This window comes from Cryobacterium sp. CAN_C2 (genome assembly GCF_015751745.1).
Classification (GTDB): Bacteria; Actinomycetota; Actinomycetes; order Actinomycetales; family Microbacteriaceae; genus Cryobacterium.
The window spans coordinates 1-54,810 of the sequence record NZ_JADOUX010000009.1; the positions used below are offsets into that span (position 1 = coordinate 1).

The following is a 54,810-nucleotide window of genomic DNA, read 5'->3' on the forward strand; positions in this document are numbered from 1 at the left end:
GTGGGGGAGAGAAAAGACTCCTCGCGCACCCCGGTACAGGGGCACAGCCCCGGTTACCCGTGCTGTGGGGGAGAGAAAAGACTCCTCGCGCACCCGCCAGAGCCCGGTTACCCTTGCTACGTTTCCGTCCTGGGGGAATTGGCCAAGGTGGCGCCACGCGAGGAGCCGACGACCAGTTTAGGGTACGACGCTGGGCTGCACCAACCGGGGCGGTCTGAGCGGGTGGCGGCCGCATCCGCTGGAAACAGGTAAGATTCACTGGTGCCGTTGCTTTATCGAACGGCGGCCAGGAGAATTCGCCTAGTGGCCTATGGCGCACGCTTGGAAAGCGTGTTGGGTGAAAGCCCTCGGGGGTTCGAATCCCCCATTCTCCGCCAGAACAATTCGTGCAGCGGATCAGGTGACGCGCGCACTCAAGGGCAGGATCCGACCCCCCATTCTCCGCCAGAACAATTCGTGCAGCGGATCAGGTGACGCGCGCACTCAAGGGCAGGATCCGACCCCCCATTCTCCGCCAGAACAATTCCTGCAACGGATCAGGTGACGCGCGCGATCATTGGCAGGATCCGAATCCCTAATACCCGGCGCGCTCCGCGATTCCGCGGATGAAGGCGGCCTGGCCGGCGTGTTGGAGGTCGTCGCTGATAACACTGACCAGCCGCACGCCGCGCGTGACCGGCGAAGTCCACCGGCGGTCGATGACCTCGTCGAGATCGCCGTCGGTCAGAGTCTCGAGGTAGGCGATCGTGTCGGCGTGCACGTCGTCGTAGTACCCTCCGAGCTGCTCGGCGTCCACGCGCACGGCCGCTATATCAGCGGTTGACTGCCCATAACCGGTGGCTGATGCCTCAAACGGAAGGCCGAACCGCTGTTCCCAGCCATTCCGCGTCCAGGTCTGCTCGTTGCCGGCGAGCTCGGCCACGTGGTCATCTTGCACGCGGGTGAGGTGCCAGACGAGCCAGGCGATCGTGTTGGCGTCGGCATCCGCTCGAAAAGTGAGGGCGTCAGCGGATGTGCCGGTCAAAAACCCGTGCACGGCACCCTCGATGCACTCAAAGGCTTCGATGAGCAGGGCAATCGAGGTCATGAATCTCCTTGGTCTCCAAGTCGATGGTACCGGCTTGCGCCGACACTAGCGCAGGTGGGCGGTCACCTCGGTGGCTTTGACGGCGAGCCAGACCGTCGAGCCGAGTTGCAGGCCGAGTTCGGCGACGGATGCCGGGGTGAGCTCGGCAATGATCTCGGGCGAGCCGCTCGTGCGAACGCGCACCCCGCCGTTGCCCGGTTCGATTGCGGTCACTTCGGCGCTCCACACGTTGCGCGGGCTCGCGTGCCGAGGCTGCTCGGTCTGCACCACGACCGCGGACGGCCGAAAGACGGCGGCGGCCGCGACGGTGAACGTGCCGCTTCCTTGCCGTGTTGTCGCGGCGGGCGCCTGCGCGAGCGCGCCGGCGTGCTCGGCGAGTACGGCGGCATCCGCTGGGCGAACCCGAAAAATGCGACCGTCGGGGGCTTCGACGGCGTCGCCGCAAACCGTGCCGACCACGAGGTTCACCCCGGCGAGCGCCGCGACGAATGGGTTGCGCGGCGCCTGCAGCACGGCAGTCGTCGTTCCCTGGTCGATAATGCGGCCCTGATGCAGCACCGCTACCCGGTTGGCCAGCACGACCGCGTCGACGACGTCGTGGGTGACGACGATCGCGCTGGTCTGGGTGGCTGCGAGCTGCTCACGAATGAGCTGGCGAATGTGCGGGGCGGTCTCGGCGTCGAGGGCCGCCAGGGGCTCGTCGAGCAGCAGCACGCGCGGACCGGCCGCGAGCGCCCGGGCCAGCGCCACCCGTTGCTTCTGGCCGCCCGACAGCTCGCCCGGTTTGCTGTCGCCGCGCCCGCCCAGCCCGACGCGGTCGAGCCAGTCATCGGCGACGCGTCGCGCCTGTGCCCGGTTGAGAGCGGATGATTCACCCACCTGCAGCGCGAACATCACGTTCGCACGGGCGTTGAGGTGGGGAAACAGCAGGGGATCCTGGCCGAGCAACCCGATGCCGCGTTTCTCCGGCGGAATGAACCGCTTCGGGCCGGTCAGGCCGGCGCCATCGAGGGTGACGGTTCCTGAGTCCGGAGCGAGCAGCCCGGCGAGCAGCTCGAGCACCGTCGACTTGCCCGAACCGTTCGGCCCGAGGAGGGCGAGCACATCGCCGGCCGCAAGGGTCAGTCCAAGATCGATTTCAAAGTCGCCGCGGGTGAGGGCGAGCCTGGCTTCGAGCAGGGGGCTCGCGGCCGTCTTCCGCGGGGCGGGGGTCATGACAGTCTCCGGTCGGGCATTGCCCAGGAGGCGACAGCGTGACGGCCGTGGTCCGCTGTCATGACAGCACCGCGGCACGCCGGGTGCCGATCAGTACGAGAATGATCACGGCCACCGCGATGAGCAGCAGTGAGAGTGCGACAGCCTGGTCGGTGGTGACGCCCGAACCGTTGAATGCGGTATAGATCGCGAGCGGCATGGTACGGGTGACGCCGGCCTGGTTGCCGGCGAACAGGGCGGTTGCACCGAACTCGCCGAGCGCTCGGGCGAAACTCAGCACGGTGCCGGCCAGGAGGCCGGGAAGCACGAGCGGCAGGGTGATGCGGGCGAACACCGTTGAACGGTGCGTGCCGAGCGTTGCGGCGACACGTTCATAGCGGGTGCCCATGGTGCGTAGTGCGCCCTCGACCGCGATCACGAGAAACGGCATGGCCACGAAGGTTTGCGCGATGACGACCGCTGCCGTCGTGAACGGCACCCGCAGCCCGACCAGTTCGAGGTATTCGCCGAGCACGCCGGTGCGGCCGAGCAACGAGAGCAGGGCGATTCCGCCGACGAGGGGCGGCAGCACGAGCGGCACCGTCACGAGTGCGCGCAGCAGGCCGGCCACGCGCGGAGTCGACCGGGCGATCACGACCGCGAGCGGAACGCCGAGCAACAGACAGAGGATTGTGGAGATGAAGGCGGTGACGAGCGACAGTCCGAGCGGCTCGAGCGCCTCCTTCGAGAGCAGGAGCGCGGGGAGGCCGGCCCAGTCCACGCGCAGCAGCAGGCCGGCGAGCGGCACGATGAGCAGGGCCAGTCCGATGCTCGCCGGAATGTACAGCAGCCGCGGGATCATGCGTGCCCGGCGATCACGTTGCCACCGAACCGTGAGTTTCGGCCCGGTTTACGCCATTTTTCGGGCCCAAACTCACGGTTCGATACCCGCCAAACAGTCATGGGGCGAGAAACCCGGCGGCGGCGAGAATGGACTGCCCCTTGGGCGAGAGCACGAGGTCGATGAAAGCCTGGGCGGCGGCGGCATGCGCGCTGTCGCTGACGATCGTGATCGGGTAGTGAGCGACGACATCCGCTGCCCCGGCGGGAGTCACGCCCTCGATGCGGTCGGGGTTCGCCGCGATGTCCGTCGCATAGACGAGGCCGGCATCCGCTATGCCTTCGGCGACCTTGGTGACGACGGCTGTGACGCTCTGTTCCTCGCTGGCCGGTGACAGGGTGACGCCGGCGTTGCCGAGCAGGGTAGCGGATGCCGTCCCACACGGTACCTGCGGCGCGCACAGCACGCTGATCACGTTGGGCCGGGCGAGGTCGGAGAGAGTGTTGATACCGAGCGGGTTGCCCGGCGCCACCGCAATGCGCAGCGTGTTCGAGGCGAACAGCATCGACGGGCCGACGAGGTTGTCGGCCGCGAGGGCGTCCATGTTCCTGGTGTCGGCGCTGGCGAAGACGTCGGCCGGGGCTCCCTCGCTGATCTGGGTGACCAGGGTTGATGAACCGTCGTAGTTCGTCTCGACGGTGATCGACGGGTTGTCCGTCGTCAGCTGCGCGGCGAGTGTGTCGAAGACGCCGGAGAGTGACGCTGCGGCGTAGATCGTGAGGGTTTGCGGAGCCTGTGCGGTCGGCGAGCTGGCCGGAGTGGGGGCGGCGCACCCGGCCAGCAGGGCGAGGCTCGCGGCCACCACCGCGGTTGGCGCGAACCGATGGTGCGCTGTGACGCCGTGGTGCCGCCTTCGTGGGCTGACTTGTGAGAAGCGATTCATGGCATCCGCCCGGGGGTTTCGACGATCACATTGGTGGCTTTGATGACGGCGACGCTGAGGGAGCCGATTTCGAGGCCGAGTTCACGCACGGCCTCGCTCGACATGAGTGAGACGACCCGGTGCGGGCCGCACTGCAGTTCAACCTGCGCCATCACGGTGTCCATGGTGATGGCGGTGACGAGGCCGACGAAGCGGTTCCGGGCGCTGCGGCCCACGCTCGACGGGTCGGCCGGAGCGCTCGCCTGTTCCACCGCGAAGGCGGCGAGCGCGGCTCCGTCGATGACCTGGCGACCGGATGCGTCGGCCACGGCGTCGAGGCGGCCCGCGTCCACCCAGCGTCGCACCGTGTCATCGCTGACCCCGAGCAGCTCTGCCGCCTCAATAATACGATATTGCGTCATAATCAGGAGAATAGCACCGCATCTGCGGTCTTGGCCCTGCGGCTCTGCGGTGCGCGCGGCCCGCGGCGCGGCCCGGCCGGCGCGGCCCGCGGCGTGGCTGAAGCCGGTGGGCCACGAATGAACACGGTCGGTGCGTTCCCGGTCAACCCCGGCGCAAAACTTCTGCACAGTGATGCCGTCCGACGCCGGCAGTGCGTAATCACGGGCCGCTTTCACCGCGCCCCCTCAAAGTGCAGGAGTCATGCGCCTCGCCCGACCGCAGCGGGCCGTTTCATTGGCGCCGATCGGGTGGCCACGAGGCCGCGCAACGCTTAGCGTTGAGTCATGGCTATTCCTCCCCTTGTTGAGCCCGTTGATCGGCTCAGTGCGTCCGAATCCGTGCGTACCGCTCGTCAACGTCGTCTCCCCCAGCTCAATGAACTCGGCCAGCGCCGCCTCGCCAACGCCCGGGTGCTCGTGCTCGGCGCCGGCGGACTTGGCTCCCCCGCCCTGCTCTACCTCGCGGCGGCCGGCGTCGGCACCATCGGCATCGTCGACGGTGACGACGTGGAACCGAGCAACCTGCAGCGCCAGATCGCTCACGGGCAAGCGGATGTCGGCCGCCCCAAGGTAGACAGCGCCGCCGAGCGAATCGCCGAGATCGCCCCGGAAACCACCGTCGTACGGCACGCCGAACGCCTCGTCGCGAACAACGCCGCCGAGATCATCGGCGGCTACGACGTGGTCATCGACGGCACCGATAATTTTCCGACCCGGTTCCTCGTCAACGACACCTGTGCGCGGCTCGGGCTGCCGCTGGTGTGGGCCTCCGTTTTGCGCTTCGACGCCCAGCTCTCGGTGTTTTGGGCCACCCCGCCAGTCGACTCGGGCGTCACCGGCGTGCACCTACGTGACCTGTTTCCGACGCCGCCGGCCGAGGGCGAAGTGCCCAACTGCGCCGACGCCGGTGTGCTCGGCGCGCTGTGCGGCCAGGTCGGGTCGCTCATGGCAACCGAAACCATCAAGCTCATCACCGGAATCGGCTCACCGCTAATCGGTCGTGTGCTCGTGATCGACGCCCTGTCGGGCCGGTTCAGCGAGATTCCCTTGCTGGGAACCGGCATTGCTGCCGCACCGACCACCACCGAAGTGGCCGCCGAAGCCGCACGAGTCGCCGCCGCCAGCACCGCCGAGGTCTCGAGCGCAGAACTCGTCGACCGCCTCGCCGCTCTGAGCACGGGCACCGACAGTTTTCTCGTCGTGGACGTGCGCGAGCCGAGCGAATATGCCGAAAGTTCGATTCCGACGGCCCGGCTGCTGCCCCTCGGCGAGCTCGTGACCGATGGCGTGCTCTCGGACAGTGGCCGCGCCGCGCTGCCCCAGGACACCCCACTGATCGTGCACTGCCACGCCGGCGGCCGCGCCGCCCGGGCCGCGAACGCCCTGCGCGAGGCCGGATTCACCGATGTCTCGGTGCTCACCGGCGGAATCGTCGCGTGGGATGACCTCGTCACAGCCGGGCGTGCTCCCGGATTCGGCAGCCGCTGGGCCACGCTCGAGCCCGCCCCGGCTGGGCGGGACGCGTCGGCGCGCGATGATGCCGGCAGCACCGGCCACTCCGACAGCCTGGTCTAGGCGGTGACCGACACCGAACGACCGGGCGCCGGAGTCCCCGCGCACGCTGCGGCTGCGGCTGCGGCTGCGGCTGCGGCTGCGGCTGCGGCTGCGGCTGCGGCTGCGGCTGCGGCTGCGTCGACGGCGCGACCCAATGTCGATGTGCGCGACGCTGCGCCAGGCGATCACGCGAACCACACACACGATGCGCACGATCATGCGCACGACCACCGTCACGGTCAATCGCATACCGATCGGGCGGATGCCTGCGCACCCGCCGCATCCGCTCGTACCGTTGCCGAGCAACTCGCGGTCGTACTCGGCAGTGTCGCTCCCCTGCCGCCCGTGCGCGTCGAGCTTGACGCGGCCCGCGGGCTGGTGCTGGCCGAGGATGTATTCACCGTGACCGACACGCCTCCCTTCGACAACTCCGCGATGGACGGCTACGCCGTTATCCGCTCCGATCTGCTCGGCGCATCCGCTCAGAATCCGATCACCCTGCCCGTCGTCGCCGACCTCGCCGCCGGCACCGCGGAGAACCCACACCTGTCGCCCGGGCACGTCGCGCGCATCATGACGGGCGCGCCGATTCCCGACGGAGCGGATGCCGTAGTGCCGATTGAGGACACCGACCAGGGCACCGAACTGGTCACCATCGTTCGGGCCCCCAACGCCGCGGCACACGTGCGCCGGGCCGGCGAAGATGCCCACGCCGGCGACCGGGTGCTGCGAGCGGGCAGCGTACTCTGGCCCACCCGGGTCGCCGCAGCGGCGAGCGCCGGAACCAGCTCGGTGCTCGTGCACCCCGCTCCGCGCGTGGCCGTCATCTCGACCGGAAGCGAACTCGTCACCCCGGGCAGCCCGACCCGCCGCGGTCAGATTCCCGACTCCAACTCCTTTCTGCTCTCGGCGGCCGTCGCCGAGGCCGGCGGCATACCCGTACGGATCGGTGCCGTGCCCGACGACGAAGACGTGCTGCGCGCCCTGTTGGCCGAGTTGGCCGGCACGATCGACGTGATCGTGCTCTCCGGCGGCGTCAGCGTAGGAGCCTACGACGTGGTCAAGGCCGTACTGAAACCACTCGGAACCGTGAACTTTGGACCGGTCAAGATGCAGCCCGGCAAGCCGCAGGGTTTCGGACGCTGGCCCGCCACCGCAAAAGCGCCCGGACCGCTCATCTTCGCCCTACCCGGCAACCCGGTCAGCGCCTACGTGTCGTTCGAGGTGTTCGTGCGTCCGGCCCTGCGGCGTCTGCTCGGTCACGGCATGGCTGAACGGGTCGACCCGTCGAACGAGGCGCACAACGAGCCCGCACTCACCACGGACCACCCGGGCCTCGACCACCCGGCCCTGCACCGCCGCACCGTCACGGCAACCGTCGTCGACGAATGGAATTCCCCGCCCGGCCGCGCCCAGTACATGCCCGTCATCGTCACGCACCGCACCGACGGTGCCGGCACCCACACCGAGGTGCGCCCGGCCTCCCGCGGCGGGTCGGGTTCGCACCTCGTTGCCGGCTTGGCGCAGGCGAACGGGCTCGCCATCGTGCCCGAAGACACGACTCACATTCGCGGCGGCGACCCCATTACTGTCATGCTGACATCATGACGCACAGCACCGACACGACCGGCGCGGCCGTGCCCGCCCAGTTGTTCACCCACCTCGACTCGGCCGGACAGGCCCGCATGGTTGACGTGACCAACAAGGTTCCGACCGTGCGCAGCGCCACCGCCGCCGGCTTCGTGCGCTGCGACACCCCGGTCATCGCGGCTCTCCGCGACGGCACTGCACCCAAGGGCGACGTGCTCGCGGTGGCGCGCATCGCTGGAATCCAGGGCGCCAAGAAGACCGCCGACCTGCTCCCGCTCGCCCACGTGATCGGCGTACACGGCGCGGTCGTCGACCTGGTCGTCGAGGATGACGGCGTCAGCATCACCGCGACCGTCCGCACCGCCGACCGCACCGGCGTCGAAATGGAGGCGTTCACCGCCGTCTCGGTAGCCGCCCTCGCCGTCGTTGACATGGTGAAGGGCCTCGATAAATCCGTCACGATCGAGAACGTACGCCTGCTCGCCAAGAGCGGCGGCAAGAGTGGCGACTGGCTGCGCGCCGAAAGTTGAGCGGATGCTTACCGTTGACCTCATCGTGCTCGCCGGCGGACGCGGCAGCCGCCTCGGCGGCGCGCTCAAGCCCGCGGTCGAGGTGGCCGGGCGTACCCTGCTCTCCCGGGTGCTCGACGCCCGCCCCGTCGCCCGGCACGCCGTCGTCGTCGGCCCGCCCGCCGCGCGGCCCGCCGCCGGTGACCGACCGAGCGACCGACCGAGCGATGCGCTGATCTGGGCGCTCGAGGACCCCCCGTTCGGCGGCCCGGTGGCGGGCATCGCGGCCGGTCTGGCCGCGCTCGATTCACACCTCGCGGCCCACTGCGCGGAACAACCCGCCGGCTGGCTGATCGTTCTCGCCTGCGATCTGCCCTGGGGAGCGGATGCTGCGCGCTTGCTGGTCACTTCAGCATCCGCTCTGGAGAAAATTGGTCAGCCGAATGATGGCGTGCACCTCAATGACTACACCGGGCACGCCCAGTGGCTTGCCGGCATCTACCGCGCCGCCGCCCTGCGCGCAGCGGTGGACCGGCTCGGCGATCGCGTCAACGGGGCCAGCATGCGCGAGCTGCTGGAGGGACTCAACCTTGTGGGGGTGCTGGACGAGGGTGGCGCCGGTATCGACGTGGACACGTGGCAGGATGTTGAGAGCAGTACCGCTCGTCTGACCGGTGCGCCCAACCATCCAGCCCGACCCGAGGAGTGACCCCGAATGAGCTCTGCACCACTACCTCCCGAAGCGCTCGACGACTGGCTCACCGCCCTCGCCGACCTGCTCCAGCTCGACCCGGCCGAGGTGCCGGTGGGGGACCTGCTCGATCTGGCCCGCGACGTCGCGCACAATGTGGCACGGCCGGCCGCACCCCTCAGCACCTTTCTGATCGGCCTTGCCGCCGCGAAGAACGGCGGAACCAGCGCCGACATTGAAGCCGCCTGCGCCGCCGCGAGCGAACTCGCCCGCGACTGGGCGCCCGGGACACCCTGATGGCGACCCTGCGATTCTTCGCCGGCGCCGCCGAAGCCGCCCAGGCCGACACGGTCACGCTCGACGCGGGCACGATCGGCGAGCTGCGCGCGCAGCTCGCCGAGCGCTACGGGAGCGAATTCGTGCGCGTGCTCGGGCTGTGTTCCCTGCTCGTGAACGGCGCACGCGCCACGGATGACTCGGTCACTCTCGCACCCACCGACGCGGTCGATGTTCTCCCGCCCTTCGCCGGCGGCTGAGGACCTGGGTAGCCGCTACAAACCGACCCAGGAATGCGTTCCGTCGACCTCATATTGCTTCTTCCAGATCGGAACCTCGGCCTTCACCGCCTCGACGAGACCCTCGCAAGCCGCAAAAGCGTCGCCTCGGTGCGCGCTCGCGACCACCGCGACGAGGGCGAGGTCGCCGACCTCGAGATGTCCGATGCGATGGCTGACCGCCAGGACCACAAGCGGATGCTCCGCCCGCACCCGGTCCGCGATCTCACCTACAATGCGCCCCGCGTCGGGGTGTGCACTGTAGTCGAGGCCGGTGACGCGGCCGGCAGCATCCGGATCGTGGTCGCGCACCTGCCCGATGAACGTGACGACGGCGCCGTGCGTCGCGCCGGACACCGCGCTGACGTGTTCGCCGACATCGAGCAGCGACTCGGTCACCCGGGCGAATCCGAGCGAAACGGCACCCGTGCCCATCAGTGGTCGCCGCCGTCGAGCTGGTCGATGATATGCCGCACGAGCGGCGCGAGAATGGCCACACCGTCGCGCACCGCGCCGGCCGAACCGGGCAGATTCACGACCAGGGCACCGTTATTGCCGACCGAATCGGCGATGCCGGCAATGCCGCGGGACAGCACCGCGGTGGGGATCGTCGCGACGCTGACCGCGCGCATCCGCTCGGAAATGCCCGGCAGAATCGTGTGCAGCAGGGTGGCCGTGCCTTCGGGCGTGAGGTCGCGCGCCGACACTCCGGTGCCGCCGGTCGTCACGACGAGGCGGGCGCCGTCGCCGAGCGCGGCCGAAATCGCCCCGGCCACACTCTCGATGCCGTCAGGCACCACCCGCGGCGGCCCGCACGGAATGCCGACCTCTTCCAGCGCATCGACGGTGGCCGGGCCCGACCGGTCCTCGCGTTCGCCGCGCGAACAGCGATCAGACACGGTGATCACGACGGCCCCGAGTTCGGCCCCAAGCTTGAGCTGAGTTTTCACTGTTCCACAGTACCGCGACCCGCACCGAGCAGCCCGATCTCCGCTTTGGCCGGAATCATTTGTCACGGCGTTTGCGAACTTCACCCCGAACGGCAAGCGAACAGGCTGGTCACGAACCGGGCCGCTCTGCGACCGGTTCGGCGGCGCCATCTTCACGTTCATCGGCGGCGCGATCGGCTGGACCGCCGCGATCGGCTGGACCGCCGCGATCGCCGCCTTTGGAACGTTCATCGTGGGTATGGCCCTCATCGCCATGAGCCCGACCGCCTTCTTCATCGGCTGCTCGGTGTTCCGCGTGCTCTGCACCGGCCTCGCCTGGTTTCACTGCGCGCGTCCCGGCGCAGCCAACCCGAGCTGACGCTCCCTGCTCCCACCCGAGGCCCCCTCTGCTCAGCGGGGTGCCTCGGGTCTTTTCCTGCTCGCGGGGCCATACTGCAAGAAGGAGGTCATCGATCAGAGCACACGACACAATCGAACCGATCGCCGGTGACCCCGCCTGGTGGCTCGAAGGGGTCTGCCCCGAATGCGGCGCGTACGTCTCCGGCGATCATGGGCAGCGAGGCCGTGCCGTGGCGGTGCCATCGCCGGCTGATTACGGATGCGCTGATCATTGCGCGGGTGGAGGTACTCGACATCATGTCGGCCTCGTCGACCCGGCGCGCCGAAATGAACGCGTTCGCGCGGGTTCACGACGGCAGGATCACCTATCCCGACGAAAGAGTGGAGAATAGCGATGGAGGTCATAGCGGAATGTTCCGCAACCGCAGCGTCGACCTGGCCACGATCCAGACCACCGGCATGAACGAGCCCTAATGGATGCGTTCGACACAATAAGACAGTCCGTTATCAACGACGAGAACAGTGCCCGTATGCGACAGCGCGGGTGGCAGCCGGTTTACGTTGCGTCTGCACGCGCCCGGATCGCGGTGATTGGGCAGGCGCCCGGGCGCAAGGCGCAGACGAGCGGTGTGCCGTGGGACGACGCCAGCGGGAAGAATCTGATCGACTGGCTGGGTGTCACTGAAGAGCAGTTCCGAAATCCGGATCTGTTCGCCGTACTCCCCATGGATTTCTACTACCCCGGGACGGGCACCAGCGGCGACCTACCACCTCGGAAAGGGTTCGCTGATCGATGGCATCCGCGGCTGCTGGCGCTGATGCCCGATATTCGGCTAACCCTGTTGATCGGTCGGTACGCGCAGATTCACTACCTGCCGTCAGCGCGGCACGACACGCTGACAGCCACGGTACGAAACCATCGTCGTTTCGTCCCGGAGCAGTTTCCGCTTGTGCACCCGTCACCGCTGAACTTCCGATGGCATGCTCAGAATCCGTGGTTCATCGCCGACGTGCTTCCAGAACTGCGCACGCACGTTCACGCCGCTCTCGACGGTGGCACTGCAGATCGGCCCGTGCCCGGTGCGGGGTAGGTGTCGTGTGCAGCGTCACACTCGGTCGTCGTCAGACAGCGGAGACGATGGGCGAACGCAGAGTCCCACGTTGTCGTGCTGCGGCGGAGTGCGAGGTGACGTTCAATATTGTTCACCTCGTGGACGGCACACTCGTCGACACGCTCGCCGCCGCCTCAATCGACCTGCGCCCCTCGCCCAATCGGGCAAACCCTCGTACAGTCAGAGCACGCTTTCGAGGGAGGAGCACAGATGGCAGACCAACAGACTTTCGTGATCGTGGGGGCGTCCCTCGCCGGCGCGAGTGCTGCGCGCACCCTGCGCGATGACGGCTTCGACGGGGATATTCACCTGGTCGGCGCCGAAGAACACCTTCCCTACATTCGCCCGCCGCTGTCCAAGGATTATCTCGCGGGCACCGCCGACCGGGCCTCCGTCTTCGTTGAAAACAAGAGCTGGTACACCGACCGCGACGTGCAGTTTCACCCCGGCACCCGCGCGGTCGGCCTCGACCTCAAGGCGCACCGAATCAGCACCGACGATGGCCAGTCGCGCCGCTACGACCGGCTGCTGCTGACGACCGGCTCACGACCTCGCCGCCTGACCGTGCCGGGCGGGGACCTCGGCGGGGTGCACTACCTGCGCACCCTCGACCATTCCGAGGTGCTGCATACCCTGCTGGCCGATGGCGGCAAACGGCTCGTGGTCGTTGGGTCCGGGTGGATCGGCATGGAAGTGGCCGCGACGGCACGAACCCTCGGCAACGAGGTGACCATCCTTGAGCGCGGCGAGGTGCCGCTCGCGGCGGCGCTCGGTGAGGAACTCGGGGGCCTGTTCGCGACCCTGCACGAGGAGCACGGGGTGGTCGTGCGCCGCTCCGTGGTGGTGGAGGGCTTCGTCGAAACCGACGGCCAGGTGACCGGGGTGCTGCTGGCCGGCGGTGACATCGTGCCCGCCGACCTCGTCGTGGTGGGGGTCGGCGCGGTTCCGAACGTGGAACTCGCCCACGCGGCCGGGCTCGCGGTCGACAATGGAATCCTCGTCGATGCGAGCCTGCAAACGAGCGACCCGCATGTCTTTGCGGCCGGCGATGTGGCCAACGCCGAGCATCCGCTGATCAAGCAGCGCCTGCGCAACGAGCACTGGGCGAACGCCCTGAACAGCGGCCCGGTGGCGGCACGGTCGATGCTCGGCCAGAACGTGTCCTTCGACGCCGTCCCGTACTTCTACACCGACCAGTTCGACCTCGGTATGGAGTATTCCGGCTTCGGCTCGCTCACCCGCGGCGCCGATCTGGTCTACCGCGGCAACCCGGCCAGCCGGGAATTCGTCGTGTTCTGGCTGAATGCCGGCCGGGTCGTCGCGGGCATGAACGTGAACGTCTGGAACGTCAACGACGCCGTGCAGAATCTGATTCGCCGCGGCGAACCGGTCGATCCGGCGCGGCTCGCCGATCTGACGATCGCCCTCGACAACGTCTAGCTAGGCCCGAGTATCGGCCAGCTCGCTCGGCGTCGCTTCGTTGGAATCGTTGGAATCGTCCGCAAACGGCTGCGCGGTCCGCGGAGCGTTGTACAGCGTCTCGTCGAGGATGCCCTGTCGCTTGGCCACGATCGTCGGCACGAGGGCCTGGCCCGCCACGTTCACGGCGGTGCGGCCCATGTCGATGAGCGGGTCGATGGCCAGCAGCAGGCCGACCCCCGCCAGCGGCAGTCCCAGCGTGGACAGGGTCAGCGTCAGCATTACTACGGCACCCGTGGTACCGGCAGTGGCTGCGGAACCCAGCACGGACACCAGGACGATCAGCAGGTACTGGGTGACATCAAGCTGAATGCCGAAGAACTGTGCCACGAATATGGCGGCGACGGCCGGATAGATGGCCGCGCAGCCATCCATCTTGGTCGTCGCGCCGAGGGGAACGGCGAAGGATGCATACCCGCGCGGTACACCCAAGCTGCGCTCGGTGACGCGCTGCGTCAGTGGAAGGGTACCGATGGATGAGCGCGACACGAAACCCAGTTGAACGGCTGGCCAGACACCGGAGTAATACTGCTTGACGGAGAGTCCGTGAGACTTGATCAGCACCGGGTAGACCACGAACAGCACCAGGACCAGGCCAATGTAGATGGTCAGGGCGAACTTGCCCAACGACCCCATGGTGTCCCAGCCGTAGACCGCGACCGCGTTACCGATCAGGCCGATCGTGCCCAGCGGTGCGATGCGAATAATCCACCACAGCACCTTTTGAATGACCGCAAGGGCCGAGGCATTCAGGTTGAGGAAAGGTTCGGCCGCCTTGCCCACCTTCAAGGCAGCAATGCCCACGACGATGGCGATGACCAGAATCTGCAACACGTTGAAGCTGACGCTCGTGCTCGTGACACCGTCGACGACGGCGGTGTCGGCTCCGAGGCCGAGGAAGTTCTTCGGGAAGAGCCCGGTCAAGAAGGCCCACCAGTCGCCGGTCTTGCCAGTGTATTCGGTATTCTCGCTGATGCCGGTTCCTGCTCCCGGGCGCACCAGCACACCCAGACCGATGCCGATCACGACGGCGATCAACGCGGTGATGGCGAACCAGAGCAGTGTGTTCCAGGCCAGCTTCGCCGCGTTGGACACCGCGCGCAGGTTGGCGATGGAGCTGACCACGGCCGTGAAGATGAGCGGCACAACAGCGGCCTGAAGCAGCGAGACGTAGCTCGACCCGATAATTTTCAGTGTGGCACCGAGACCATTGGGGTTCGCCTCGGTACTACCGGTGTATTTGGCCAGCAGCCCGAGCCCGAGACCAATGATGAGCGCGGCGATGATCTGAACGCCGAAGGAACCTGCCCATTTGGGCAGCCGGCTTCCTCTGGTGCTGACGGGAATTACTGAAGTCACTGATTCGACACTTTCTGTTGTCATTCGTGAAACACGCTGACGCCCCCTGACCCGCGCAGTGGATTCCCCTGGGATTCCCCTCCGCGTGCGGGCGGCTCTATACCCAAGGCCAGAAGCAGGCACAGTATTCCTCCGGGCAGATTGTGACTCTGTGTGTCAACTACTCCTGCGGGTACTCCGTACCGACATGCTCCCAGTGTCCTCCCTCCGCGAGCGCTCGAGCGGGCGCTCGCTCTTCTCCCAGCCGCGGCGGGGCGCCCGCGACCCGGCACCGCGGGGGACATCCCGCGAACGGTAGACCAGGTCGGGGCGCCTGAGGTAGCCAAGCGGGGCAGAGAACACGTGCACCGAACGGGTGAACGACCTTGTCCATCACCATCGTGACGAGCGGTACCCGCTTGGTCAGGCTGCGACGATAGATCAAAACGGCGAGCCCGGCGACGGTCGATGCGGCCGTGAAACTGTCGAGCCCGGTCGCGCCGAGATGGTGCACGTGCTCGGTCACGCCGAAGAATTCGAGCCACGGCTTGGGATTGACCAGGCCAACGACATGCCCGCCGAACTGGTCGCAGCGCTGGCGCAGCAGGTGGCCGACCACGAACACGCCCGATGCGGCATAGGGAAAAACGACCCAGAGCAGGTCATCCCCGGCGGTCACACTCGACGTATCCATTTCTCTCTGGCCCCAGTCGCGTGCACGGAAAACGGTTTCAGACTGCCGAGGTAGGTCATGCCGACCGTCTCGAGCGCCGAACGCAGCACCGCGATGCAGTCGCGGTGCGCGGCGAGCAGTTCCTGCGCGATCGGCGAATTCGAAAGGGCCGAGAATTGCAGCACCATCGGCAGGTGGTCGGTAGTTCGTCGGCGTCAACCTGCCAGCCGGCCGCCCGTTGGCCTCGACGAATCGCACGAGCGCCATGCCGCGGCGGCGGGTATCGCCAGCCGCAGAGTAGGGAGGTACGGGCAGCACTTGCGTTTCAGATCGGAGGTCGCCGTGAAGTGCGCCTCGATCTGCGGCGCAGCTGCCGGGCAGATCCAAACGGATGCCTCCACGAGCGAAAACTGCGCCCGCCGCTTCGGTGTCGGATAGTCGAGCAGAATCGACGCCGCCATGTGCGCGATCACACACTGCTCGGGCGTCAGCGGAACGGCCGTGATTGCGCGCGAAGCCGTCTTGGGCGCCCGAAAGCCACAGTTCATCCGTGCGCCGAGTGCACCGGGCAGGCGTGTGCCGGTGCTCATGCCGAGCCTGACAGGTAGGGGGCTCCCGGCAGGAGCTACCGGCGGGAACATACCCGTGGGCACCCCGCCGCCGTTCCAGTTGAGCAGGTTGACCCGAACCGCGGTGGTCGGCACGGTCGCGCTGTGGCGCCCGGTCATCTCGTTGTAATTGTCGACCGTGGCGCCGAGCGGCATGCCGACGGTATTGCCGCAGGGGCCGTTGTGCCCACCAGCACCGGGCCCGGCCGAGCCCGGCCCGCCCATGCCGGGCCGCCGTCGGTGTCGAGTGAGCAGCCGAGCTCGTCGAGCTCGCACGGGGTCTCCACGTTCCTACGCGACCTCACGACCCTGCTTGGGGAGCCGCTTCGGGTCGTTCCGCAGCCCCGCCAACCGGATTAAAAGCACACCGGTACCCACACAGCCGGACTACTCATACAAACGTGGAATCCGAAGAACGCAGTCCCGCCCGGCACGCCGCGTGGTGCACCTCGGCTCATTCAACGGGTGGCCCGCATGCTCGGCCACGACGACAGCGCGGTCGAGCCGCGCCCCTTCGTCGGCCCGCACCTGTGCGTCGTCAACGTTCTCAACCTCGTCCACCTCGTCACGGACTGGAAGAGCAACAGCTAGCTGTGCCGCGGTCGCGGTCGCGGCCGGGGCGCGGGTGGCACTTCTTTCGCCGCGACCACGTCTGCCAGCGCGAGCGTGACCAGTCCCCGCTTGGTCTCCACCGAAACGGATGCCGCGCTGCGGTCACGCAGAAACCCGAGCGCGTCGGTGTAACCAACCGCACTGCGCGTGCGCACGACGACGCGGGTTCCGAGCGGGGCATCCACGAGAAAAGCGAGGGGACCGCTCATCGAATCAGGCTGTACTCTTCGACCCGCGCCGATTCTCCGGCGATGAGAATGATGTCGCCCTCTTCAATCACGGTGTCAAGCGAGGTGTAACTCCAGCCGACGCCGGGGCGGTGAAACGCCGTCACGGTGATGCCGTAGCGGGCGCGCACCTTGGCCTGGCCGAGCGGCACGCCGATGAGCGAGCGCGGCGGGGCCGTCTTGACGAGCGCAAAGTTCTCGCCGATCTCGATGTAGTCCTGCATGGCGCCGCGCACCAGGTGGGCGACCCGCTGCCCCATATCCTTCTCCGGGTAGATGACGTGGTTGACGCCGAGCTGGGTGAGAATCTCGCCGTGTGGGTCGCTGACCGCTTTGGCCCAGATATTGGGGATGCCGAGCTTGAGCAGCAGAGATGCGGTGAGAATGTTCGCCTCAACGTCGCCGCCGATCGCCACGACCGCCCTCGAGAAGTCGGGTACCGAGAGTTCCCGCAAGGTCGCCTCCTTGGTGGAGTCGGCGCGCACCACGTGGGTGAGCAGGCGGTTGTGCAGTTGCACGACCTCTTCGTCACCGTCGATGCCGAGCACCTCGGTGCCGCTTTTCATGAGCTCGAGGGCGAGGGCGCTACCGAACCGGCCGAGACCGATGACGACGACCGATTCGGCTTCGGCGAGGCGGGCGGGGTCGCGATGCCCGAACAGCGAATATTTAGCCAATGATCGGCCTTTCTTTAGGATACTCGTAGGTGGTGTTACGCTCTCGCAGGGCGATGGCCGACGCAAAGGTGATGGGGCCGAGACGGCCAATGAACATGAGCAGAATCAAAATGACCTGCCCCTCCCAGGGCAGCCCCGCGGTGATACCGGTCGACAGTCCCACGGTCGCGAAGGCGCTGATCGTCTCAAACAGGAGCGCGTCGAGCGAGATGTCGGTCATGAGCATGAGGGCCGTGGTCGCGGCGGTAATGACACCGACGGCGAGCAGGGCAATGGTGATGGCCTCGCGGTGCACCGCCCGGGAGAGCCGCTTGCCGAAGACGTTGACGGCCACCTGGCCGCGCACCTCGGTCCAGATAATGAAAAACAAGACGGCGAAAGTCGTGATCTTGATGCCTCCGGCGGTTCCGGCCGGGCCGCCGCCGATCAGCATCAGAATGTCCATGCCGAGCAGGGTCGCGGAGTCGAGCTGGGCAATGTCGACGCTGTTGAAACCGGCGGTGCGAGTCTGCACCGCCTGAAAGAAACCGGCGAGCAGCTTGCCCGGCCAATCCAGCTGGCCGAGCGTATTCGGATTCGACCATTCAACGGCCATGATATATGCCGTTCCGAGAATAAGTAGCACGATTGTGCCGGCGACCACGATGCGGGTGTTCATGGTCCAGGTACGAATCGACCAGCGAAACGGATGCCGCACCTGCGTCCGCAGCTGCCGCCGCAGTTGCACGATCACGGGAAAGCCGAGCCCACCCAGAATGACGGCGGCGGAGATCGGCAGGCAGATCCAGGCATCCGTTGCATAACCCATGAGGTTGTCGCTGAACAGGGCGAAGCCGGCGTTGTTGAAGCTCGACACCGAATGGAACACTCCGAGCCAGATCGCCCGGCCCGCGGGCTCGTCGTAGCCGATCATGAAGCGCAGTGCGAGCAGAACCGCCGCGGTGACCTCAATGGCGAGGGAGATGCGCACGACGCCGAACACGAGCCCCTTCACGTCTTCGAGGCCGACGCTCTTGGTCTCTGCGGCCGCCGTGATGCGCGAGCGCAGCGAGAGCTTGCGGGCGATCGCAAGCCCCACAACCGAGGCGAATGACATGATCCCGAACCCGCCGATCTGAATGAGCAGCAGAATGACGATCTGGCCGAACGGCGTCCAGTACACCGCGGTGTCGACGACGGTCAGACCGGTGACGCACACGGCGCTCGTCGCGGTGAACAGCGCCTCGAGAAACGATGCCCCGCCGAGCCCGACCCGGGCGTTGGGCAGCATCAGCAGCGCCGTACCGACGAAAATGGTCAGGGCAAAACCAGAAACGACCACCTGCGCCGGATGTAGTCGGTGCCGCTTCGCTGTGTTGTCGCGTTCGCGAACGGCCCGTGAGTGCACGGACCAATTCTACGCCGGGCATACCGCACGACTCCCCCTCGGGACTCACCGGCCCACCGGTGCAGTCGTTTCAGACAGGTTCGTCTACCCCCAACAGGCAGGACAGATTAACCATCTGATATGCGCAATACTCGCTCTAAGGGGTGGAATACATGGTCAGCGACGGGTTCGAGCCACGAGGGACGCAGGTTGTGCGACCCCGGCGACAGCTGGTCGCCCGGGCGATCATTGCAGCACTGTCCTTGCTGGTGCCCCTGCTGATCGTGCTGTACTGGCTCACCATTCCGCAGGGCACCTGGATGTTTGTCGCCGCCATTCAACTCGGGTTGACCATTCTCGGCGTCGTAGGAGTGTACAGAGCACGCAAAATGTGGGTGACCATCACCGCTGACAGCCTCCAGAGCCGCAGCCTGCTGGGAACCGTAACCACCTGGGACACGGCCGATATCGCCAGTGTCGTGCTTGTCGACCTCTACCAGAGCGGAACCGTCGACACTCTCACCCACCTGTACCTGCTCGACTCCGCCGGCGATGTGCTGCTGCGCCTGCGCGGCCAGATCTGGCCTCGATCGGGCATGGAAAACATGATCGACACGCTCGGGGTCGCTGTCGTGCGCCCGCCCGACCCACTCACCCTGGCCGAACTCGGACGACTCCGGCCGCAGCTGGTGCACCGGTGTACGCGACACTGAACCGGTCTGGGCCCTTAGCGCCCCCGGCCCGACACCACGTCGGCGACGCGCGCGAGTGGCGACGTCGTGCGACGGCCGGTCAGCTCGGCCCGATCAGCCAGGGAATAGGCCCGATACAGCGCGGTGACAGCGAGCCACCGCAATGGTTCGGGCTCCCACGAGCGCGCCCGGTGGTTCACCCAGGGTAGCTCCACCAGGCCGCTGTCCCGGCCGAGAATCAGGTCCGTCAGGGTGCGCCCGGCCAGGTTCGTGGTCGCAACACCGGTACCCACGTACCCGCCGCCCCAGGCCAGTCCGGTCTGCGGGTCGAGACCCACCGTTGCAGCCCAGTCTCGAGGCACGCCGAGCACGCCCGACCAGGCATGGTCGATGCGAGCACCCGCCGTCGCCGGAAAGAAGCGCACCAGAATGTCGCGTAGGGCGTCGACGGTGGCCTGCGGGGTCTGGCCGTCGGCATCCGTTTTGGAACCGAATCGGTAGGGCACACCGCGCCCGCCGATCGCGATGCGGTCGTCGCTCGTGCGCTGCGCGTACATGTAGGCGTGCGCCATATCGCCCAGGGTTTCCCGGCCCGACCAGCCGATGCTCTCCCAGACGGATGCCGCGAGCGGCTCGGTCGCGATGAGCGACGAATTCATGGGCAGCCAGGTTCGGTGCAGCCCCTTGAGACCGGCCGTGAACCCCTCGGTCGCGCGCACCACGAACGAGGCGTCGACGGTTCCGTACTGGGTCACCGCCCGGTGTGGTGCGATCTCGCTCACCGGGGTGTCCTCGTAAATCTCTACCCCGAGCGACTCGGCCGTGCGGGCAAGTCCGGCCACGAGCGCGGCCGGGTTGATGCGGGCACAGTGCGGGTGCCACATGCCCCCAGTGGTGCCCGCCACGTTGATACGGTTCTGCGCCGCAGTTTTGGAGAGCAACTCGACGTCGGTGTGCGCCCAAGACTGCTCGGCACGGGCGGCCCGCTCCAGGCGGTGCTGTTGCGCGGGGTCGTAGGCGACCGTGAACTCGCCGCCCTTGATGATCCCGGCGTCGATTCCCTCCTGGGCGGCGACCCGAATGACCTCATCGACCGTGTCGTTCATGGCGGCCTGAAACTGTTCTGCGGCGGGGCGACCGTGGCTTTTCACATACTGCTCGCGCCCACCGGTGACCGAGTTGGTCAGCCAGCCGCCGTTCCGGCCGGACGCGCCGAATCCGGCGAATCGGGCCTCGAGCACGACGATGCGCAATTGCGGCGCCGCCTTCTTGAGGTAGTACGCCGTCCACAGCCCGGTGTAACCGGCACCGACGATGACGACATCGGCGCGGGTCGACCCGGGCAGGGCGGCGCGCGGCGCAGGCTGGCCGAGCTGGGTCCACCAGAACGAGACATCCCCGTTGCGCCGGGGTGCGTAAAGCGCGTTCGTCATGATTTGAGCGCTTTCTGTCGCTGTCGTTCGAGTCGCCGACGGGCGGCGAGTTCACGTTCGCCGTCGAGTTTGGCGGCCACCGGAGCCCAGAGTACGACGGCAACCCCGGCGCCAAGGAGCAACCCGCCGATGGTGTCGGTGAGCCAGTGCGCTCCCAGGTAGGTGCGGCTGAGCAGCATCACGATCGTGTACGCGGTGCCGGCGATAGCCACCCACAGCCGAGGAAAGATAATGGCGAGGCAGACCGCCATGGTCGCCGCGTTGGCGACGTGGCCGGAGGGGAACGAACCAAAATCAGAGGCGACCAGCATGTCTTCGGGTCGCGCGCGGCCAAAGAGCTGTTTCAAGAGTTGCACACCGCCGGCGCTCAGCACGGTCGCCACGAGGTAGTACCCGGCGGCCCACGGCCGTTTGATCAGCAGGATGGCCAGGGTGATGACCAGCGGAATGACGAGCACGCCGAACAGGCCGCCGCCGAGGGCGTTCATGAACAGCGACGGAATCTCCCAGATCGGCGAGCGGTGCTCGATGATCTCGCCCATCCACTCGGTGTCGACCTCGAGGGCGAGGCCGTTGCCCCGCACGACCACGACGAGGCCGAGCAGAGCGGTGAGCGCCACGGCGGAGAGCCCGCTGATGACGGGCCAGCGGCGCGACACGCGGCGAGCGGCAGGGTCTGCGGCGCGTTCCGGGTTAGTCATCCCGCCATCGTAGGTGAGCCCGCTGCAATTGGGTTATCGGCGTGCCGAGATTGCCGCCATCGCGTTCCCGCACCACGTTCTATCGTGGGCCCATTATCACAAGGTGGGCCCGGTCGGCGGGCGCGTGAGGTCGCGCTAGCGGTCGAGTGCCGGCACGCTGCGCGGGCGCACGATGAGCCAGAGCGAGAGAATCGAGAGCACAGCGGTGACGCCCATGACGGATGCCATCGGTATCGCCGTTCCCACTCCGAGCACTCCCACGATCGGCGAGATCAAACCGGCCACACCGAAGTTGGCCGCGCCGAGCAACGACGCCGCCGTTCCGGCCTCGTGTCCGTGGGCGTTGAGGGCGATGACCTGCACGCTCGGCAGGGTGAAACCGCAGGCCGCGATGAAGAACCAGAGTGGCACCAGGGTGCCCCACAGCCCCACGCCGGCCAGGTCGAGCAGCACGATCGCACCGGCGGTGAGCAGCAGCACGACCGTGGAGACGGAGAGGATCCACTGCGGACCAATACTGAATCGGTGCATCAGGCGCGAGCTGAGCTGCACCCCGGTGACGACGCCGAGGGAATTAACGGCGAACAGCAGGCCGTACTCCTGCGGACTGAACTGGTACACGTCCTGAAACAGAAACGGCGAGGCCGACAGATACGAGAACAACCCGGTGAAGGTCATCGCCCCGATGATCGCGACGCCCACGAAGGTGCGGTCGCTCAGCACCGCCTTGTAGCGCTGAGCCAGGGTGTTGTGACCCTTCGCGTGGCGTTCACTTTCGGGCAGGGTCTCGACGATCCAGAAGGCGACGGCCAGAATCACGATGACACCATAGGCGGCGAGCACCCAGAAGATGCCGCGCCAGTTCATGACGAGCAACAGCTGTGAGCCAATCACCGGCGCCAGGACCGGCGCAAGGCCACTGACCAAGGCGAGACGGGAGAGCATACGCACGAGCGGCTTACCGCCGAACAGGTCGCGTACCATGGCCATCGCGACGACCGCGCCGGCCGCAGCGCCAAAGCCCTGCAGCACGCGGAACCCCGCGAGCATCACGATGTCGTTCGAGATGGCGGCGCCGACACAGGCGAGAATGTGCACCCCGGTGGCGAGCATCAACGGCAGTCGGCGACCAACCTTGTCACTCCACGGGCCCACGACCAGCTGCCCGAATCCAAACCCGATCATCGTTCCGGTCAGGGTGAGCTGAATGACCGAGGGCATCACGTTGAACTCGCTCTCCAGCGTCGGGAACGCCGGCAGATACAGGTCAATGGTGAACGGGCCGAGAGCAGTCAGCGCGCCGAGAATGAGAATGTAGACGACGCGCTGGCGGCGAGTCAGTCTGTCCCCGGGGTGCGCGGCGGTCGAGGCGAGCTGGGCCCTGCTCACGACGGGGATGGCGGCAGTAGTCACGTGTAAAAGATCCTCCAGCTGGTAACGGTGTGGGTGTCGGGGCAACGGATGCTCGGAGCCGACCGCCGCAGCGGGCCGTAATCGCCTTGCAGCCGGGCCGCGCGCGGCTGCACCTGTCGGTCCAGCGAGTGGCACCTGCGTCATCGAAACAGGTCCGGGCGTGAGCGGGTGTGCTTCAAGAGTAAGTTCCCGCGGCGTCCGGCTATTCCCACGCGATGGGTTCGAGCTCAGAGCACATGCCAGCCGCAGGCTGTCGCCACCCGCGCCTGCCGGCCGTCGTCGGCGCCGAAGGCGAGCTTCTCCCCCGGTTCGGCGAGGTCGCGAAAGCACAGTTCGGCGGCCGCCAGATGCCGGGCGTGGCCCAGCGCCAGCCCGTTCGCGGCAAACTTCGTCGCCCGTGCCTCCATCTCGACCGGTTCCAGGTCAACCAGCTCGACCAGCCCGTCAACGGGGTCAACCAGTGTGCTGAGCCGGTCGAGCACGCACTCGACAGTCATCCCCTGCTCCAGCCCGGCAAGCACAGCCTCGGCGCTGCATTCGGCCACGGCCAGCGGCGTGGAAACCACCTGCACCTCGGCGAAATCGCGCAGGGCGGCGCCCCAGTCCGGTCCGGTGCGGGCTGGCACCAGCAGCCGCACGAGCAGTGCCGGGCCGGCGTAGACGATCATCGGCTGCTGCCGGCCGGGTCCTCCAGCAGCGATTCAAAGGCAAGCTCGGCGGCTCCGATCATGAGCAGGTCGGAGCCGAGGGCGGCCGCGCAGACCCGCACGTCCGCGTTCGGCGCGGCGAGCGAGAGCCTGGCCACCCCGGCGCGCAGCCGGTCCGGGTCGACGGCATGCAGGGCGGCGAGAAAACCGCCGAGCACCACCAGTTCCGGGTTGAGCAGGTTCACCGCACCGGCCAGGGCCACGGACAGCGCGTCAAGCTGGCGGTTCACCTCGGCGCGAACGGAGGGCGCATGGGAGCCGAGCAGGGCCTGTTCGAGCTCGTCGGCATCCGCCCGTTCCAGCCCGAGTACGCCGAGCAGCGCGCTGCGGCGCACCTCGGCTTCGAGGGTGCCGGGGATACCGGCCGAGTCGGTCCGCTCAGCGCCGCTGACCCGGGTGTGACCGAACTCGCCAGCGAATCCGGCTACACCGCGCGCCGACACACCGCCCACCACAATGCCGCCGCCGATGCCGCTGGCGCCGCCATTCAGATAGACGAGATCGTCAACGTCGCGGCCGGCGCCGAAATAGCGCTCCGCGGTGACCCCGAGGTTGGCATCGTTTGCGGCGCGCACCGGCAGCCCGGTGGCGGCCGCGAGCAGCGCGGCCAGGGGCGCGTCAACCCAGCCGAGGTGCGGGGCATGCCGCACGAGACCGTCGGATACCCGGACCAGGCCCGGCACCGCCACGCCTATACCGATGGGGGAATACTCACTCTCCAGCTCGGCTCGCAGGTCGTTAATGACGGCCGCGGCGATGCCAACAGCCTCGGCCACGGTTGGCGACAGCTCGGTGGGGTGACGGATGCGCCGGCGTACGACGCCGTCCAGCCCCACCAGGCCCACGGTCACCGCGTCGATCTCCGGGTTCACGGCGAACGCGGCCACACGGGGGTTGGCCGCCACCACGGGACTGGGCCGGCCGACAAGCCGCGTGGGGTCGGGGTCGCGTTCCTGGATCAGGCCGCGCGCTGAAAGCTCGGCCACGAGGGCGCCAATGGTGGACCGGTTCAGCCCGGTTAGGCGGGTCAGCTGGGCCCGGGAGGCGGGTCCGTTGCGGTGGAGGGAACGCAGGATGACGCCCAGGTTGTGCCGTCGCACGTCGTCACTGCTGGAGCCCTGCACGGTGTTCCCTTCGTCGTTGCGGCTCCCAGATTACCCGGCCCGCATGCGGAACACCGTGATAGGTTGCCACGGTCTACAAATCGACAGTGCAGCTGACAGAACAGGACCACATGGAATTCCGATACCTCGGCAATAGCGGCTTGAAGATCTCCGAGCTCACCTACGGCAACTGGCTCACCCACGGCTCCCAAGTGGAGAACGATGTGGCCACCCAGTGCGTGCGGGCGGCGCTTGACGCCGGAATCAGTACCTTTGACACGGCGGATGTCTACGCCAACACCCAGGCCGAGACCGTGCTCGGCGAGGCGCTGCAGGGCGAACGGCGCCAGTCGCTGGAGATCTTCACCAAGGTGTTCGGGCCGACCGGCCCCAGGGGGCACAATGATGTGGGACTCTCCCGCAAGCACATTCTCGAGTCCATCGACGGGTCGCTCACCCGCCTGCAAACTGACTACGTCGACCTCTACCAGGCGCACCGCTACGACGTGGAGACCCCGCTGGAAGAGACGATGCAGGCCTTCGCCGACGTCGTGCGCCAGGGCAAGGCGCTCTACATCGGCGTGAGCGAGTGGAATGCCGAGCAGCTGCGCGCCGGGCACAAGCTCGCCACCGAGCTGGGTGTGCAGCTCATCTCCAACCAGCCGCAGTACTCCATGCTGTGGCGGGTCATCGACGACGAGGTGGTGCCGGCATCCGTCGAGCTGGGCGTTTCGCAGATCGTCTGGTCGCCGGTGGCGCAGGGCGTACTCAGCGGAAAGTACCGGCCGGGCCAGCCGCTGCCCGAGGGCAGCCGGGCCACGGACGAGCATGGCGGCAAGGACATGATCTCGCGCTGGATGGCCGACGAGGTACTCACCGGCGTGCAGAATCTGCAGCCGATCGCCGACGACCTCGGGCTCACCATGGCGCAGCTGGCCATCGCCTGGGTGCTGCAGAACACGAATGTGGCGTCGGCCATCATCGGTGCCAGCCGTCCTGAGCAGGTGGCCGCCAACGTGAAGGCGGCGGGGGTCAGCCTCGACGCCGAGGTGCTCACACGCATCGATTCGGCCATCGGCAACCTCGCCGAAACCGACCCACGCAAGACCGTCTCGCCGACGAAGCGCGAGGCCTGAGGCGTGCGCGTCATCGTCACCGGCGGCAGCGGCAAGCTCGGTCGCACCGTCGTCACCCGGCTGCGCGCCGAGGGCCACACGGTCATGAACCTGGACCAGGCCGGCACCCGCGGCCCCGGGTTCCTGAACATCAACCTGCGCGACTACGGCGAGGTGGCGGATGCCTTCCAGGGGGTCGATGACACGGCCGACGGGTTCGACGCGGTCGTGCATCTGGGCGCGATCCCGGCCCCGGGCATCCGCCCCGATGTCGCCACTTTCCACAACAACATGCTCTCCACCTACAACGTGTTCCAGGCCGCCCGGCGCGCTGGCATCACCCGCATCGTTTACGCGTCGAGCGAGACGGTGCTCGGACTGCCGTTTGACACCGATCCGCCCTACCTGCCGGTCGATGAGGATTACGCAGCACGACCGGAGAGTACCTACTCTCTGGTGAAGCACCTCGAGGAGCAGATGGCGATCGAGCTGGTGCGCTGGGATCCGGGGTTGAGCATCACCGCCCTGCGCTTCTCCAACGTGATGGACCCGGCCGACTATGCGGCCTTTCCCGGCTACGACACCGATCCGCTCACTCGCAAGTGGAACCTGTGGGGTTACATCGACGGCCGCGACGGCGCACAGGCCGTGGCGCGCGCGCTCGAGGTGGCCGGCCCCGGCTTCGACCGGTTCATCATTGCCGCCGCCGATACCGTCTCGAGTCGCCCCAGCGCGGAATTGGCCGCCAGTGTCTTTCCCGACGTCGCGTTCACACGAGTCGTGCGCGAGCACGAGACGCTGCTCGGCATTGAGAAGGCCCGCCGCGTGCTCGGCTTCGCACCCGAGCACAGCTGGCGCGACCACGTGTAGGGCGTCCACCAGCCGATCTACCTGTTGAATACGGCGTGGACCGGCTGGTCGGTGCCCCGTGGCGAATTCAGAAAATCTGGATCCGGCATGCCGGCATCCGCGGTCTGCCCGGGCACCGGATGCTGCCGGCCGGCCTTTTCCTGAATTGGCCACGTCCCCGAGGTGGCGCACCCCCCGGGTGCTCTACCAGCCGCCTTCTGGTCGGCTCCCAGTCGCCTCCCAGACGCCTCCCGGCCGGCGTGAACCGGACCGTGAGGCCAGCCCACTAGCCTCGTAGGCAACGGCTGCTCCGGCAGCGCAGCGACGAATGAATGGTGAACTACCGCATGAGCACTTCCGGCCCGGCCCGCTCTCCCAAGAAAGATCGCCGCGAGGAGGCCCGCGAACACGCGCGGCTGATGCGCGCCGAACAGGTCAAGCGGGACAAACGCCGTCGCCTCTTTCTGCGCGGCGGCATCGGTGTTGGCCTGCTCGCCGTGGTCGCCATCGTGACCCTCGTTATCGTGAACAACGTCACTGCTCCGGCGGCGCCGGGCCCGGCCAATATGGCCAGCGACGGCATTCTGCTCGGCAGCGACGGAACCACGGTCTCCGCCGACACGACGGTCGCCCTCGCCGCCGACGCCGATCCCATCGCCACCGACCAGACTGCCCTGACCAACACGGCCAATATCGTGATGTACGTCGACTACCTCTGCCCGATCTGTGGCAACTTCGAAACCACCAACGGTGAGCAGATCACCAACTGGGTCACCGCCGGCAACGCGACGGTCGAGATCCACCCGATCTCGATTCTCGACCGGCTGTCGTCGGGCACCAAGTACGCCACCCGAGCCGCAAACGCAGCCGCCTGCGTGGCAAACGACGACCCCAACAACTTTCTCGCCTTCAATACGGCAATGTTCGCCGACCAGCCCACCGAGAATTCGAACGGTAAGACGGATGCTCAGCTGACGAGCCTCGTGGCGGGAGCCGGGGTGACCTCCACCGCTGTCGCCAGCTGCATCACCGATCAGACGTATTCCGGTTGGGTCGCCGCGTCGACCCAACGCGCGATCGCTGGACCGATTCCCAACTCCGACGTTGAAAAAGTCACGGGAACGCCCACAGTGCTGGTGAACGGCGTGAGCTACACCGGCGCCTTCACCGACGCTGCCGCCTTCGAAGCCTTCGTCACCGCCCAGATGACCGCGGCTGCCGGAGCGGGCGAGTAACACCGCCCACTCGTACGAAGCCCGATGAGTATGCCCGACGAACGCTCGCCACATGAGCGCGATGAAAGCCCGATGAGTGCGCACGACGGCGCGGCCCCCTCTGCGGCGGGTGCCGCGCCGACCGTATTCGGGGCGGTTCTCGATGCGTCGACCCGGTGCATCCACTTTCACTCGGAACGCGACATCGTGGCGATCAAATTCGCCTGCTGCCTGCGGTACTACCCCTGCTCGCGATGCCACGACGAGGCCGTGCGGCTCGAACCCACCCCCCACGCAACGCGGCGGTGGCCGCTGGCGCAGTGGTCGGAGCTCGCAATTCTGTGCGGCGCCTGCCATCGTGAGCTCAGCATCACGGAGTATCGCCGGGCGGATCGCTGCCCGCGCTGCACCGCCGAGTTCAATCCCGGCTGCCGCCTGCACGCGCACCTCTACTTCGACGAGCCGTAGCGAGATCCTTGCCCCACCTGTCGTTCCGGGCCCGGAACGCGGGCCCGGGTAAGATTATGGGCACGCGGTCGCACCATGGGCCCGGGAACGCTAGCCCAGCGCGAGCCCGACCCAGAGACCGAGTGCGGCGGCGGCAACGGATGCCCCGAGCATGCCCATTCCGTTGGCCAGCGCGGCCAGATAACGGTGGGCCTGGGCCAGCCGCACGGTCTCAAAACTGGCCGTGCTGAACGTCGTGTAGCCGCCGAGCAGGCCGACGCCGAGCACGAGACCCCACTCCGGCGCGAGCAGGTGATTCAGGGCGAGGCCGGTGACGAGGCCGAGCAGCAACGAGCCACTCACGTTGATGATCGTGGTGCCAAACGGGAACGCGCCGCCGAGGCGGGAGCGCACGAGGCCGTCGAGATAGAGGCGCGCGGCCGCGCCCACGCCGCCAGCGACGGCGATTGTCAGGACCAGGAGTGGGGTCATCCATCCTCCCCCGCAGCGGGTGCCTGGCCATCGCGCCTGCGTTGGTGCAGCGCCGCGCCGATCACGATGCCCAGCCAGGTAGCGAGGCCACCGAGCAGAACCGTGCCGAGCGCATAGGCAAGGGCAATCCCAACGGCGCCGTCCCGCAGTAGCAGGGCGCTGTCGATCGCGAGGGCGCTGTAGGTCGTGAATCCGCCGAGCAGTCCGGTGCCGAGCAGCAGGCGCAGGGTGCGGCGGCGGCCGGCATCGTGCCCGCGGCGAACGAGTGCTTCCAGCAGCAGCCCGAGCAGCAGGGCGCCGAGCAGATTGATACCGAGGGTGGTCAGCGGCAGGCCGGCATCCATGGTGAGATCGACCGGCGGCAGCGCGAGCCCGAGCGCTTCGCGAAGGGCGGTGCCCACGGTTCCACCCAGAAAGACGAGGCCGAGGTAGCGCCATTGCAGGTGCACGGCGCGCGGCGTGATCGTGTCGATGGTTCACCTACCCGGTCGATCGCTGGTTCCGTCGCAATCAGTAGGAACGATCAGCCCTGTCAATTTGAGCGGATGCTCCGGCGGGATCCATCGCCGTGGCCAGAATACACGCTCCTAGTCGGTGGATTCCCACGGCAGTTCATCGCGGAAGGCGACCGGTGCCAACGGGATGACCACGACCGGGCGGTGCTGCCGGTGCGCCAGGTGTACCGCCACGGAGCCGCCGAAGAACTCCTGCACGCTGGCCCGCACGCCCCGCTCGCGGGTGCCAACCACGATCATCGCGGCGCTGAGCGTGTCGGCGAGGTGGGCGAGGGCGCGGGCGGGGTCGCCCGCCACGGCGCGGGTCGACCATTCCAGATTGCGACCGTCGAGCAGGGTCGCCAGGTGGGTTCTCAGAGCGACCGGAAAGCTCTTCTCATCGAGGTCGAGCAGGTCGGGGTCGACCGGCAGCGATACGATGCTGCCGTCGGCGAACTCATCAACGACATATCTACCCGGCTCGACCGTGGTACAGATGAGTTCGGCGTGAAACTGGACCGCAAAGGATGCGGCCGCCAGCACGACAGCGTCGGGCTGGCCCGATGTCACTCCAACGATCACGTACGTGCTCACGAATAACTCCTTGTCGCCTCGACTGCTCCGTTATCAGCTTGGCCGCATTCCGGCCGAACGGATAGGGCCGCCCTGGCCTGAGCGGTGCTGAACCGGTCGAGGAGTTCGAACGCAGCCCCTGGCAGCGTCAGACGGCGGCGAGCACCCCGGCGACGGAGTCGATCGAGCCGGGCACGAGGCTGTAGTACGACCAGGTGCCGCGTTTGGCGCGGGCCAGAAAGCCCGCCTCCACGAGCACCTTGAGATGGTGCGAGATCGTCGGCTGGCTCAGCGTGAGTTGGCCGGTCAGGTCGCAGACGCAGGCCTCCTGGTCGGCGTGTGCGGCCACGATGGAGATGATGCGCAATCGGGCCGGGTCGGCGAGGGCCTTGAGGGAGCGGGCGAGAGTCTCGGCGTGCAGGGAGCCGATCGCCTCGCGGGCCAGCGGAGAAGAGCAGGCTGCGGCATCCGCTGCTGCAACAGGAGGAGAAATGTCGGTCAGCAGAAGCGTGCGGGTAAACGTCATCTGAACACGGTCTCCTTAGATTGACATTGGTCGATATATTGTTCTAGCGTAGGCATCGACAACGATCAATGTTACCGCGCTTCGATGGAACCCCCGCTGTCACAACCACTTGGAGATTTGTGAGCACCACGGCGTCCACCCCCAGTCGGCTCGGCGCGATGGACCGGCTACTGCCAGTCTGGATCCTCACCGCCATGGGCCTCGGGCTGATTCTGGCCGTGTCCGTTCCCGCCGTCGGCGACCTGCTGCACGCGTTCACGATCGGGTCGATCAGCGTGCCCATCGCCATCGGACTGCTCATCATGATGTATCCGGTGCTCGCCAAGGTTCGCTACACGGATGCCCGTGCGGTCGCCGGCGACACGCGCCTGCTGGTCTCCTCCCTGCTACTGAACTGGCTTGTCGGCCCGGCCCTGATGTTCGCCCTGGCCTGGATCTTTCTGCCCGATCTGCCGGAATACCGCACCGGCCTCATCATCGTCGGACTCGCCCGCTGCATCGCCATGGTCCTGATCTGGAACGACCTCGCCTGCGGCGACCGTGAAGCCGCCGCCTTTCTGGTGGCCGTGAACTCGGTCTTTCAGGTCGCCGCTTTTGGCGCGCTCGGCTGGTTCTACCTGCAAGTGCTGCCGGGATGGCTCGGCCTGTCGACGACGAGCGCCGAATTCTCGATCTGGGCGATCACCGCGAGTGTGCTCGTGTTCCTCGGCATCCCTCTGCTCGCGGGCTACCTGTCCCGCCGCATCGGCGAGGCGCGACGCGGTCGCCACTGGTACGAGGAGCGTTTTCTGCCCCGGGTCGGGCCGCTGGCGCTCTGGGGACTGCTGTTCACGATCGTCATGTTGTTCGCCCTGCAGGGCCAGCAGGTCATCGACCACCCCGGCGATGTCGCGCGCATCGCGCTGCCAATGCTTCTGTATTTCGCTCTAATGTTCCTGGGCGGATTTCTCACCGGACGCCTGCTGCGCATGACCTACGAGCGCACCACGACGCTCGCCTTCACGGCTGCCGGCAACAACTTTGAGCTCGCGATCGCAGTCGCTATCGGAACCTTCGGCGCACTCAGCGGTCAGGCCCTCGCCGGCATCGTTGGTCCGCTGATCGAGGTTCCAGCCCTCCTCGCCCTCGTCTACGTCGCTCTCTGGCTCAAACCCCGCCTGTTTCCCGAGCGGATGCCGGCGGCCGACACGCCGACGCCGGCCGCGGCATCCGCTCGCACACTCGTTTAGTCCACCCTGAAGAAAGAAGAGTTCCATGAAACCCTCGGTACTGTTCGTCTGCGTGCACAACGCCGGGCGCTCGCAGATGGCCGCTGGATTTTTGAACGCCCTGGCGCAGGGTCGCGTCGACGTGTTCTCGGCCGGATCTGAACCGAAAGACCGCATCAACCCGGTCGCGATCGCCGCGATGGCCGAAGAGGGCATCGATATCACGGGTAACTCACCGAAGATTCTCACGACCGAGGCGGTCAAGCAGTCCGACGTCGTGATCACCATGGGCTGCGGCGACGCCTGCCCGATCTTTCCCGGCAAGCGCTACGAGGACTGGCAGCTCGACGACCCGGCCGGTCAGGGCATCGAGAGCGTGCGCCCGATTCGCGATGAGATCAAGGCGCGCATCGAGCGGCTCCTCGCCGAGATTCTGCCCGTTCAGGCCTGATCACGACCAACCCGCGCGGCCTTTTGCGGCCTGAGCCACCCCGATGAGTCGCTCACACGACTGGCCGGCGAACTCACTGGCTCGTTCCTTGTTGTGTTCGCCGCAGAAACCAGTGAACGCTTCGTCGGCGGGGAGCTCGTTGAGCCGGCTGGCCAGACGACGACGAGTGCGCCGGCACCGTGGCCACGGCCCGCCTCGTGCAACTCGTGCCATCCGATACCGGCGTCTGTCCCACCGGCGTGACTGCGGTTCCTGCCGCTCCCAGCCGTCGCACCAACGACCACCGCAGTGCAGTTGTCACGGCGGTGAGTTGTGGCGGCCCGGGGCATCGCAGTGGCCCGCACTGCGCCTCGATCCGATCCGATCCGACACGTTCCGGGCCCGGGCCCGGAAGGCGGGGTCAAGCTACAACCGCTACGCGAGAGTCAGGAACAACCTCTCGAGCTCGGGCACCGTCAGCGAGTTCTCGTTGTCGGGGTTCTCGAGGCACTGGCGCATCGCCGTGGAGACGATGACGAAGCCGGCCTTGTCGAGGGCACTCGACACGGCGGCGAGCTGAGTGACGACATCGCGGCAGTTGCCGCCGCCCTCGACCGCGGCGATCACCGCGGTCAGCTGCCCCTGCGCACGGCGCAGCCGGTTGAGAATCTTCTTCTGCTCGGCAGTTCGGGAGTCCGCGTCGGGTTTGATCGCCACCTCAGGCACCCTGCTCAATGGGAAGTCCGGCCTGCTGCCAGGCATTCGTACCGCCAGCGATGTTGATGGCGTCGTGCCCGTGCTGGGTCAAGTACTCGGCGACCTGCGCGCTGCGTCCGCCGACGGCGCAGATGACGTGCACCGGCACATCCGCCGGAATCTCGCCGATTCGTTCAACGACCTCGCCCATCGGAATGTGTATGACGCCGGGAACGTGAGCGGCGTCGAACTCCCACGGTTCGCGCACGTCAACGACGACGGGCGCGGAGAGTACGGACAGCTCGGTGACGGTGATTTCTTTCATACGAGAACCCTTTCAGCAGGTGAGGAAACACTAAGGCTAGACGTTCCGGCCAGCCAGGTGCGGTAGCCGCCATCGAGATTGCGCACGTCGAATCCGTGCTGGCTGAGAATGCGCGCGGCGGTATGCCCGCGCTGGCCAACCTGGCAGTGCACGATCAGCGGTACCCGCGGCAGCTCGCCCAGTCGCTTGCGCAGGTCGTCGAGTGGCACGTTGATCGCGCCCGGAATGCTGCCGGCTAGAAATTCACCCGGGGAACGAACATCGACGAGCACGGAGCCGGTCGCGCGCATCGCCTCCAACTCGTGCCATTGCAGGTTTACGCTCGTACCCTGCGCGAGGTTATCGGCGACGTAGCCGAGCTGATTGATCGGGTCTTTCGCCGAGGCGTACTGCGGCGCGTAGGCGAGTTCCAGCCGCATCAAAGCCGATGCGCTCATCCCCGCCGCCATCGCGACCGCCAGTACGTCGATGCGCTTGTCCACCCCCGTACCACCCACAATCTGCGCGCCCAGAATAGCGTCGGACTCGGCGTCGATCAGGAGCTTGATGGACATCCCCTCCGCGCCGGGATAGTAGCCGGCGTGGTTGGCGGGGTGGGTGTGCACGATGCGGTGGGCGCGCGAGGCGGCCACGAGGCGATTCTCGCTCCAGCCCACCAGAGCCACGGTGAGGCCGAAGATTCCGACGATTCCGGTGCCGAGGGCCGGGGCGGCGTGCTCGGGGGTGCCAGCGATGCTGTCGGCGACGGAGCGCCCGTGGCGGTTCGCGAGGCCGGCCATGGTGACGAGCTGGCCTGCGCCGCTGACGGCATCGGTTTTCTCGACGCCGTCGCCGACCGCAAAGATGAGCGGGTCGCTCGTGGCCTGGGTGTCGTCGACCCAGACGCCGCCGCTCTGGCCGATTCTGAGGCCGGCCTGCTCGGCGAGGGTCAGGTCGGGGCGCACGCCGCTCGCGTCGATCACGAGGTCGGCGGGCACGCTCGTGCCGTCGCTGAGCTCGACCAGGCCGGGCTCGGCAGCCCCGATACTGGTGGCCCGTGTCACAGTAGTACCGAGTCGCACGTCGACGCCGCGTTCGCGCAGCCGGTCGAGCACGGGGGCCGCCATTTCGGGGTCGAGCGGGGTGAAGATCTGGGGTCCGCGCTGCACCAGGGTCACGCGAACGCCGCGATGCACGAGATTTTCGACGGCTTCGAGGCCGATGAAGCCGCCACCGATGACCACAGCGGATGCCGCGCCCACTGTCGCCAGTACCGCGGTGATGTGGTCGACGTCGTCGACCGTGCGCAGCGTGTGCGTCGGAATGGGACTGTCGGTTGCACCGGCTCGGGCCGAGGCACCGGCCGCGAGCACGAGGCGGTCGTAGCCCTCGACGCTTTCGGCGCCGGTGAGCATGTTGCGCACCGAGACGGTCTGGGCAACGCGGTCGATCCGCACGACCTCGGTGTCGATGCGTACGTCGAGCGCGAAGCGGCTACCGAGGGATTCCGGGGTCTGCAACAGCAGTTCAGCGCGATTACGGATGACGCCCCCGACGAAATAGGGCAGGCCGCAGTTCGCGAACGACACGTAGTGCCCGCGCTCGAACACGATAATCTCGGCCGTCTCGTCGAGCCGGCGCAACCTGGTGGCCGCCGACATGCCGCCCGCAACTCCGCCGACGATGATGATTTTCACATTTACCTCCGGGTCGAGGATACCCCATAGGGTATTTGCGCACAAGCCCGTACGCACGCCCACCCAGCGCTCGCCGGGGCCTGCCTGACGAACCCGGGCCCACCTTACGCACGCGGGCCCAGGATAGAACATGGGCCCGCGTTCCGGGCCGGGAACGCACTCACACGGAAGGCATCTCCGACTCAGGCGTCGTGCAGCGCGCGAAACCCGCGCAGGCGCAGACTGTTGGTCACCACGAAGACCGACGACAGTGCCATCGCGGCACCGGCGATGAGCGGATTCAGCAGCCCGAACATCGCCAGCGGAATCGCCGCGACGTTGTAGGCGAAGGCCCAGAACAGGTTCGCCTTGATTGTGGTGAGGGTGCGCCGAGACAGCCGGATGGCATCCGCTGCCGCGAGCAAATCGCTGCGCATGAGGGTGAGGTCGCTCGCCTCAATGGCGACGTCGGTGCCCGTCCCCATTGCAATGCCGAGGTCCGCAGTGGCGAGCGCCACGGCATCGTTCACGCCGTCTCCAACCATTGCGACCACGTGACCCTGCGCCTGCAATGAGCGGATCACCCGCGCTTTGTCGGCGGGCAGCACCCCGGCGGTCACATCGGTGATGCCGCACTCGGCCGCGACGCTGCGCGCCACGATCTCGTTGTCACCGGTGACCAGCAGCGGCGTCAGCCCGAGGGAACGAAAGCGCGCGATCGCGGCCTTGCTCGTGGGTTTGATGGTGTCGGCGACGGTGAGCACACCGCGCACCTTGCCCTCCCAGGCCACCATGACGGCCGTCTTGCCGAGTCCCTCGGCGGTTGCCTTCACGGCCTGCATTGCGCTCGGCACCACCAATTGCCACCGCTCGGTGAGCCAGGCCGGTCGCCCGACCAGAATCTCGCGTCCATTGACCGTGGCCTGCACCCCCAGTCCCTGCTCCGACGCAAAGGCCGACGAATCGGGCAGCGGGCCGAGCCGCGTGCGAGCGCCCAGGGTGATGGCGCGGGCAATCGGATGCTCCGATCCACTTTCCGCAGCCCCCGCCAGTAGCAGCAGCTCGTCTACGTCACCGCACTGGCACGCTTCAACGGTCGACAGCGTCATGCGCCCGGTGGTGACAGTACCGGTCTTGTCGAGAACAATCGTGTCGACGCGGCGCGTGGATTCCAGAACCTGCGGCCCCTTGATCAGAATGCCCAGCTGCGCGCCGCGCCCCGTTCCCACGAGCAGCGCGGTCGGCGTCGCCAGCCCGAGCGCGCACGGGCAGGCAATGATCAGCGTGGCAACGGCCGCGGTGAACGCCATCGCCGCGCCGGCACCAACCAACAGCCAGCCAGCCAGCGCGGCGAGGGCCAGCCCGATCACGATCGGCACGAACACGCCGGAGACCCGGTCGGCGAGGCGCTGCACCTCGGCCTTTCCGGTCTGCGCCTGTTCCACCAGGCGGCCGATATGGGCCAGTTCGGTGTCGGCACCGATCTGGGTCGCTCGCACCACGAGTCGCCCACCGGAGTTCAGCGTGGCGCCCACAACACTGTCGCCGGGCCCCACCTCGATCGGCACCGATTCGCCGGTGAGCAGGCTCGCATCGATAGCGGATGCCCCGTCAACGATCACCCCGTCCGTCGCGATCTTCTCCCCTGGCCGCACCACAAACTGGTCACCAACCACGAGCAGGGCGGTGCTGATGCGACTCTCCACGCCATCCCGCAGCAGGGTGGTCTCTTTCGCGCCGAGCTCGAGCAGGGCCTGGAGGGCCGCACCGGAGTTGCGCTTCGCTCGCGCCTCCGCGTAGCGACCGGCCAGAATAAACACGGTGACGGCGGATGCCACCTCGAGATAAATCTCGTCGGCGCCACTACCCGGGGTGGCGGAGAAGGTGAAACTCATGGTCATGCCGGGCATACCGGCCATGCCGAAGAACAGGGCGTAGAGCGACCAGCCGAGGGCAGCGAGCACGCCGACGCTGACCAGTGTGTCCATGGTCGCCGCCCCGTGGCGGGCGTTCACCCACGCGGCGCGGTGGAACGGCCAGGCGCCCCACACCGCGACCGGGGCTGCGAGCGTCAGGGCCAACCACTGCCAGTTCGTGAACTGCAGCACGGGAATCATCGACAGGGCGGCGACCGGCAGGGCCAGCGCGGCCGAGACGAGTAGTCGCTGGCGCAGCACCGACACCTCCACGTCGGCGGCATCGGGTACGGCCGAGTCGCCCAGCGGCACTGGCAACGGCCGCACGGCCGTGTAGCCGGTGGCTTCGATGGTCTTGATGGCGTCGTCGATGCTCGTGCCGGCCGGCACAAAAACGCTCGCCTTTTCGGTGGCGTAGTTGACCGTGGCGGCGACCCCGGGCATCCGGTTGAGCTTCTTCTCGATGCGCGCGGCGCACGAGGTGCAGGTCATGCCCCCAACGAGCAGGTCAACCTGTTGGCCGGCGGTCATCAGGCTGCAGCTACCAGCCGGTAGCCCGCCTCCTCGACGGCCGCGGCGACCAGGGCGCGGTCCAGTGCGCCCGTGCTCGTGACGGTCACCTGCGACGTGCCGCCCGTGACGAGCTCCACGGTCACGTTTTCGGCGCCCGCGATGAGCCCGATCTCTTCGGTCACGCTCGCGACGCAGTGGCCGCAGGTCATTCCGGCAACGCCGTAGGCGGTCGTGGTACTCATTGTCATACCTCATTGCTTTCTACCCCCCGAAGAGGTGTCCATCCGAGCATACCCCTTGGGGGTACTATCCCCCAAACTATACCCCGAGGGGGTACAGTGGGACACGGGGTTCGCGAGCGACGCAGAGGACATTGTTATGCACGAGTCAGACCCGGCCGAGACCCACGACGGCCCGCACGGTTACATCTCAAACGGTTACATCTCAAACAAGGACGCTTACCTCAAACGACTGCGCCGCATCGAGGGCCAGGCCCGCGGTCTGCAGGGCATGGTGACCGACGACAAGTACTGCATCGACATTTTGACCCAGATCTCGGCGATGACGAGCGCGCTCGAATCGGTCGCTCTCGGCCTGCTCGACGATCACCTCAATCACTGCGTGTTGCACGCGGCCATGGCCGGTGGCGCCGAAGCCGAGGCCAAGCTGCAGGAGGCATCCGCGGCCATCACCCGGTTGGTGCGTTCCTGAAGGACCGGACCTTTGGCCCTAGTCCCCCGGTCTAACAGCACGCAACACTGTTAGTACCCAGACCCCCGTGCCCAATCGGGAAGGACCACCATGAACCTGCCGCACAGCGCACCCCCGACGACGGCTGAGGCTCTGCCTGCTCCTCCCATTCGCGTCTTCATTCTCGACGACCACGAACTGGTGCGCCGCGGCCTGCGCGAATTGCTGGAGGGCGAGGGCTTCGACGTCGTCGCCGACACCGGTCTGGCGGCTGAGGCCATCGTCATGATCCTGCAGCTGCGACCCGATGTGGCCATTCTTGACGCCCGCCTGCCCGACGGAACCGGCATCGAAGTGTGTCGTGACGTGCGCTCGATCGATCCTTCGCTGCAGTGCCTCATTCTCACGAGCTACGACGACGAGCAGGCGTTGCGCGGCGCGGTGCTCGCCGGCGCGGCCGGCTACGTGCTGAAAGAGATTCGCAGCACCGATCTGCTCGGCAAGATCCGTCGCGCCGCCGCCGGCGAATCCCTGTTCGATCCGGTCGTGAAGGCGGGCATCATCGCCGGACTGGCCGACCCGCAAGACGCCCGCCTCGCGTCACTCACCGAGCAGGAGCGCAAGGTGCTCGACCTCATCGGCGAGGGCCTGACCAACCGTGAAATCGGTCAGACCATGTTTCTGGCCGAGAAAACGGTCAAGAATTACGTGTCGTCGATGTTGGCGAAGCTGGATTTTCAGCGCCGAACCCAGGCTGCCGTGTACGTCGCGAAACGCGGAGACGAACGCCCACGGTAGTCTCCGGCACCGGCGCCGACCAGCGCAGCCGGGTTCCCTCGCCCGGGACGCTACGAACCGAGAACTTACCGCCGAGCAACGCCGCGCGCTCCTTGAGGTTATCCAATCCGCTGCGCCTGGTGGGCTTACTGAAGCCGCAGCCGTTGTCGGCGATGACGAGCTTGATGCGATCGGCCTGGGCGTCGACCGAGATGTCGATCGCGCTCGCCCGGGCATGGCGCGCGGCATTGCTCAGCCCCTCCGAGATGACCGCGAGCACGCTGCTGCCGAGATCGTCGGAAAGCGGCGCATCGATCGGTCCCGACAAGCGAATGCGCGGCGCGAACGGCAGGCCCTGCGCCCCCTCTTTGATCACGGCCAGAATTCGGCTGCTCAGCGTGCCGGTGTCCTGGGCCACTCCGCGCAGGGAATAGATCGTGTCGCGTAGTTCCCGAATGGTGTCATCAAGCTCGGTGGTGACGGCGTTGATGCGGTCGAGAGCGATGGGATCGTTGGTGAACCGCCGAAGGCTCTGCATGCTCAGCCCCGCGGCGAACAGCCGTTGAATGACCAGGTCGTGCAGGTCACGGGCGATGCGGTCGCGGTCGCCGAGCACGGCCTGCTCTTCGCGCATTCGATGCACCGAGGCGAGTTCAAGGGCGAGTGACACCTGGGTGCCGAAGACCGCGCTCATCTCCACATCTGTGAGGCTGTAACCAGTGGATGCCAGTGCCCGCGACAGCATAATCACTCCCTGCCCGTCGCCAGCCGGCCCGAGGGCGGCAATGAGCGTGGAGCCCAGCTGCGACCACTGGGCGGCGGAGTCGGGCGCGGCATCCGCTGCCTGAAGTGGCGGTCTGGCGAGCGTGGCTGACCGGCCGGTTTTCTGCAACTCGCTCAGCACGCCGGCCTGCAGGCGCACGGTCGTACCAACCAGGCCGGCCGCCGTGGCGCCGACCGCTGCCGCGCAGTACAGGCTGTCGTGGGTGGGAAATCCGATCACGGCCAGTTCAGCCCCGGACGCAACGAGCACTCGCTGGGCGACGAAGTCGAGGCCGTTGTCTTCGTCGCCGTCGACGGGTCGCAGCAGGTCACGGCCCATTTCAGCGACCGCCTCCAGCCAGCGTCCGCGGGCGCGGGCATCGTCGTAGAGGCGGGCGTTTTCGATCGTGACGCCGGCGGCTGCGGCGAGCGCGACGGCTAGTTCCTGGTCTTCGTCGGTGAAGTCGCCGCCACCCTCTTTCTCGGTGAGATAGAGGTTGCCGAACACCGTGTCGCGCACTCGCACCGGAACGCCGAGAAATGACCTCATCGGCGGGTGATGGGCGGGAAAGCCGAACGAGTCGGGGTGATCGTGCAGGTCGTGCAGCCGAATGGGGTGCGGTTCCCGAATGAGCAGGCCGAGCACGCCGTGCCCGACCGGCAGTGCACCAACCTGATGGATTGTCTCTTCGTCGAGCCCGACGGTGACGAAATGGCTGAGCGCCTGGTCGGGGCCGATCACGCCGAGGGCGCCGAATCTGGCCTGCACGAGCTGGCAGGCCGCGGTGACGACATGTTCGAGCACCGCTTCCAGGCTCAGGTCTTCGGCCACCGACACGACGGCGTCGAGCAGACCCCGCATACGGTCTTGGGTGAGGGCAAGTTCGGTGGCGGTCTGATCCGTCATCGTCGTCCCTCCCCCAGCAAGCCATCTGGTGATCTAACCTTGGCATGACTTCGTGGAGTTGGACCTACTTACGGGTCGTTCTGGTGACAATTGTCGGGCACGTGATGTGCAGCAGGACCTCGTGGCTGACCGAACCCATCAGCAGGCGCTGCAGCGAGCCACGGCCCCGGCTGCCAACCACGAGCAACTGGGCATGCTGAGCGGCGGAGACGAGGGCCCGGGCCGGCGATTCGTCGGTTTCGAGAATCTGGTGCACCACGAGGTCGGGGTAGTGCGCGGTGAGGCCAGCCACGGACTCGGCGAGCACGACGCGTTCCTCTTCCATGCGCTCGGTCACGGCGTCGGCCGGAATGCTGCGCAGCACACGGCGACTCGGCAGATGCACCGCGTAGAGGGCATACAGGTCCTGGCCGGTGCGGTCGGCCTCGGCGGCGGCGAACGCCACCGCGGTGACCGAGTCGGCCGAACCGTCGACGCCCACGTAGACGCCGGAGCGCACGCTTTCCGGCAATGACGGGATGACGGCGACGGGGCAGGTCGACAGCGCCGCGATCTGCAGGCTCACGCTGCCGAAAAGTTCGCCTTCGACCCGGCCCTTCTGATCGGTGCCAACGACGATGAGGTCGGCGTCCTTCGACAGTTCGCTGAGCACGCGCGGCGCACTGCCGGTGCGCAGCTCTGTCTGGGTGGCAACGAGGGGGGCCAGGGCCGCGGCCCGGGCTCCAGCCTCGGCGAGCAGCTTCTTCTCGGCGTCGAGAATGGAGTCGTAGTAGCCGTATCCGTCGGCCAGCCAGGTCTCGTACACGGTGTGCATGAGGGTTACCGGGCTCTTGACGCTCTCGGCCCGGCGCATGGCCCACGAAAGGGCGGTCTCGCCGGCAGCCGAATCATCGATGCCAACCACAATCATCCGGTTCATTGCTCTACCTCGTTCTGGATCGCGGGTCGCAGCAAGAGGAGTCCCCCGCTACGAGCGAGGAGCTGATGCCCCGTCGCCGTGAACCCATCCTGTCAGCCGACGGTGCCGACGAATAGGGCCGGAAGTCCCGATTGGGCCGATATGCGCCGCGAATGGTCGCCGCCGGCGCGAGGGGACTTTTGGCCCTTGTCGCACCGACTCTTCGGTCGTACCGTGACTCTGACGGGTCGTTTGCCCGCCCACATTCGCGAATCAAGGAGATACCCGTGAAGGCACTTGTGTATGGCGGCCCCGGCCTGAAGAGCTGGACTGACGTTCCCGACCCGAAACTGCAGAGTTCGACCGATGCGATCGTACGCGTGGACACCACGACGATCTGCGGCACCGACCTGCACATACTCAAGGGCGACGTTCCCGCCGTTACGGTCGGTCGCATCCTCGGCCATGAGGGCGTCGGCACGATCACCGAGGTCGGCTCGTCGGTGAGTAACCTGAAGGTCGGCGACCGGGTCATCATCTCCTGCATCAAGAGCTGCGGTCACTGCGGCAATTGCAGCAACGGGCTCTATTCACACTGTCTCGGCGACGAGGGCGCCTCCGGCATCGGCTGGGTGTTCGGCCACCTCATCGACGGCACCCAGGCCGATTTCGTGCGCGTGCCCTACGCCGACAATTCCCTGCACAAGCTGCCGGAGGGCGTCAGCGATGACCAGGGCGTCATGCTCAGCGACATTCTGCCGACCGGTTTTGAGATCGGCGTGCAGTACGGTCGGGTCAAGCCCGGCGATGTCGTCGCTGTGATCGGCGCCGGCCCGGTCGGCCTCGCCGCCATCGCCACCGCCGGCCTCTACGGTGCCGCGACCATCATCGCCATCGACCTCGATGAGAACCGCCTCGAGCGGGCACGCGACTTCGGCGCCACCGACACGGTCGTCTCCGCCGCCGCCGACTGGAAGGAACAGGTCTTCGCCCTGACCGACGGAGCGGGCGTCGACGTCGCCATCGAGGCCGTCGGCATTCCGCAGACCTTCACCATGGCCACCGAGATCGTGCGCCCGGGCGGCAATGTCGCCAACGTCGGTGTGCACGGCAAGCCGGTCGACCTGCACCTTGAGAACCTGTGGATTCAGAACATCAACATCAGCATGGGCCTGGTCAACGCCAACACCACCAAAATGCTGCTCAAGCTCGTCGCGAGTAAAAAACTGCCGGCGGAGAAGCTGGCCACGCACCACTTCAGCTTCGACCAGTTCCTCGAGGCATACGACACCTTTGGTCGCGCTGCTGAAACCAAGGCGCTCAAGGTCGTCATTTCCCGCTAGTTCGCTTCACCCTCCTGGAGGTTTCATGCGCGCCCTGATCGTTTTCGAATCGATGTACGGCAATACCCGTCTCGTCGCCGAGGCGTGGGGCGCCATGCTGGTGGAGCGGTCGACACCCGAGCCGCGGCATCCGTCGAACAACACCGGATCGATTCAGACGGGGTCGTGACCTAAGTCCCTACTCGGGGGGGGCCGCGCATGGCTAGCCTGAAGAACAAGCGTTGGTGCAGGTCGTGACATTCCCGCCCGTGATACTGCACCGGAGAAGGAATTGACCTCATGACCCACACACTCGCACAGAGCCAGACGGTGGTCGCCTGGGACGGATCGGAACCCGCCAGGGCCGCCTTGGACTGGTCCCTCGCCCGGTCCGTCAGCGGCGACCTCACCCTGGTGCGCGTGCTCGAGCGCACGGTCTCGTCGGCCGACTACTTCACGGACGAATCCGCCACGGTGCGCGCCCACGAGTTGCTCAAGGACGACGCCGACCGGGTGAGCGCGCAGTATCCGGCGCGAACGGTGCACGCCGATCTGCGTTCCGGCGACCCGATCACCGAGCTGCGCGCCTTGAGCGGAACGGACATCCTCGTCGTGGTCGGAACGCACCGCCGCCGCGGATCGACTCTGCGCTACGAGTGGTCGATGGGTGCCCGACTGGCCGGTTCGGCCGACGGACCGATCGCGATCATTCCGGAGAGTGACAACGAACATCATTCGGGCATCGTGGTCGGCGTCGACGGTTCGGCGGCGTCGAATGCCGCTGTGGACTTCGCCGCGGCGGAGGCCGATCGTACCGGTCAGGAGCTCCACGCGATCCACGCCTGGCAGGAACCGCTGGTGTGGCGCGACACGACCGAACCCGACGCCCGTTTTCTGCAGACGCTCGAAAACTCGCATCGACGCATCCTGGACGAGTCGCTGCTCGCCGTGTCGCGGCGCTTTCCCGCGCTCGGTATTCGCGCCTCGCTCGTGCGCGGCGCCCCACAATCAGCGCTGCTGAACGCCGCACGTGGGGCCGCGTTGCTCGTCGTCGGTGATCATGGGCTCAAGGGCGTCTCGAAACTGCTGCTCGGTTCGGTGAGTCACTCAATAGTGCTGAACATTCAGTCGCCCACGGTGGTCATCCCCGCTCCCCCCGCCTGAGCTCTATCACCCGCGCCACGCGAAACGCGGGAGGTGCGCCAGTGCGCCGGAGTTTCGCCTCCCGCGCACTGGCGCACGTCCCGCGCGACGCGAGAATGCCTACCCACCGGCGTGACACGAGCCGACCGGCCCCGGTTAGGGTTTTGGTATGAGAGTCTTCGCGCAGTCCCGTCGTCACCGGCGCATTCTGGCGACCGGGGTGGGCCTCGTCGCGCTCGCGGCGACGCTTATCGTGCTGCCCGCGCATCCGGTCGCTGCAGCACCACTGCCAGCTGTTGCTGCAGGCTCGGAACCGCCCGCCGCGTTCGACCCCGGCCTCATCATCAGCGACTACAACTTTTTCAACCCCGATGCCCTCACCGAGAGCGAGATTGCCGACTTTCTCGAACACCGTTCCTGCGCGCCGACCGACGGCGTGCCGTGCCTCTGGGAATACCGTGAAACGACCACCAGCCAACCGGCCAAGGGCGACGGCCACTGCCTGCCCTATATCGGTGCCGAGAACGAGCCGGCCGCCCGCATCATCGCCAAGATCGCGCAGGCGTGCACCATTAACCCCGAGGTGCTGCTGGTGCTGCTGCAGAAGGAACAGTCGCTCCTAACCCGGCCCACGGCATCCGGTTATCTGCGCGCCACCGGCTACGGCTGCCCGGACACCGCCGACTGCGACGCCCAATACTTCGGCTTCTTCAACCAGGTCTACAACGCGGCCTGGCAGTTTCGGCAGTACACGCAGCACCCCGATCGAGCCTTTCAAATCGGCGCCGTCGACGTGGGTTTCAACCCGAATGCCGAGTGCGGGGCGTCGAGGGTGCACATTGAGAACCAGGCCACCGCCAACCTGTATAACTACACGCCGTACCAGCCCAACCCAGTTGCCGTCGATAAGGCCGGTGCCTGGGGTGACGCCTGCTCCACCTACGGCAACCTCAACTTTTGGCTGTTCTACAACGATTGGTTCGGTAACTCGACCCTCGAAGGGTACTCCGTCATGTTCGACGACTGCCTCAACTTCGTCGATGGACAGGCATGCGCGCCCGCATCACTGCTCCCGAACGTGACCGCTGCCAGTTAGCGCCGTTCGCTCGCGCTGTACACCCACGGCACCTGGCCGATCTCGAGGCGGTGCCGTCCGCCCTCCTGCTCGGCAAGCAGATCATCGGCATAGGCGACGTCCCCCGCCCAGAACAACACCGGTCCACTCGAGCTGGCACCGAGCCGGGTTTCGTAGTGCGCCAGCCCGCTCTGTTGTGCACTCGCCACAATCTCGGCCACCGCCCCGAATCCCTGCAAGCCGTAAAGGGTCACCCAGGTTGGCGCGATCAGCGTCAGGTCAGTGGATGCGTGCCGCGCCAGCGCCGTCTCCGGCCGAAGCCAGGAATAGTCGATGACCTCATCCTGGGCGAGCACGATCGGGTCGTTCGGGGCCGGCGCCAGGTAGAACCAGGTGCGCAACCGCTTGGGGGCGCTGCGTGGCGGAATCCACAGCGCGGTCGCCACGAGCGCATCGGGCGAAACGTCGAGCCCGGTCTCCTCGCGCACCTCGCGCACGGCGGCCCGACGGGCGGCGAGCTCTTCGATGGCCTCGGCCGGCGCTGCGGCATCCGTGGGCAGTCGGTCGCTTGGGTCCACCCCGCCGCCGGGAAACACCCAGGCACCAGCGAAGGAACCGCGGTGGCGTGGCCGTTCAAGCAGCAGCACTTCGGGGCCCGCCGCGCCCTCACGCAGCAAGACGACCGTCGCCGCAACGCCGATCGGGGCGTCGTCGATCGGCGCCGGGTCGCTCTTCCTCACTGCCATCATTGCGTTGTCCTTACGCTATCGGGTCGTTGACTCCACCTTAATGCGCGGCTCTTCACCCCGGAGTCCTTCAAGGAAGGCCGGTAGTCTTAAGGCACGCCGGAACGCACCGCACCTTGCCAGGAGGGCACCGTCGCTGCACCGCGTCTTCGGCGCTAAGGAGTAGTGACACCTATGAAGGCAGCACGTTTTCACGGTCCCGCAGACATTCGCATTGAGGATATTCCCGAACCCCAGCTTCGACCAGGAGCCGTCGCCATAGACGTGGCATGGTGCGGCATCTGCGGCACGGATCTGCACGAGTACCTCGACGGGCCGATCTTCATTCCGGCTGAGGGACACCCTCACCCGCTCTCGCACGAGGAGGAACCGGTCACCCTTGGGCACGAGTTCTCCGGCACGATCACCGCGCTCGGCGAGGGTGTGACTGATCTTGCGGTCGGCGACAACGTCGTCGTCGAACCCTATTTCGTCTGCAACGAGTGCGCGCCGTGCTTGGCCGGCAACTATCACCTGTGCACGAAGATGGGCTTCATCGGCCTGGCCGGCGGAGGCGGCGGACTCAGCGAGAAGGTCGTCGTCGACCGTCGCTGGGTGCACGCGATCGGCGATATCCCGCTCGACCAGGCCGCGCTCATCGAACCGCTCTCCGTTGCCCACCACGCTTTCGTACGCAGCGGTGCACAAGCCGGCGATGTCGCCCTCATCGGCGGGGCCGGCCCGATCGGCCTGCTCGTCGCTGCCGTTCTGAAGGCCGAGGGGCTCACGGTCATCATGTCCGAGCTCAGCGAGGCACGCAAGGAGAAAGCGCGCCTCACCGGCGTCGCCGATCACGTTCTCGATCCCAGCAAGGACGACGTCGTTGCCCGGGTTCAAGAACTCACCGACGGCCGCGGCGCCGACGTGTGCTTTGAGTGCACGAGCGTCAACGTTGTGCTGGGCCAGCTGTTCGACGCGGTACGGCCCGCCGGGGTCATCGTGAACGTGTCGATCTGGGGCAAGCCGGCCAGCATCGACATGCAGAAGCTCGTGCTCAAGGAGATCGACCTGCGCGGAACGATCGCGTACGTTCGCGATCACCCGGCGAGCATCAAGCTCGTGCAGGACGGCCGGGTCGACCTGGCGCCCTTCATCACCGGGCGCATTGCGCTCGACGACCTGATCACCCAGGGTTTCGATACCCTCATCAACCACAACGAGACCGCGGTCAAGATCATCGTGCACCCCTGACCAGCGCACAGCAGCGGCACCCCGGCATCGGGGTGCCGCCCGTGGCGGTACTCGCTAAGCTGCGAACTATGCCCGATGACATTGCCCCGCAGCGCACGAGCACGCTCACCCGCAGCCTGCTCGCACCGAACGCCGGGCCGATGACGCTCGACGGTACCAACAGCTATCTCATCGGGGCGCGCGGTGCACGCTCGATCGTCGTGGTTGACCCGGGCCCCCTTGACGCGGGGCACCTCGCCACACTCGCCGCGAGCGGGCGGGTCGAACTCGTGCTCGTGACCCACTGGCACGCCGACCACACGGCGGCGAGCGTTCGATTCGGGGCACTCACGGGAGCGCCGGTACGGGCCTTCGATGCGCAATTTTGCGTCGGAGGCGACCCACTCGTAGACGGGGAACTGGTTCGCGCCGCTGGCACCGGCATCCGCATTATGGCAACGCCCGGGCACACCGATGACTCGATCTGCGTGCATCTGCCGGCAGACGGCCCGACCGGCTCGGTGCTCACCGGCGACACCATTCTCGGTCGTGGCACCTCAATCATCGACGGCACCCTCGCCGACTATCTGGCCTCGCTCGAAGCCCTGCGCGCGCTCGGGCCGGCCACCGTGCTTCCCGCGCACGGCCCGGTCTTGCCCGACCTTGCGGCCATCTGCACCGCGTACCTCGCGCACCGGCACGAACGTCTCGACCAGGTGCGCGCCGCCTTGGCCACCCTGGGTGTCGACGCAAGTGTTGGGCAGGTCACCGATGTGGTCTATGCCCGCACGGATGCCGCGGTGCGGTTCGCGGCCGAGGCCTCCGTTCGCGCGCAGCTGGCCTACCTCCGTACCGCGCACTAGCCCGGCCCCAACGACGTCTCCGCGGGGGCCAGGCCGGCACGTCAGCCAGCGTTAGCGCGCGGAGCGAGCAGCCTTGATGAGCTGGGCGCAGCGTTCGCCGATCATCATCGTGGTGATGTTGGGGTTGACGGTCACGAGTTCAGGCATGACGGAAGCATCGGCCACTCGGAGGCCGGTCACACCCTTAACGCGAAGTTCGGGGTCGAGCGGCGAGCCGCTGTCGTCGACCGGGCCCATGCGCACGGTTCCGGCGGGGTGGTACACGGTGTTGTGCGTCTTCTCGATATAGTCCGTGATCTCGGCATCCGTTTGCACGGCCTGACCCGGGTACAGCTCAACGCCAGCCCAGGCCGCCATGGCTGGCTGCGCCACGATCTCGCGAGCCTTGCGGATGCCGGCGACCATCACGCGCATGTCGTGCGGCTCGGTGAAGTAGCGCGGGTCGACGAGAGGCTTGTCGCGGTAGTCGCGGCTGCGCAACTTGACCGTTCCGCGGGAACGGGCGTGGGTGACGTTGGGCGTGAGACAGAAGCCGTTCTCTGTCGTGGGGTACCCCTGCCGGGCCGTGTGCATGTCGAAGGGTACAGAACCGTAATGGAACATGAGGTCGGGGCGGTCAAGACCGTCTTCGGTGGTCGTGAAGATGCCCAGTTCCCACCACTGGGTTGACTCAGTGGGCATCGGCTGCTTGGCCTCCCACTGAATAACGCCCTCCGGGTGGTCCTGAAAGTTCTCGCCCACGCCGGGGGAATCGGCGAGCACCTCGATGCCGTGCTCGCGCAGCTGTGCGGCTGGCCCGACGCCCGAGAGCATGAGCAGCTTCGGGGAATCGATGGCGCCGGCCGAGAGGATGACCTCGGCCCGGGCCGTGAGCGAGTGCGTGCGTCCGGCCGCATCCACGACCAGAGCGCCCGTGCAGCGCTTGGCGGCGTCGAAGGTTAGCTGGCGGGCGCGCATCCCGGTGAGCAGGGTGAAGTTCACTCTCTCCATGATGGGGTGGATGTATGACACCGAGGAGGACGCCCGGGTGCCGTCTGCCTGCCGGTTGATCTGAAAGAAGTTCGCGCCGTTGACGACGGTCGTGCCGGAGTTGAACGTGGCCCGGGGGATGCCGGTCTGCTCACAGGCATCGAGCAGTGCTACGCCGCACGGGTCGTTCGGGGGTACATCCATCAGGTGCACCGGGCCGTTGTGGCCGTGGTGGGGCGCCGGGTCGGTGTTGGATTCGAGCTTCTGAAACAGTGGGAAGGTGTTCGCGGCCTCCCACCCGGTCGCGCCGTGCTTTGCCGCCCAGTCGTTGAGGTCTTCGGCGGGGGCCCAGAAGGCGATGCAGGAGTTGTGGCTGGAGCATCCGCCCATCACCTTGGCGCGGGCGTGGCGCATGAATGAGTTGCCGTGTTTCTGCGGTTCGATCGGGTAATCCCAGTCGTAGCCGGACTCGAGCAGTTCCATCCAGCGGTCCAACTGCAGAATAGCGTCGATGCCGCGGTCGTCGGGTCCGGCCTCGACGAGCGCCACCTGCACGGCGGGGTCCTCGCTCAGGCGGGCAGCGACGGCGGCTCCGGCGGAACCTCCGCCGATCACGATGTAGTCAAAGTCAGTCTTGGTTAGTTCTGCCATCTGTGTCACTCCTCAGCGCGCCGCGAACCAGCCGGTAACTGCGGGGGCAGTGTTCTGGTAAATGTGCTTGGTTTCTTGGTATTCAGCCAGGCCGCTCGGGCCGAGCTCGCGGCCCACACCGGACTGTCCGTAGCCGCCCCATTCCGCCTGCGGCAGATAAGGGTGAAAGTCGTTAATCCACACGGTGCCGTGGCGCAGGCGCTTCGCCATGCGCTGCGCTCGACCGGCGTCCTGGGTCCAGACGGCGCCGGCGAGGCCGTAGATGGTGTCGTTCGCGATGAGCACGGCTTCGTCTTCGGTCTCGAAGGTTTCCACGGTGACGACGGGGCCGAAGGCTTCGTCGATGACGACGCTCATGCCGCATTCCACGCGGTCGAGAATCGTCGGCGTGTAGTAGAAGCCCTTGTCGAGCTCGCCGATGCCCCAGGTGCCGCCGCAGCGCAGCCGGGCACCCTCGTCGAGGCCTTTCTGCACGTAGGCGCTCACCTTGTTGCGGTGCGCGGCCGAGATCAGCGGCCCGGTCTCCGCCTCGGGGTCGAAGGGACCGCCCAGTCGAATCTGGTTTGCGCGGCGTACGAGTTCGTTCACAAAGCGTTCTGCAACGGATGCCTCCACCACCAGTCGTGCGCCGGCAGAACAGACCTGCCCCGAGTGCACAAAAGCCCCATTAAGAGCATTGTCCACTGCAGCATCGAAGTCCGCATCGGCGAAGATCACGTTGGGGTTCTTACCGCCGAGTTCGAGTGCCACCTTCTTGACCGTCCCAGCGGCGGCGGCCGCGATCTTCTTGCCGGTTTCGAGGCCTCCGGTGAACGAGACCAAGTCCACGTCGGGGTGGCTGGAGAGCGGCGCTCCGGCCACCGCTCCGGCGCCGAGCACGAGGTTGGCGACGCCCGCGGGCAGGCCGAGGTCGTCGAGGAGCACCATCATGAGAATCGCGGTGTGCGGGGTGAGCTCGCTGGGCTTGAGAATGAAGCTGTTGCCAGCGGCGAGTGCCGGTGCGATCTTCCAGGCAGCCTGCAGAAGCGGGTAATTCCACGGAGCGATGAGCCCGCAGACACCGACCGGTTCCACCACGATCTGGCTGACCACCGTCTCGTCGCCGGCGTCAACGATGCGGCCGGCGTCCTGCCCGGCGAGTTTGCCAAAGTAGGCGAAGCAATTGGCAATGTCGTCCATGTCAATTTCGCTCTCGACCAGGCGCTTGCCGGTGTCGAGTGTCTCGGCGCGGGCGAACTCGGCCTTGCGCGCCCGCAGTTCCGCGGCCACCCGCAGCAAAAAGTCGCCGCGCTCTGGGGCGGAAACCGAAGACCACACGCCACTGTCGAACGTCGTGCGGGCGGCGTTGATGGCCGCGTGAGCATCCGCTGTTGTGGCCTCGGACACGGTGCCGACCGGTTCGCCGTCGGCCGGGCAGCTGATCAGGCGGGTACCACCGTCGGCGGCGGGCAGCCACGCGCCGTTAATGAACAGGGTCGAGGTCATGGTGCTCATTTCTTCACGTCTTCGGAGTCAAAATCGACTTCCCAATTGTCCTTAGCCACCTGGTCGTCGGGCAGTGCGGTGTTACCGGGCTCGGTGCGGTTGAGGTGCAGAAAATCTAGGTGCGTCTCGTAGTGGTCGAGAACATCGGTGATGACCTGCTCCTTGCTGTACCCCATGAGGTCATACCCGTGACTTCCCTCAAGCGAGAACACTTCCATGCGGTAGTACTTGCCCTGCTCCGACGCGCTGCGCACGGCATAGGTGGGAATATCGAGCTGCACCGGGTAGATCTGGTACTTGAATCCGCGCTCGTCACCCATGGTCACGAGCAGGTCGAGGTGCGAAATCTGAAGCCCCTCGACGACGCCCTCGGTCAGGGTGACGTCGGAGCCCTGGGCGAGAAGTTCTTCGTGCACCTCCTGCAGCGCTGGCAGCGCAACGGTCGAGACGAAGCGCTCGGTCTGGCGTCGGCCCGGATAGCTCATTGCGCGGGTGAGGCGCTGACGCCAATTTCGAGCGCGTGCAGGGTCGCCGCTGCGCCCGGAGAGCAGCCCGGGGAGGCTGGCCCGGTAGCTGTCGGTGAGGGATTGCTCCACGCGCAGGGCCCTGTATAGGCCCAGCATGATCAGTAGGAGTACCAACGAGAATGGGAGCCCCATGATGATGGTGGCGTTCTGCAGCACCGGGATTCCTCCCACAAGAAGCATCGCGAGAGTCAGTACACCCGTGGCCACCGCCCAGAAGATGCGCAACCATTTTGGGCCGTCAGAATCAGAGTTCTTCAGGTGCGAGGTGAAGTTGGCCATCACGAGCGCGCCAGAATCTGCCGATGTTACATAGAACAGCAGGCCAGTGAAGGTGGCGATGGCTGCGGTCAGGGGAGCCATGGGAAATTGGTCGAGGAGGGAGTAGAACGCCTTCTCGGGAGAGTTCATCGCGATTTCGCCGAAGCCGGCGTCACCGCCGATAACTATGGCCAGGGCGCTGTTACCGAAGACGGCAATCCAGAGCAGGATAAACGCGAACGGCACCACGAGAACGCCGGAAACGAACTGGCGGATGGTGCGGCCGCGGGAGATCCGCGCTAAAAACAGGCCAACAAACGGTGCCCAGGCGATCCACCACGCCCAAAAGAACAGCGTCCACGCGTTCATCCAGGCGTCCGGCCGGTCATAGGCGAAGGTGTCGAGGGTCATGCCGGGGAAGCGGCTGAGGGTGTCGCCGACGTTCTGCACGATAGCGTCGAGCAAGAACGCGGTGTTGCCCGCCACCAGTACGAACAGCATGAGGGCGACCGAGAGCAGCACATTGAGTTCGGAGAGGCGACGGATGCCTTTTTCCACACCGGTCACGGCCGAGACGGTTGCCATTACCACTGACAGAGCGATCAGCGATCCCTGCACGAACATGGACTGCGGGGTGCCAAACATGAAGGTGAGCCCGTAGTTGAGCTGGGCAACTCCGATTCCGAGGCTCGTGGCGATGCCAAAAATGGTTCCAAGAATGGCAGCAATGTCAACGAAGTCCCCGATTGGACCGTAGATGCGCTTGCCGAAGATGGGGTAGAGCGCAGAGCGGATGCTCAGCGGCAGGTTCTGCCGGTACGCGAAATAGCCGAGGGCCAGGCCCATCAACGCGTAGAGGGCCCAGCCGGTGATGCCGTAGTGGAACAGCGTCCACACCATGGCCTGGCGAGCTGCTTCGACGGTACTGCCGTCGCCACTCGGCGGTGCGAGGTACTGGGTAACCGGCTCCGATACTGAGAAGAACATCAGGTCAATGCCGATCCCGGCCGCGAACAGCATGGCGGTCCAGGTAAATAGGCTGAACTGCGGACGCGAGTGGTCGGGGCCGAGCCGGGTCTTGCCGACCCGCGACAGGGCGATGTAGATGACGAAGGCCAGCACGAGGGTGACGATCAGAAAGTAGTACCAGCCGAGGTTGGTAGACACCCATCCGACGACGGCAGCGATGACAGCGCTGGCGTTGTCAGGGGCGAGGATGGCCCATAGGGCGATGGCGATAATGCCGCTTGCGGAGCCAAAAAAAACGGTCTTATTGACCCGGGATGGGGCTTCATCAGCCACAGTGGAATTGGGGGCATGCTGAGAAATATGGAACCTCAATGATTGGCGCGACGCGTCCTCCCCCGGCAACGGCAACAGGGGTTAGGAAACGTTCAGCCTATCAGATCAACAAATGGGCAGGCTTGGGAGGAGCCTCCGTCGAGAAGCTCCCCCGTCTCGGCCTACCGTTTCGCAGTCGGCCAGCGAGAATCTCGTGTCGGCGTAGCCAGGATTCTCGCGTGCTGGTGCCTTAGAAGTCCCAGTCGTCGTCTTCGGTCACGACGGCCTTACCGATCACGTATGACGAACCCGAGCCCGAGAAGAAGTCGTGGTTCTCGTCGCCGTTCGGTGAGAGCGCGGAGAGAATCGCCGGGTTCACGTCGCAGACGTCCTTCGGGAAGATCGCCTCGTAGCCGAGGTTCATCAGCGCCTTGTTCGCGTTGTAGTGCAAGAACATCTTCACGTCTTCGGTGAGGCCGACCTCGTCGTAGAGGTCCTGCGTGTACTGCACCTCGTTCTCGTACAGCTCGAACACGAGGTTGAAGGCGTAGTCCTTGATCTCATCGCGCCGCTCCTGGGTCTCCTTCTCCAGACCCTTCTGAAACTTGTAGCCGATGTAGTAGCCGTGCACCGCTTCATCACGAATGATCAAACGGATGAGGTCGGCCGTGTTGGTCAGGCGCGCCCGGCTGGAGAAATACATCGGCAGGTAGAAGCCCGAGTAGAACAGGAACGACTCGAGCAGCACCGAGGCAACCTTGCGCTTGAGCGGGTCATCGCCCTGGTAGTACTCCATGACGATCGAGGCCTTGCGCTGCAGGTTCTCGTTCTCCGTCGACCAGCGGAACGCTTCGTCGATGTCCTTGGTGTTACTCAGGGTGGAGAAGATCGACGAGTAGCTCTTGGCGTGCACCGACTCCATGAACGCAATGTTCGTGTATACCGCCTCTTCGTGCGGGGTGATCGCATCAGGGATGAGCGACACAGCACCGACGGTGCCCTGAATCGTGTCGAGCAGGGTCAACCCGGTGAACACGCGCAGGGTGAGCTGCTGCTCGACCGGCGTCAGCTGGTTCCACGACTGGATGTCGTTGCTGAGCGGAATCTTCTCGGGCAGCCAGAAGTTGTTGGTCAACCGGTTCCAGACCTCGACGTCTTTTTCGTCTTCGATCTTGTTCCAGTTGATCGCATCCACGTGCGAGACCAGCTTGAGCTTGTCAATCATTGTTTGTCCTTCTCGTAGGTCGTTGGTCAAGCCTGTCCAAACCAGACCGCTGGTCGAGACCGAGCAAACTTACAGCGCGCAGGAGACGCACCCCTCCACCTCGGTGCCCTCGAGAGCCATCTGGCGCAAACGGATGTAGTAAATGGTCTTGATGCCCTTTTTCCACGCGTAGATCTGGGCACGGTTGATGTCGCGGGTCGTCGCGGTGTCTTTGAAGAACAGCGTGAGCGAGAGCCCCTGGTCAACGTGCTGCGTAGCCGCGGCGTACACGTCGATGACCTTCTCAGCGCCGATCTCGTAGGCGTCCTGGTAGAAGTCCAAATTGTCGTTCGTCATGAACGGCGCCGGGTAGTACACGCGGCCCAGCTTGCCTTCTTTGCGAATCTCGATCTTCGCCGCGATCGGGTGAATCGAAGCGGTCGAGTTGTTGATGTACGAGATTGACCCAGTCGGCGGCACGGCTTGCAGGTTCTGGTTGTAGATACCGTGCTGCATAACGGATGCCTTCAGCTCGGCCCAGTCGGCCTGTGTCGGAATCGACACCCCGGCCTGGACGAAGAGCTCGGCACCGCGAGCCGTCGTCGGCCCCCAGACCTGGTCGGTGTACTTGTCGAAGAACGCGCCCGAGGCATAGGCGGAGTCTTCGAAGCCTTCAAAGGTGCGGCCACGTTCAATGGCGAGGTCGTTCGAGGTGCGCAGAGCGTGGAACAGCACCGTGTAGAAGTAGATGTTGGTG

General features: G+C 66.6%; 61 protein-coding genes, 1 tRNA gene, 1 other RNA gene and 1 pseudogene (1 of these 64 only partly in view). 26 read left to right on the forward strand and 38 right to left on the reverse strand.

Annotation, left to right across the window (positions count from 1 at the left end):
* Window positions 1-73: 73 nt before the first annotated feature.
* Window positions 74-170: signal recognition particle sRNA small type (gene ffs, locus IWX77_RS08765), an RNA gene on the reverse strand.
* Window positions 171-289: 119 nt separating this feature from the next.
* Between ffs and IWX77_RS08770 the strand changes: the two genes are divergently transcribed.
* Window positions 290-377: transfer RNA gene (locus IWX77_RS08770), tRNA-Ser, on the forward strand.
* A gap of 197 nt (window positions 378-574) precedes the next feature.
* On the opposite strand, the gene IWX77_RS08775 is transcribed toward IWX77_RS08770, so the two are convergent.
* The 5 genes from IWX77_RS08775 to IWX77_RS08795 form a co-directional block, all read right to left on the reverse strand.
* Entirely contained in the window at window positions 575-1,087 is a 513-nt protein-coding gene (locus IWX77_RS08775; RefSeq protein ID WP_196844138.1) for a mycothiol transferase, read from the reverse strand.
* Between the two features lie 45 nt (window positions 1,088-1,132).
* Window positions 1,133-2,302, reverse strand: a complete 1,170-nt coding sequence (locus IWX77_RS08780) for an ABC transporter ATP-binding protein (RefSeq protein ID WP_196844139.1) — start codon at window positions 2,300-2,302, stop codon at window positions 1,133-1,135.
* Window positions 2,303-2,360: 58 nt separating this feature from the next.
* Entirely contained in the window at window positions 2,361-3,143 is a 783-nt protein-coding gene (locus tag IWX77_RS08785; protein ID WP_196844140.1) for an ABC transporter permease, read from the reverse strand.
* A 97-nt stretch (window positions 3,144-3,240) separates the two neighbouring features.
* Window positions 3,241-4,065, reverse strand: a complete 825-nt coding sequence (gene modA, locus IWX77_RS08790; RefSeq protein WP_196844141.1) for a molybdate ABC transporter substrate-binding protein — start codon at window positions 4,063-4,065, stop codon at window positions 3,241-3,243.
* On the reverse strand, window positions 4,062-4,682 hold the full coding sequence (locus IWX77_RS08795) for a TOBE domain-containing protein (protein WP_327012148.1): 621 nt from the start codon (window positions 4,680-4,682) through the stop codon (window positions 4,062-4,064). The genes modA and IWX77_RS08795 overlap by 4 nt, the downstream gene beginning before the upstream one ends.
* A 108-nt stretch (window positions 4,683-4,790) precedes the next feature.
* Between IWX77_RS08795 and IWX77_RS08800 the strand changes: the two genes are divergently transcribed.
* From IWX77_RS08800 to IWX77_RS08825, 6 genes are read left to right on the forward strand one after another with little or no spacing between them, the layout of a single operon-like run.
* The gene (locus IWX77_RS08800; RefSeq protein WP_196844143.1) at window positions 4,791-6,080 is read left to right on the forward strand and encodes a ThiF family adenylyltransferase; all 1,290 of its coding nucleotides are present in this window, start codon (window positions 4,791-4,793) and stop codon (window positions 6,078-6,080) included.
* A gap of 3 nt (window positions 6,081-6,083) precedes the next feature.
* Window positions 6,084-7,667: a molybdopterin molybdotransferase MoeA gene (locus tag IWX77_RS08805; RefSeq protein ID WP_327012149.1), complete on the forward strand. Its 1,584-nt coding sequence runs from the start codon at window positions 6,084-6,086 to the stop codon at window positions 7,665-7,667.
* Window positions 7,664-8,179 (forward strand): cyclic pyranopterin monophosphate synthase MoaC, encoded by a 516-nt coding sequence (moaC, locus tag IWX77_RS08810; protein ID WP_196844144.1) that lies wholly within the window; start codon window positions 7,664-7,666, stop codon window positions 8,177-8,179. Before IWX77_RS08805 ends, moaC begins: the two co-directional genes overlap by 4 nt.
* A gap of 4 nt (window positions 8,180-8,183) precedes the next feature.
* A complete protein-coding gene (gene mobA, locus IWX77_RS08815; protein WP_196844145.1) occupies window positions 8,184-8,867 on the forward strand; it encodes a molybdenum cofactor guanylyltransferase in 684 nt (227 codons plus the stop codon).
* A gap of 6 nt (window positions 8,868-8,873) precedes the next feature.
* Window positions 8,874-9,146, forward strand: coding sequence for a DUF6457 domain-containing protein (locus tag IWX77_RS08820; protein ID WP_196844146.1), 273 nt, complete (start codon window positions 8,874-8,876; stop codon window positions 9,144-9,146).
* Window positions 9,146-9,385, forward strand: coding sequence for a MoaD/ThiS family protein (locus IWX77_RS08825; RefSeq protein WP_196844147.1), 240 nt, complete (start codon window positions 9,146-9,148; stop codon window positions 9,383-9,385). Before IWX77_RS08820 ends, IWX77_RS08825 begins: the two co-directional genes overlap by 1 nt.
* Window positions 9,386-9,400: 15 nt before the next feature.
* On the opposite strand, the gene IWX77_RS08830 is transcribed toward IWX77_RS08825, so the two are convergent.
* Together IWX77_RS08830 and IWX77_RS08835 are read right to left on the reverse strand one after the other, a co-directional pair.
* Window positions 9,401-9,838: a molybdenum cofactor biosynthesis protein MoaE gene (locus tag IWX77_RS08830; RefSeq protein WP_196844148.1), complete on the reverse strand. Its 438-nt coding sequence runs from the start codon at window positions 9,836-9,838 to the stop codon at window positions 9,401-9,403.
* Window positions 9,838-10,353 (reverse strand): MogA/MoaB family molybdenum cofactor biosynthesis protein, encoded by a 516-nt coding sequence (locus IWX77_RS08835; RefSeq protein ID WP_297414548.1) that lies wholly within the window; start codon window positions 10,351-10,353, stop codon window positions 9,838-9,840. The genes IWX77_RS08830 and IWX77_RS08835 overlap by 1 nt, the downstream gene beginning before the upstream one ends.
* Window positions 10,354-10,585: 232 nt before the next feature.
* Between IWX77_RS08835 and IWX77_RS17125 the strand changes: the two genes are divergently transcribed.
* The 4 genes from IWX77_RS17125 to IWX77_RS08850 all read left to right on the forward strand — a co-directional run bounded on the left by IWX77_RS17125 (window position 10,586) and on the right by IWX77_RS08850 (window position 13,244).
* A complete protein-coding gene (locus IWX77_RS17125) occupies window positions 10,586-10,711 on the forward strand; it encodes a hypothetical protein (RefSeq protein ID WP_334353656.1) in 126 nt (41 codons plus the stop codon).
* A 191-nt stretch (window positions 10,712-10,902) separates the two neighbouring features.
* On the forward strand, window positions 10,903-11,166 hold the full coding sequence (locus tag IWX77_RS08840; RefSeq protein ID WP_196844149.1) for a hypothetical protein: 264 nt from the start codon (window positions 10,903-10,905) through the stop codon (window positions 11,164-11,166).
* Window positions 11,166-11,783: a uracil-DNA glycosylase family protein gene (locus tag IWX77_RS08845; protein WP_196844150.1), complete on the forward strand. Its 618-nt coding sequence runs from the start codon at window positions 11,166-11,168 to the stop codon at window positions 11,781-11,783. The genes IWX77_RS08840 and IWX77_RS08845 overlap by 1 nt, the downstream gene beginning before the upstream one ends.
* A 231-nt stretch (window positions 11,784-12,014) precedes the next feature.
* On the forward strand, window positions 12,015-13,244 hold the full coding sequence (locus IWX77_RS08850; RefSeq protein ID WP_196844151.1) for an NAD(P)/FAD-dependent oxidoreductase: 1,230 nt from the start codon (window positions 12,015-12,017) through the stop codon (window positions 13,242-13,244).
* On the opposite strand, the gene IWX77_RS08855 is transcribed toward IWX77_RS08850, so the two are convergent.
* The 8 genes and pseudogenes from IWX77_RS08855 to IWX77_RS08885 form a co-directional block, all read right to left on the reverse strand.
* Complete coding sequence (locus IWX77_RS08855) at window positions 13,245-14,666, reverse strand: dicarboxylate/amino acid:cation symporter (protein ID WP_196844152.1); 1,422 nt, start codon at window positions 14,664-14,666, stop codon at window positions 13,245-13,247. It lies immediately after the preceding gene.
* A 132-nt stretch (window positions 14,667-14,798) separates the two neighbouring features.
* Window positions 14,799-14,990, reverse strand: coding sequence for a hypothetical protein (locus tag IWX77_RS17450; protein ID WP_442784456.1), 192 nt, complete (start codon window positions 14,988-14,990; stop codon window positions 14,799-14,801).
* Between the two features lie 67 nt (window positions 14,991-15,057).
* Window positions 15,058-15,315, reverse strand: a pseudogene (locus IWX77_RS17455) (respiratory nitrate reductase subunit gamma); the annotation flags it as partial.
* Complete coding sequence (locus IWX77_RS08865; RefSeq protein ID WP_196844153.1) at window positions 15,297-15,482, reverse strand: hypothetical protein; 186 nt, start codon at window positions 15,480-15,482, stop codon at window positions 15,297-15,299. The gene IWX77_RS08865 and the pseudogene IWX77_RS17455, both read right to left, overlap by 19 nt.
* Window positions 15,483-15,509: 27 nt before the next feature.
* Window positions 15,510-16,178, reverse strand: a complete 669-nt coding sequence (locus tag IWX77_RS08870) for a hypothetical protein (RefSeq protein ID WP_196844154.1) — start codon at window positions 16,176-16,178, stop codon at window positions 15,510-15,512.
* Between the two features lie 311 nt (window positions 16,179-16,489).
* A complete protein-coding gene (locus IWX77_RS08875) occupies window positions 16,490-16,723 on the reverse strand; it encodes a putative acetyltransferase (protein ID WP_196844155.1) in 234 nt (77 codons plus the stop codon).
* Window positions 16,720-17,418 carry a potassium channel family protein gene (locus tag IWX77_RS08880; protein ID WP_196844156.1) on the reverse strand — a complete coding sequence of 233 codons (699 nt, stop codon included), beginning with the start codon at window positions 17,416-17,418 and terminating at the stop codon, window positions 16,720-16,722. Before IWX77_RS08880 ends, IWX77_RS08875 begins: the two co-directional genes overlap by 4 nt.
* The gene (locus tag IWX77_RS08885) at window positions 17,411-18,805 is read right to left on the reverse strand and encodes a TrkH family potassium uptake protein (RefSeq protein ID WP_327012152.1); all 1,395 of its coding nucleotides are present in this window, start codon (window positions 18,803-18,805) and stop codon (window positions 17,411-17,413) included. The genes IWX77_RS08880 and IWX77_RS08885 overlap by 8 nt, the downstream gene beginning before the upstream one ends.
* A gap of 152 nt (window positions 18,806-18,957) precedes the next feature.
* Between IWX77_RS08885 and IWX77_RS08890 the strand changes: the two genes are divergently transcribed.
* Window positions 18,958-19,497 carry a hypothetical protein gene (locus IWX77_RS08890; protein WP_334353657.1) on the forward strand — a complete coding sequence of 180 codons (540 nt, stop codon included), beginning with the start codon at window positions 18,958-18,960 and terminating at the stop codon, window positions 19,495-19,497.
* 14 nt (window positions 19,498-19,511) lie between these two features.
* Here IWX77_RS08890 and IWX77_RS08895 read toward each other — a convergent pair whose 3' ends face one another.
* From IWX77_RS08895 to IWX77_RS08915, 5 genes are all read right to left on the reverse strand, one after another.
* Window positions 19,512-20,909 carry an NAD(P)/FAD-dependent oxidoreductase gene (locus IWX77_RS08895; RefSeq protein WP_196844158.1) on the reverse strand — a complete coding sequence of 466 codons (1,398 nt, stop codon included), beginning with the start codon at window positions 20,907-20,909 and terminating at the stop codon, window positions 19,512-19,514.
* On the reverse strand, window positions 20,906-21,610 hold the full coding sequence (locus tag IWX77_RS08900) for a phosphatase PAP2 family protein (protein WP_297414536.1): 705 nt from the start codon (window positions 21,608-21,610) through the stop codon (window positions 20,906-20,908). The genes IWX77_RS08895 and IWX77_RS08900 overlap by 4 nt, the downstream gene beginning before the upstream one ends.
* A 135-nt stretch (window positions 21,611-21,745) precedes the next feature.
* Window positions 21,746-23,023: a multidrug effflux MFS transporter gene (locus IWX77_RS08905; protein WP_297414533.1), complete on the reverse strand. Its 1,278-nt coding sequence runs from the start codon at window positions 23,021-23,023 to the stop codon at window positions 21,746-21,748.
* 227 nt (window positions 23,024-23,250) lie between these two features.
* Window positions 23,251-23,691, reverse strand: coding sequence for a hypothetical protein (locus IWX77_RS08910; RefSeq protein ID WP_196844160.1), 441 nt, complete (start codon window positions 23,689-23,691; stop codon window positions 23,251-23,253).
* Window positions 23,688-24,854 (reverse strand): ROK family transcriptional regulator, encoded by a 1,167-nt coding sequence (locus IWX77_RS08915; RefSeq protein WP_196844161.1) that lies wholly within the window; start codon window positions 24,852-24,854, stop codon window positions 23,688-23,690. Before IWX77_RS08915 ends, IWX77_RS08910 begins: the two co-directional genes overlap by 4 nt.
* 110 nt (window positions 24,855-24,964) lie before the next feature.
* On the opposite strand from IWX77_RS08915, the gene IWX77_RS08920 reads away from it, so the two are divergent.
* From IWX77_RS08920 to IWX77_RS08935, 4 genes are all read left to right on the forward strand, one after another.
* Window positions 24,965-25,969 (forward strand): aldo/keto reductase family protein, encoded by a 1,005-nt coding sequence (locus IWX77_RS08920; protein ID WP_196844266.1) that lies wholly within the window; start codon window positions 24,965-24,967, stop codon window positions 25,967-25,969.
* Window positions 25,970-25,972: 3 nt separating this feature from the next.
* Complete coding sequence (locus IWX77_RS08925) at window positions 25,973-26,818, forward strand: NAD-dependent epimerase/dehydratase family protein (protein ID WP_196844162.1); 846 nt, start codon at window positions 25,973-25,975, stop codon at window positions 26,816-26,818.
* Between the two features lie 326 nt (window positions 26,819-27,144).
* Complete coding sequence (locus IWX77_RS08930) at window positions 27,145-28,032, forward strand: thioredoxin domain-containing protein (protein ID WP_196844163.1); 888 nt, start codon at window positions 27,145-27,147, stop codon at window positions 28,030-28,032.
* 30 nt (window positions 28,033-28,062) lie between these two features.
* Complete coding sequence (locus IWX77_RS08935; protein ID WP_327012153.1) at window positions 28,063-28,479, forward strand: CHY zinc finger protein; 417 nt, start codon at window positions 28,063-28,065, stop codon at window positions 28,477-28,479.
* Between the two features lie 90 nt (window positions 28,480-28,569).
* Here IWX77_RS08935 and crcB read toward each other — a convergent pair whose 3' ends face one another.
* The 4 genes from crcB to IWX77_RS08955 all read right to left on the reverse strand — a co-directional run bounded on the left by crcB (window position 28,570) and on the right by IWX77_RS08955 (window position 30,543).
* On the reverse strand, window positions 28,570-28,950 hold the full coding sequence (gene crcB, locus IWX77_RS08940; protein ID WP_196844164.1) for a fluoride efflux transporter CrcB: 381 nt from the start codon (window positions 28,948-28,950) through the stop codon (window positions 28,570-28,572).
* Window positions 28,947-29,399, reverse strand: coding sequence for a CrcB family protein (locus IWX77_RS08945; protein ID WP_196844165.1), 453 nt, complete (start codon window positions 29,397-29,399; stop codon window positions 28,947-28,949). The genes crcB and IWX77_RS08945 overlap by 4 nt, the downstream gene beginning before the upstream one ends.
* A 138-nt stretch (window positions 29,400-29,537) precedes the next feature.
* Window positions 29,538-30,038: a universal stress protein gene (locus tag IWX77_RS08950; RefSeq protein ID WP_196844166.1), complete on the reverse strand. Its 501-nt coding sequence runs from the start codon at window positions 30,036-30,038 to the stop codon at window positions 29,538-29,540.
* Window positions 30,039-30,165: 127 nt separating this feature from the next.
* Window positions 30,166-30,543 (reverse strand): ArsR/SmtB family transcription factor, encoded by a 378-nt coding sequence (locus tag IWX77_RS08955; RefSeq protein WP_196844167.1) that lies wholly within the window; start codon window positions 30,541-30,543, stop codon window positions 30,166-30,168.
* 158 nt (window positions 30,544-30,701) lie between these two features.
* On the opposite strand from IWX77_RS08955, the gene arsB reads away from it, so the two are divergent.
* Both arsB and IWX77_RS08965 read left to right on the forward strand, forming a co-directional pair.
* Window positions 30,702-31,772 carry an ACR3 family arsenite efflux transporter gene (arsB, locus tag IWX77_RS08960; protein ID WP_297414552.1) on the forward strand — a complete coding sequence of 357 codons (1,071 nt, stop codon included), beginning with the start codon at window positions 30,702-30,704 and terminating at the stop codon, window positions 31,770-31,772.
* A gap of 25 nt (window positions 31,773-31,797) precedes the next feature.
* Window positions 31,798-32,202, forward strand: coding sequence for an arsenate reductase ArsC (locus tag IWX77_RS08965; protein WP_196844169.1), 405 nt, complete (start codon window positions 31,798-31,800; stop codon window positions 32,200-32,202).
* Between the two features lie 414 nt (window positions 32,203-32,616).
* On the opposite strand, the gene IWX77_RS08970 is transcribed toward IWX77_RS08965, so the two are convergent.
* The 5 genes from IWX77_RS08970 to IWX77_RS08990 form a co-directional block, all read right to left on the reverse strand.
* Entirely contained in the window at window positions 32,617-32,907 is a 291-nt protein-coding gene (locus tag IWX77_RS08970) for a metal-sensitive transcriptional regulator (RefSeq protein WP_442784453.1), read from the reverse strand.
* Complete coding sequence (locus IWX77_RS08975) at window positions 32,900-33,202, reverse strand: rhodanese-like domain-containing protein (protein WP_196844171.1); 303 nt, start codon at window positions 33,200-33,202, stop codon at window positions 32,900-32,902. Before IWX77_RS08975 ends, IWX77_RS08970 begins: the two co-directional genes overlap by 8 nt.
* Window positions 33,199-34,878: an FAD-dependent oxidoreductase gene (locus IWX77_RS08980; RefSeq protein ID WP_196844172.1), complete on the reverse strand. Its 1,680-nt coding sequence runs from the start codon at window positions 34,876-34,878 to the stop codon at window positions 33,199-33,201. Before IWX77_RS08980 ends, IWX77_RS08975 begins: the two co-directional genes overlap by 4 nt.
* Window positions 34,879-35,060: 182 nt before the next feature.
* Entirely contained in the window at window positions 35,061-37,304 is a 2,244-nt protein-coding gene (locus tag IWX77_RS08985; protein WP_196844173.1) for a heavy metal translocating P-type ATPase, read from the reverse strand.
* Window positions 37,304-37,528, reverse strand: a complete 225-nt coding sequence (locus IWX77_RS08990; protein WP_196844174.1) for a heavy-metal-associated domain-containing protein — start codon at window positions 37,526-37,528, stop codon at window positions 37,304-37,306. The genes IWX77_RS08985 and IWX77_RS08990 overlap by 1 nt, the downstream gene beginning before the upstream one ends.
* Before the next feature lie 136 nt (window positions 37,529-37,664).
* On the opposite strand from IWX77_RS08990, the gene IWX77_RS08995 reads away from it, so the two are divergent.
* Both IWX77_RS08995 and IWX77_RS09000 read left to right on the forward strand, forming a co-directional pair.
* The gene (locus tag IWX77_RS08995) at window positions 37,665-37,997 is read left to right on the forward strand and encodes a metal-sensitive transcriptional regulator (RefSeq protein ID WP_196844175.1); all 333 of its coding nucleotides are present in this window, start codon (window positions 37,665-37,667) and stop codon (window positions 37,995-37,997) included.
* A gap of 90 nt (window positions 37,998-38,087) precedes the next feature.
* The gene (locus IWX77_RS09000; protein ID WP_196844176.1) at window positions 38,088-38,774 is read left to right on the forward strand and encodes a response regulator; all 687 of its coding nucleotides are present in this window, start codon (window positions 38,088-38,090) and stop codon (window positions 38,772-38,774) included.
* Here the strand turns inward: IWX77_RS09000 and IWX77_RS09005 are convergent.
* Together IWX77_RS09005 and IWX77_RS09010 are read right to left on the reverse strand one after the other, a co-directional pair.
* Complete coding sequence (locus IWX77_RS09005; protein ID WP_196844177.1) at window positions 38,674-40,422, reverse strand: GAF domain-containing sensor histidine kinase; 1,749 nt, start codon at window positions 40,420-40,422, stop codon at window positions 38,674-38,676. The two genes, IWX77_RS09000 and IWX77_RS09005, sit on opposite strands and share 101 nt — an antisense overlap.
* A 64-nt stretch (window positions 40,423-40,486) precedes the next feature.
* Complete coding sequence (locus tag IWX77_RS09010; RefSeq protein ID WP_196844178.1) at window positions 40,487-41,341, reverse strand: universal stress protein; 855 nt, start codon at window positions 41,339-41,341, stop codon at window positions 40,487-40,489.
* 266 nt (window positions 41,342-41,607) lie between these two features.
* Between IWX77_RS09010 and IWX77_RS09015 the strand changes: the two genes are divergently transcribed.
* From IWX77_RS09015 to IWX77_RS09030, 4 genes are all read left to right on the forward strand, one after another.
* Window positions 41,608-42,663 (forward strand): zinc-dependent alcohol dehydrogenase family protein, encoded by a 1,056-nt coding sequence (locus tag IWX77_RS09015; RefSeq protein WP_196844179.1) that lies wholly within the window; start codon window positions 41,608-41,610, stop codon window positions 42,661-42,663.
* 25 nt (window positions 42,664-42,688) lie between these two features.
* Window positions 42,689-42,832: a flavodoxin family protein gene (locus tag IWX77_RS09020; protein WP_196844180.1), complete on the forward strand. Its 144-nt coding sequence runs from the start codon at window positions 42,689-42,691 to the stop codon at window positions 42,830-42,832.
* Between the two features lie 110 nt (window positions 42,833-42,942).
* Window positions 42,943-43,806, forward strand: a complete 864-nt coding sequence (locus IWX77_RS09025) for a universal stress protein (RefSeq protein WP_196844181.1) — start codon at window positions 42,943-42,945, stop codon at window positions 43,804-43,806.
* 148 nt (window positions 43,807-43,954) lie between these two features.
* Window positions 43,955-44,881, forward strand: coding sequence for a hypothetical protein (locus tag IWX77_RS09030; RefSeq protein ID WP_196844182.1), 927 nt, complete (start codon window positions 43,955-43,957; stop codon window positions 44,879-44,881).
* On the opposite strand, the gene IWX77_RS09035 is transcribed toward IWX77_RS09030, so the two are convergent.
* Window positions 44,878-45,609: an NUDIX hydrolase gene (locus tag IWX77_RS09035; protein ID WP_196844183.1), complete on the reverse strand. Its 732-nt coding sequence runs from the start codon at window positions 45,607-45,609 to the stop codon at window positions 44,878-44,880. The two genes, IWX77_RS09030 and IWX77_RS09035, sit on opposite strands and share 4 nt — an antisense overlap.
* A gap of 171 nt (window positions 45,610-45,780) precedes the next feature.
* Between IWX77_RS09035 and IWX77_RS09040 the strand changes: the two genes are divergently transcribed.
* On the forward strand, window positions 45,781-46,836 hold the full coding sequence (locus IWX77_RS09040) for a 2,3-butanediol dehydrogenase (RefSeq protein ID WP_196844184.1): 1,056 nt from the start codon (window positions 45,781-45,783) through the stop codon (window positions 46,834-46,836).
* A gap of 68 nt (window positions 46,837-46,904) precedes the next feature.
* A complete protein-coding gene (locus IWX77_RS09045) occupies window positions 46,905-47,678 on the forward strand; it encodes an MBL fold metallo-hydrolase (RefSeq protein ID WP_196844185.1) in 774 nt (257 codons plus the stop codon).
* 51 nt (window positions 47,679-47,729) lie between these two features.
* Here the strand turns inward: IWX77_RS09045 and IWX77_RS09050 are convergent, their stop codons facing one another.
* The 5 genes from IWX77_RS09050 to nrdE all read right to left on the reverse strand — a co-directional run.
* On the reverse strand, window positions 47,730-49,298 hold the full coding sequence (locus IWX77_RS09050) for a GMC family oxidoreductase (RefSeq protein WP_196844186.1): 1,569 nt from the start codon (window positions 49,296-49,298) through the stop codon (window positions 47,730-47,732).
* Between the two features lie 12 nt (window positions 49,299-49,310).
* Complete coding sequence (locus tag IWX77_RS09055) at window positions 49,311-50,792, reverse strand: aldehyde dehydrogenase family protein (protein ID WP_196844187.1); 1,482 nt, start codon at window positions 50,790-50,792, stop codon at window positions 49,311-49,313.
* Window positions 50,789-52,870, reverse strand: a complete 2,082-nt coding sequence (betT, locus tag IWX77_RS09060; RefSeq protein WP_196844188.1) for a choline BCCT transporter BetT — start codon at window positions 52,868-52,870, stop codon at window positions 50,789-50,791. Before betT ends, IWX77_RS09055 begins: the two co-directional genes overlap by 4 nt.
* Window positions 52,871-53,099: 229 nt before the next feature.
* Window positions 53,100-54,074, reverse strand: a complete 975-nt coding sequence (gene nrdF, locus IWX77_RS09065; RefSeq protein WP_196844189.1) for a class 1b ribonucleoside-diphosphate reductase subunit beta — start codon at window positions 54,072-54,074, stop codon at window positions 53,100-53,102.
* 69 nt (window positions 54,075-54,143) lie between these two features.
* Window positions 54,144-54,810 carry the final stretch of a class 1b ribonucleoside-diphosphate reductase subunit alpha gene (gene nrdE / locus IWX77_RS09070; RefSeq protein ID WP_297414593.1) on the reverse strand. The gene runs 1,463 nt beyond the window's last position, so only the last 667 of its 2,130 coding nucleotides appear in the window; its start codon lies beyond the right edge, outside the window; the stop codon is at window positions 54,144-54,146.

Excerpts from the sequence above, each read along its gene's own strand:
- mobA (WP_196844145.1), top strand. The coding sequence starts at position 8,184 with ATGCTTACCGTTGACCTCATCGTGCTCGCCGGCGGACGCGGCAGCCGC.
- IWX77_RS08840 (WP_196844149.1), top strand. The coding sequence starts at position 10,903 with ATGGGCAGCGAGGCCGTGCCGTGGCGGTGCCATCGCCGGCTGATTACG.
- IWX77_RS08775 (WP_196844138.1), bottom strand. The coding sequence starts at position 1,087 with ATGACCTCGATTGCCCTGCTCATCGAAGCCTTTGAGTGCATCGAGGGT.
- IWX77_RS08820 (WP_196844146.1), top strand. The coding sequence starts at position 8,874 with ATGAGCTCTGCACCACTACCTCCCGAAGCGCTCGACGACTGGCTCACC.
- IWX77_RS08985 (WP_196844173.1), bottom strand. The coding sequence starts at position 37,304 with ATGACCGCCGGCCAACAGGTTGACCTGCTCGTTGGGGGCATGACCTGC.
- IWX77_RS08975 (WP_196844171.1), bottom strand. The coding sequence starts at position 33,202 with ATGAAAGAAATCACCGTCACCGAGCTGTCCGTACTCTCCGCGCCCGTC.
- IWX77_RS08990 (WP_196844174.1), bottom strand. The coding sequence starts at position 37,528 with ATGAGTACCACGACCGCCTACGGCGTTGCCGGAATGACCTGCGGCCAC.
- IWX77_RS09040 (WP_196844184.1), top strand. The coding sequence starts at position 45,781 with ATGAAGGCAGCACGTTTTCACGGTCCCGCAGACATTCGCATTGAGGAT.
- modA (WP_196844141.1), bottom strand. The coding sequence starts at position 4,065 with ATGAATCGCTTCTCACAAGTCAGCCCACGAAGGCGGCACCACGGCGTC.
- nrdF (WP_196844189.1), bottom strand. The coding sequence starts at position 54,074 with ATGATTGACAAGCTCAAGCTGGTCTCGCACGTGGATGCGATCAACTGG.
- IWX77_RS08935 (WP_327012153.1), top strand. The coding sequence starts at position 28,063 with ATGCCCGACGAACGCTCGCCACATGAGCGCGATGAAAGCCCGATGAGT.
- IWX77_RS08895 (WP_196844158.1), bottom strand. The coding sequence starts at position 20,909 with ATGACGAACGCGCTTTACGCACCCCGGCGCAACGGGGATGTCTCGTTC.
- IWX77_RS09030 (WP_196844182.1), top strand. The coding sequence starts at position 43,955 with ATGAGAGTCTTCGCGCAGTCCCGTCGTCACCGGCGCATTCTGGCGACC.
- moaC (WP_196844144.1), top strand. The coding sequence starts at position 7,664 with ATGACGCACAGCACCGACACGACCGGCGCGGCCGTGCCCGCCCAGTTG.
- IWX77_RS09055 (WP_196844187.1), bottom strand. The coding sequence starts at position 50,792 with ATGAGCACCATGACCTCGACCCTGTTCATTAACGGCGCGTGGCTGCCC.
- IWX77_RS09050 (WP_196844186.1), bottom strand. The coding sequence starts at position 49,298 with ATGGCAGAACTAACCAAGACTGACTTTGACTACATCGTGATCGGCGGA.
- IWX77_RS08780 (WP_196844139.1), bottom strand. The coding sequence starts at position 2,302 with ATGACCCCCGCCCCGCGGAAGACGGCCGCGAGCCCCCTGCTCGAAGCC.
- IWX77_RS08865 (WP_196844153.1), bottom strand. The coding sequence starts at position 15,482 with ATGGTGCTGCAATTCTCGGCCCTTTCGAATTCGCCGATCGCGCAGGAA.
- IWX77_RS08910 (WP_196844160.1), bottom strand. The coding sequence starts at position 23,691 with ATGATCGTCTACGCCGGCCCGGCACTGCTCGTGCGGCTGCTGGTGCCA.
- IWX77_RS09020 (WP_196844180.1), top strand. The coding sequence starts at position 42,689 with ATGCGCGCCCTGATCGTTTTCGAATCGATGTACGGCAATACCCGTCTC.
- IWX77_RS08855 (WP_196844152.1), bottom strand. The coding sequence starts at position 14,666 with ATGACAACAGAAAGTGTCGAATCAGTGACTTCAGTAATTCCCGTCAGC.
- IWX77_RS09005 (WP_196844177.1), bottom strand. The coding sequence starts at position 40,422 with ATGACGGATCAGACCGCCACCGAACTTGCCCTCACCCAAGACCGTATG.
- IWX77_RS08875 (WP_196844155.1), bottom strand. The coding sequence starts at position 16,723 with ATGAGCGGTCCCCTCGCTTTTCTCGTGGATGCCCCGCTCGGAACCCGC.
- IWX77_RS09010 (WP_196844178.1), bottom strand. The coding sequence starts at position 41,341 with ATGAACCGGATGATTGTGGTTGGCATCGATGATTCGGCTGCCGGCGAG.
- IWX77_RS08800 (WP_196844143.1), top strand. The coding sequence starts at position 4,791 with ATGGCTATTCCTCCCCTTGTTGAGCCCGTTGATCGGCTCAGTGCGTCC.
- IWX77_RS08845 (WP_196844150.1), top strand. The coding sequence starts at position 11,166 with ATGGATGCGTTCGACACAATAAGACAGTCCGTTATCAACGACGAGAAC.
- IWX77_RS08890 (WP_334353657.1), top strand. The coding sequence starts at position 18,958 with ATGGTCAGCGACGGGTTCGAGCCACGAGGGACGCAGGTTGTGCGACCC.
- IWX77_RS08850 (WP_196844151.1), top strand. The coding sequence starts at position 12,015 with ATGGCAGACCAACAGACTTTCGTGATCGTGGGGGCGTCCCTCGCCGGC.
- IWX77_RS08965 (WP_196844169.1), top strand. The coding sequence starts at position 31,798 with ATGAAACCCTCGGTACTGTTCGTCTGCGTGCACAACGCCGGGCGCTCG.
- crcB (WP_196844164.1), bottom strand. The coding sequence starts at position 28,950 with ATGACCCCACTCCTGGTCCTGACAATCGCCGTCGCTGGCGGCGTGGGC.
- IWX77_RS08785 (WP_196844140.1), bottom strand. The coding sequence starts at position 3,143 with ATGATCCCGCGGCTGCTGTACATTCCGGCGAGCATCGGACTGGCCCTG.
- IWX77_RS08825 (WP_196844147.1), top strand. The coding sequence starts at position 9,146 with ATGGCGACCCTGCGATTCTTCGCCGGCGCCGCCGAAGCCGCCCAGGCC.
- arsB (WP_297414552.1), top strand. The coding sequence starts at position 30,702 with ATGGACCGGCTACTGCCAGTCTGGATCCTCACCGCCATGGGCCTCGGG.
- IWX77_RS08900 (WP_297414536.1), bottom strand. The coding sequence starts at position 21,610 with ATGACTAACCCGGAACGCGCCGCAGACCCTGCCGCTCGCCGCGTGTCG.
- IWX77_RS09000 (WP_196844176.1), top strand. The coding sequence starts at position 38,088 with ATGAACCTGCCGCACAGCGCACCCCCGACGACGGCTGAGGCTCTGCCT.
- IWX77_RS08920 (WP_196844266.1), top strand. The coding sequence starts at position 24,965 with ATGGAATTCCGATACCTCGGCAATAGCGGCTTGAAGATCTCCGAGCTC.
- IWX77_RS08830 (WP_196844148.1), bottom strand. The coding sequence starts at position 9,838 with ATGGGCACGGGTGCCGTTTCGCTCGGATTCGCCCGGGTGACCGAGTCG.
- IWX77_RS09025 (WP_196844181.1), top strand. The coding sequence starts at position 42,943 with ATGACCCACACACTCGCACAGAGCCAGACGGTGGTCGCCTGGGACGGA.
- IWX77_RS09035 (WP_196844183.1), bottom strand. The coding sequence starts at position 45,609 with ATGATGGCAGTGAGGAAGAGCGACCCGGCGCCGATCGACGACGCCCCG.
- IWX77_RS09045 (WP_196844185.1), top strand. The coding sequence starts at position 46,905 with ATGCCCGATGACATTGCCCCGCAGCGCACGAGCACGCTCACCCGCAGC.
- IWX77_RS08955 (WP_196844167.1), bottom strand. The coding sequence starts at position 30,543 with ATGACGTTTACCCGCACGCTTCTGCTGACCGACATTTCTCCTCCTGTT.
- IWX77_RS08930 (WP_196844163.1), top strand. The coding sequence starts at position 27,145 with ATGAGCACTTCCGGCCCGGCCCGCTCTCCCAAGAAAGATCGCCGCGAG.
- IWX77_RS08995 (WP_196844175.1), top strand. The coding sequence starts at position 37,665 with ATGCACGAGTCAGACCCGGCCGAGACCCACGACGGCCCGCACGGTTAC.